This is a genomic window from Psychrobacter sp. CX10, assembly GCF_057621575.2.
The window spans coordinates 1,960,831-2,018,501 of the sequence record NZ_CM177736.1; the positions used below are offsets into that span (position 1 = coordinate 1,960,831).

Consider the following 57,671-nt stretch of genomic DNA (forward strand, 5'->3'; position numbering starts at 1 on the left):
TTACGCAAGCGCAAGCGCAGCAAATTCAGCCTGGTATGCATAAGAATCAGGTCTCTTATCTGATTGGCAGTCCTGCCATACGTGATTCATTAGCCCCTAATCGTTGGGATTATATTTACGACTATACGCCGGGTACATATGGGGTTCGTGAAGGCAAACAAATTATCCGTGATGCCAAGCAGCATTTAATTATCTATTTTGATGACTCCAATGTGGTGACTCGCATTGAAGGTGTGGACACTTTACCAAAAGTGAACCAATAGCAGCGTTGGTGGCGTTGGTATTAAGAACCACTTCATTCACTGTGCTTTGATCACAGTTTTTAAATAATTGTTTTTTAATCAATGTTTTTTTAATAATTATGCTTAAAGCGGATTTGTATACATCCCTTAAATTCATGCATGACTTAAACTTCAGCTATGCTAAAAGTAAGTAGTCGTTTATACTTATTTATGTCATGTTAAGTTATGCATGAAGGTATATTTCGGTATAAATGCATGTAGATTAAATGCATATATATTAAATGCATATAAGACTAAATGCATAAATCTACAGCTTATAAAATTGCTCTATTTTTGCGTTTGCGCATAGGATCAATGGTCAGCGGTCGGTACACCTCAATCCTATCATGTGCTTGTAAAACATAACTAAGCGGTTTTTTTTGTGAAAAAATACCCACTCGCCATGATTTGTTGTCAACTTTATTCTTATCTTTATTAGCCTCGCACCACTGTCTTAAATCAGGAAAAGTATCGAGCAAGCCTAATTGTCTCAGTGCTTCCAAAATAGTGGTGTTTTTTCCAAATTTCATATCGATATAAAGATGATCATTGGCCGACTTTGCATAAGCTAAGCTCACTGGCAATGTCGCATCTATGTTTGTGTTTGTGTCTGTGTCTGTGTCTGTGTCTGTATTTTTATCAGTATCTTTACTTGAATAAGTATTAATTATCACATCGTTTTTCATGCGATTAACCAACTGACAATAGCACTAATGACTAATATTGGCACAATGATACGAATGGCTACTCGCCATAGGTTATAAAACCCTTCAGAACTAAAGTTCAATGATTTGCGCATATGGCTAATTTTCATTAGCCATCCTGAGAATATGGCTAATATCAAGGCACTCACAATACTTAAAACAACCAATGCCACGCTTAGAATCTGAGGTGTGGCTATAGAGACGATCACCAGAGTTAAAATAATGCTAATTACTGTCGCAATCCATATTCCAAACCGATTAAATCGAGTGGCAATTTGAGTACTGGCATAATGGATAAAATAAGCTGCTGCAGCTAACACACCTAACGCATAGATCAGCGTTAGTCCTGGCGACAAGACCGCAGTATTGAAAATCAGCGCTATACTACCTATAACCAATTGAACGATCCAAATGGGAAATACCGTTTTGGTCGCTACTTTTTTTGGGTTACGGTCATAGGATTTATTTAGATCCTCATGGCTATCGACAAGAGGGCTTGTGAACCAATACAGTCCCGAACCTACGCCTACGGTCACAAGAGCAAGCGTTACCGCCCTTGCCCATTCTCCTAAAGTTGCTTCTGTCATGACCATGCTGATAGAAGATAGGTTGCTAATAGCGCCTAATAAAAAGGATGCGACAATAAGCGCAATAGCCGCTAATAATGTGACGCCCCCTAGCAAGCTCAATAACCCAGCAATAACCACCATCACACCAGCAATAGCTATGCTCGGAACATTTAGTTGCATACCGAGTTGTTGCGTGGCATTTAATAGATTTGCACTCACCGCATCAATACTTAAGCTTGCGATCAACAGTGACAAGATAACCGTAATCCAAACAAAGCTTCGCCATAAAGTTGAGGTGTCAGCTTGACGTGTTAATTCCTGAATGCCTATAGCCGGCGTCTTTAAGCTACGATGCGCAAGACCAATTTCTGCATATAATAACGGTAAGCCAACGGCAAACATTGCTACCAGCCACATTAACCAAAAGTCTAATTGGCCTGCTGGTGCTGGTACAAACCACCTAAAAAGTAACAAAGGCAATAACGCAGCAATGAACAATGAAGAAAAACGGTTTAACATGGTAATTCCCACGGCTATGAATAGTATTTATATTATATGTCGCTTTATGTGTGTCATTACATGGCCGCAACCCCTAATTAGACATCAAATCGACCAATAATCTATAAACCATAATCAGCGAACTCATACCAAATCTTAAAATTTACATATCGAGGAAAACGAGTGCTAACACTACCAGTCGTAGGTTTGGCGAGTTCGACAAAGATAGGTTGATTTAAGAAAAGGTATCAAATGTAGTAGCACAAATAATGCCATTATATAATAACAAAAACCCCGAAAACGGGGTTTATGGCTGTATAACTTAAAATATTGGGTTAAATGACGTATTTAAAACGATTTTTAATTTATTTAAATATTTAACCTAATTTATTTAGCTTATTTTTTATAGCTTAGCTTATATAGCTATAAATATAAGTAAGGCTTAGTGTACGGCACTAATATATTTTGACAATATCTTAATATCATTGTCAGATAATTTTGATGCGACCACTTGCATCATGCCCTTATCCCCTTCTTTAGCCGCATCATTGATACGCATCTGATCTTTAGACACATCATCTTCACGACCTGCTGCACGGAACATTTTAAGCTGTAACCCTAAATATTCTTCATGTTGACCACCAATACGAGGGAAAGCAGCATATGCATTACCTGCGCCTTTAGGATCATGACAGCCTGCACAGCCGATAATACCACGAGACTTATCACCGCCTAAGAACAAGTGATTGGCTTCTTCACTCGTAGCAGGATCACCAGCGAAAGCAGTCCAAGGTTTCTGACTGGCATAATAGCCTGCAAGATTCGCAAGGTCTTGTTGTGATAAACCAGCAATTTGCGCTTGCATAATACCGTTTACGCGATAGCCGGTTTTAAAATCCATAAGCTGTTTGTATAAATAGCGAACATTTTGTCCGGCTAGATTTGGCTGAGTTGGTATGACACTAATTCCAGTCTCGCCATGACAAGCACTACAGTTGTTAGCAACAATATCTTTAGCTGCCTCAACATCATATTTAGGAACAGTAATAACTGCATGGGCGCTGATACTGGCAAATAATACGCTGGTGACAACGAGCAATTTTTTCATTATAGTCTAATCCTACTAAGTCTTTCAGGCGGTAGCTAAGTAACTATATTTAAAACTATCAACTCAAAGCTTCAAAACCTTAAGAAACTCCCCTCTTAAGCTTTGCTTCTTAGTTATCTAAAATAATGATAAACCTATCTTAGATAAAAACCTGCACTCCAACCAATAAAGTTTTGAAAACTACGCTGAACTTTATAACAACGTTGATTTTAATGACGACGTTGATTTTGATAACAACATTGTTTTTAATAACTAGGTTGTTTTCAATGGCCATGTGGTTATAGACGCTTGGTTATGAGCTATAGTTTCGTTATAACTACTCACAGAGAATATTTAATAGGATTATTATATCAATAGTTTTGTAATAATAGCTACTTATCCGTGACATATTAGTCAATCTGAGTACAAATAATACCCTCAATAAGTTTTAGGGTCTGTTGAACATTCAAATACTAGGACTGCTGATAGCTAAAATTGTTCCAAACTAGGCATAAACCGATGATAATGCCCGAAGCGTATTGGACCTTAGCTAGGTTTATAACAACGTTTGGGGTAATTTTAGCATCAGCCCTACGGGGCGGGTCTATTTTTTGTCAATATATTGTGACTTTAAATAATTAGGGGTTCTAACTTAGAATAACTAAGTGACTAAAATTTCCTTACATATTGCCTAAAAAATAACCGCCGCCAGTTCCATATTTGAATGTTCAACAGACCCTATCCATCAAAAAACCTTAATTTAAACAGGGTTTAGATACCTATTATTTAGACATATATTCGATAAGTGCTTCGTAGTCTTCATCGGTACAGTCAGGGCACAGCCCGCCAGCGGGCATCTGTCTGCCCCCATTTTTTACCGTATTAAGCAAATTAGGTATGCCTTTTTCCGACTTCAACTTCGCCCATGCAGCAGTATCTCCAGTTCTAGGTGCTTTGAAAGCGCCTGAGTCATGGCAAGTGGCACAGCTGTCTTGATATGTGGTATCGATATTGGCATTTACTAGCGTAGGCGCCGCCCAAAACATTACTCCTACCACAGATAAAACCATTAACCTTAAATTTTTTATCATTTTAGCAGTTGATACTTTATGTATAGGGACGAGTTCATACCCTGCTACATCATGATTTGATGCATTATTAATAGATACTTCATTTAGTACATTAATGGAAGGTCGCATAGACAGTCTCATAAGTAGTCTCCTTGATATCTGATGTCGCAAGTTTAAACTAAGGTTTACTAACCTAATTGTTTGTACTCAATTACTTTTAAACAATTACTTTTAAACAATCACTTGTAAACAATTACTCGCAAACATCCTTTACCCCACTCTCAACTTATTACAATCAAATGTAGGCTGGTGCATTTAGCACATCAAAACGTATCTTTTAACTAAATATGCTGGGTTAAAGCCACAGCCTACGCAAAGAGTTGAGAGTGAGGTATCCTTTAAGACTCTTAAAACATAATTTGATAGAAAGAACCTTAAGTATTTTTCAGTAAACACATATTCACTGAATATACTTTTATTATGGTGATTTATTCTAGAATATCAATCATTAAAGTTATCTATTGGGTTTTTATAAGCTTATTTGGCTCATAAAACTTTTTTGTTGTTCAATATCTTTACAACTAATTAGGATTAACGCATAAGAATCGCTATAATAATAGTTTTTAATAGCCCGATCTGAGAAAGACTATGAGTAAAAAATCATTAAAGGTCGAACCTCAACCTACTGAGCCGCAGGATTTATCGCACTTATCGGCGCGTAAACGGTTAGAGCAAACTGAATTTTTGATGTCTGCGCCGACCTTTAAATTGTGCCCACCAGATGTGGGTTATGAGGTTGCTTTCGCGGGGCGCTCTAACGCAGGCAAATCATCCGCTATTAATGTATTGACCAATCAGCGTCAATTAGCACGTTCCTCAAAGACGCCTGGGCGTACTCAAATGATTAACTTCTTTACGATTGGTAATAAAGAAGCGCGTTTGGTTGATTTACCCGGTTATGGTTACGCCGCTGTACCTGAAAAGATGAAGGTGGTATGGCAAACTGAACTTGAAGAGTATTTGGTTTCTCGTGAAAGTTTGTCTGGTTTAGTGCTTTTGATGGATATCCGACATCCCTTAAAGTTTTTTGACGAGCAAATGCTACATTGGGCCAAAGATGGTGAACTGCCTGTGCACGTACTGCTAACCAAAGCCGATAAGTTTAAATATGGTCCTGCAAAAAACATTTTGCTAAATACCAAACGTGACATGGAGAAGTTAGACCTTCCCTTCTCTATTCAGTTATTTTCATCTCTGAAAAAAGAGGGCGTGGATGAGCTTGTAGAGGTCATGGGTAACTGGTTGCATATAGACAATAATGCAAAGCCCTTACAACCGTCTGATTAACTCTCGATATTTGAATAATGGTTTTAGTCCTATGGTTTAACCTTATATTGTTTTAATCCATAAACTTAACCCATGCTGATAGCGACTTGATTCACTATGATGTGGTTTTAACTTATAATGTTTCTACATTTATATATCAAACCTATATTAATATAAGGGTATATCTGGGCCGTATCCCTAACTTCCCTAATACTCCTAACTACCCAGTTATAAACTCAGCTTTTACTTTATTAAATAAGACGACTTCTATGACAGAAAAAAACTCAACTCCTGATTATAAAGACACGCTCAATCTAGTCGATACGGCTTTTCCAATGCGTGGTAACCTTGCAAAACGCGAGCCTGAATGGCTAAAAGCGTGGGAAGAAGATGATGTATATGGCAAGATTCGTGCCGCTAAAGCAGGAAGAGAAAAGTATATTTTGCATGATGGTCCTCCGTATGCAAATGGTCAGATTCATCTGGGCCATGCGGTTAACAAGGTACTGAAAGACATCATTACCAAATCAAAAACGCTATCAGGGTATGATGCTCCTTATGTGCCCGGTTGGGATTGTCATGGACTACCGATTGAACAAAAAGTAGAAGCCAAAGTAGGTAAAGTTGGAAAAAAGGTTTCTGCTACTGAATTTCGTGGACTGTGCCGCGAATATGCTCGCAGTCAAGTCAACTTACAAATGGCTGACTTCAAACGCTTAGGGGTGTTCGGGGACTGGGAAAACCCGTACCTTACCATGAACTTCCAGCAAGAAGCCAATATCGTACGTGCGCTGGGTAAAATTTATGCCAATGGCTATGTGACGCGTGGCATGAAGCCAGTGAACTGGTGCTTGGACTGTTCATCTTCACTTGCTGAAGCAGAAGTTGAGTACGAAGACAAAACCTCTGACGCTATCTATGTGTCATTTGAAATCGTTGATCCGTCTCAAATTCTACCTGAGAGCAACTCTGATAAAACCTTAGCGGTCATCTGGACCACGACACCGTGGACGCTACCAGCCAACCAAGCGATTACGGTAAGTGCGGACTTTGAATACAGCGTGGTTAAAACCACTAAAGGCAATCTCATCTTAGCAACTGATTTGGTTGATGACGCTCTTAACGCATTGGGGTTTGAAAATGAAGGCGTGGTGAGCTCCCTAACCGGTGACAAGCTTGAGTTAATTAAGGCTCAACATCCGCTCATTGAGTCGCGACAAGTGCCTATTATTTTGGGCGATCATGTTACGACCGAAAGCGGTACAGGCTTAGTGCACACCGCGCCTGCACACGGTGCGGATGACTACGTGGTTGGATTACGCTACGATTTACCAGTGACCAATCCCGTTGCTGGTAATGGTGTTTATCTTGATACAGCAGAAGTGTTTGTTGGTGAGCATATCTATAAAGCGCAACCAAAAATCATCGATACATTAAGTGAGAGCGGTCATCTATTAAAGCACTATAAAATGGAGCACAGCTACCCGCATTGTTGGCGCCACAAAACCCCTATTATCTTCCGTGCTACCCCGCAGTGGTTTATTCGTATGGACCATCAAGTAGACGGTCGTAGCAATACTTTGCGTGAGCAAACACTAACCGATATTCCAAATGTGACTTGGACACCAGCTTGGGGTCAAAACCGTATTGAAGCCATGGTTGATGGTCGTCCAGACTGGTGTATCTCTCGCCAGCGTACTTGGGGCGTACCTATCCCGTTCTTTACGCATAAGGACACCGATGAGCTACATCCTCGCACGCTTGACATCATGGAAGACATTGCACAAGTGATTGAAAATGGCGGTGTTGAGTCGTGGTTTGATGCAGATGCCGAGCAGTTTATTGGTGACGATGCCAAAGACTATGTCAAATCATCTGACACCTTAGACGTTTGGTTTGACTCTGGCACCACGCACTTTGCTGTACTAGAGCAAGATGATGCGTTAAGAAATCCGGCGGATATGTACCTAGAAGGTTCAGATCAGCACCGTGGTTGGTTCCAAACTTCACTACTTACCTCTGAGGCAATGTACGGCCGCGCACCTTATAAGCAAGTACTGACGCATGGTTTTGTGGTCGATGAAAATGGCCGTAAGATGAGTAAGTCATTAGGTAATATTATTAATCCGCAAGATGAAATCAACAAAACTGGTGCTGATATGCTGCGCATGTGGATTGCATCAAGTGATTACCGTTATGAGATGAATGCGGGTAAACAAGCGTTTAAGGGTGCAACCGATATGTATCGCCGTATCCGCAATACGCTACGCTTTTTATTAGCCAACACTGATGACTTCAATTCAGAGACCAATAGCTTACCGATGGATGAGCTGGTAAGTATGGATAAATACATTATGCATCGTGCGCAAAAAGCTCAAAAAGTTATTATTGACGCTTATGATGCGATGGATTTCCACCAAGTGACACAACAAGTGACTGCGTTTTGCTCACAAGACTTAGGCGGCTTCTACTTAGATATTATTAAAGACCGTCAATATACTACGATGACTGATGGCAAACCGCGCCGCTCAGCGCAAACGGCAATGTACCATGTTGCGCATGCCTTGTTACGCTGGATTGCGCCTATATTAAGCTTTACTGCTCAAGAAGCTTGGGAAGTATTGTTAAAAGATAACGCAACGGGCGTGAATGCTTATGTGTTCACCCAAGACTGGTATAAGTTGCCTGATTTTGTTATGGATAAGATTAGCGAGGACGATTGGGCGGTCATCTTAGAAGCCAAAGATGCCATCAATAAAGTCATCGAAAGCGCTCGTGAAGCGAAGTTAATCAATGCCAACTTATCCGCTGGTGTCACTATTTATGCTGCAGGCGAGGTCTATGATAGCTTGGCGAAACTTCAAGATGAGCTGCGATTTGTCCTTATCACCAGCTCAGCCAAATTATTGCCTTTAAATTCTAACGCGTCGGCTAACGAAACTGGCGGACAAGGTGGGGATGTATATGGTGAAAATACAGATATGGAAAACCTGCGCGTAACAGTTGCTGCAGCAGAAGGTACAAAATGTGTTCGCTGTTGGCACGTACGTACTGATGTCGGCTCAGATCCAAAACATGATCAAATTTGTACGCGCTGTGTCTCCAATATTGAAGGCCCAGGAGAGGTACGTTACTATGCCTAATCATATTGAAGAGAGGCAAATTGTCATGCAAGAGACCGAATCAGACCAGCCTAACCCTGCTTATGCTAGCATTGAGCCTAGTGCTCTTAAGCGACCAAAATTAATACCTAATGGCAGTAAAGCATGGACCTGGTATTCATTGGCCCTTGTAGTGATAGGATTGGATCAATGGACCAAATGGCTAGCGAATACCAAACTTAATTTTCATGAACCTATACCAGTTATAGAACCCATTTTAAACTGGACCTTGGCTTATAACTATGGCGCTGCTTTTAGTCTTTTAGCGGATCAAGGGGGATGGCAAAAATGGTTTTTTTCGGGAATATCTGTCGTGATATCTATCCTATTAATCAGCTATATATTAAAGGCACCAAGACAAGCCAAACTTTTGAATATGGGTTTGGCGTTGATATTAGGCGGTGCTATTGGTAATTTAATAGATCGACTACGTATTGGTAAAGTCATCGATTTTATCCATGTGCATTACGCAGATGTATGGCACTACCCTATCTTCAATATTGCGGATATTGCCATTTGTATTGGTGTTGCCATGGCCGTGATTGATATGCTATTTTTAGAAAGTAAAAGAAATGCTAAATATCGCCTTGATTAAATCAGCTGTTTTTATTTTTAGTTTGGATACCTAGTCTAAAAGTTTAGTTTAGATGTTTAGTTTAAATCAGAGTATAAATAGACTCGGAATGTATTCATAATTCATATTTGCATATTCCTCCCTGTATATAGACTTTAAAGAGATCATAATTGATCTCTTTTATTTAAACCTCAAAAAAGTTTATCCCACTTGACATGTAAATTACTCGTGAAATGTAAAAAACTGAGCATGGTGAAAAAGCTTTGTTTTATACTAATAATCAAAAAAACCTTTATCTACTACTCTTAAAAGTTTAATGGATTAAAAACAATAAGTGAAACGTTGATTGCGCTAATGTCTTAGCTTCTTTATTGTTCATTAAACCTAACTTCTAACACCGTATTAATAAGTCTAGGGGTTGTCTAAAGATTGATATGCTGCGTATTCAACATCAAATATATTAATACCGTCAAATTTAAAATAACCGTGAGATAATAAACGGTTTTAAAACTTGATTTCTTTGTTTTATGACGTAGCGAATTTTGTGCAATTAGCGCACCTACCCATCCCCCAATCAGACTCCATAAATGCAAGGTTATCTCTGGAATACGCCAAGACCCTCGCTGCGCGGCGCGTTTATCTTTATAATAGATAAAATAAGTCACTATACTTACCGCAATATACCAACCTACAACGCCGCAGCTGATATCGTTGTTTAACGCTAATATTGCTAATACCACAAAAAACCCTGCACCCAATAACCAGTGTTTATTTTGATTATGCCTTGGGTACGGTTGTCTTCGCTTCTTTCGATATTGTTTTTTACTTTTAAGGTGTTGTTCGCTCATCTCTAACTCATTTATTAGATTCAATGTATTTTATAATTTTAAGTTGCAAATTATAGACATGGATTATATATATGCCACAGTCAACTACTTCGGTACAACAGTCATGCTTGACTAGATTTGGTATGCTATTTGCTTAATGTAATGTTAGTCTTTTTAAACAATCCATACTAATATAAATTTCGATAACTGATTATAAATAACAAAAATATCTAGGGCGTATCCATATTTGGTTGGTGAGGCTAAAAATAAGATAGATTTTTGCTAATCACATTAAATTTTGCAGAGAATATAAATATATTTTCTTAAAATTTGCAAAGATTAGCGAGAATATAGACATTTTTTGCCAGTAATCTTAGGAGTATCAATTAGGGACACGCCCAAGTTTAATACCAAACATTTAAAATTCACGCATTAGGTAGAATATAAATATAATGGAAAAATCACACTTAAACGGTACAGACGCACAATCAACCATTAACAACCCAGCTCAAACCAAAACTTCATCTGCTAGCAAAAATAGCTACTCTCAATCTAATAGTGCTTTTAAAGTAGGCATCGTTGGTGGCGGTGTTGCTGGCTCAACAATCGCTTTACGCTTGGCAGCTTTAGGTGTAGAGACGTATTTGTTTGAAACAAAAGCAAGCTTAATCGATGGGCCGCCTATGTGTCACTTACATGCAGGGGGTAATTTATACCGTGATATACCCGATGAAGACGGTGTCGAGCTTCTTAAACAATCCATAGATATGTTAAGACTATACCCACACAGTATCGATGTTCGCCCAACAGTCATTGCCATACCCAAACGAGACCCTGGCGATCCACAAGATTTGGTACCCAGATTGCAGTTACTCACTCAAGAATACAGTAACATGATTGCTGAAGATCCAGCAAACAAAGTACTGGGTGAACCTGAAGACTATTACAAACTTTATGATCGTGACAGGTTAGAAGCTTTAATTGAATCACATTCGCTACCAGCGGGTGAATTACCTAAACATATGGACGAATGGGTAGCGGCTGCGGCGGCTCAATTAGATCTAGACAAGTTAAAGTATCCTATAGTTGCAGTCAGAGAATACGGCTGGAACATATTTAGATTGGCGGCATCGGCTCAGATAGCATTAAATAACTATTCTAATATGAATCTGATGTTAAACACTGAGGTTACTAATGTAACTGATATTCCTAACACTATCGCAAATGATGCTAAGAGAACTGACACTAAAGAAGCTTCCCACGATACTTTTAACAGTCCCTCTAGCAGTGACTCTATCCACGCCTCTATTAGCAACTCTCTTGCCACAGACGCAGACAACCAAGACATTAAGGTAGATAAATGGCAAATTGATTTTATTAACTTTAACCAAACTAAAACGCGCCAAACTGAAACCAGTAACTCTGAAACTATTAACGCTATAAATAGTAGCGCTGAATCGTATGCTACCCAGAATGACACTGATAATGATGAACAGAACGAAGGTAGTGTTACCGTTGATTATCTAATCAATGCGTGTGGTTTTAGGACTGGCGTCATTGATAACATGGTAGGCGTACCTGTTGAAAGGATGGTTGAATTTAAAGCCTCTTACATTACGCATTGGGACAGTCAATCAGTTCCTAATATGGAGTCTGTAAATGACGCTCTTTGGTTACCTGAAATTATCATACATGGCGAGCGAGGAACGCCTCATGGTATGGTCCAACTGACCCCATACCCACAAGGGTATTATCAAATACACAGTATGAATAAAGCAGTAACACTCTTTAATGATGGACTAGTGGCAAATACCGAAGACGATGCACAGCCAGAACTTAAGCCAAAATTTATAGACTATATTGATGAAGGCTGGAATCCAGAAACCCTAAAAAGTCGTAGTGAGCGCGCCATTGAACAAGTTAGTGAATTTGTTCCAAATTTTGCAACCGCAAATCCGACTAATAATGCGTTATACGGAGGACAACAGATTCCAGGTAAAAATGATGCTTTAAGAGTTGCCGATGTCAGCTTATATCCAGACTTGCATTATGCAAGAGCTGAAAATGTGAAAGCATCTTCTGCTCTTACCGCAGCGGACGACATCGTTGAACAGTTAACTTCTCACCAGCTGATAGTTGAACACCCTGAACAATTTGATGTACGGCATCATCATAAGTGGTCTTACTTATCTAATACTACCTCGCGTCAAATTGATGAGCTTGCTTTGACATTGGCTGAAAAGCGTGATTACCCGCCAGCGATGTCAGGGTTGATAAATGCATATATGCTATAGATAGCGTTTAAATTTTTACTTAAAAGCGTCCTTAATAAATTATTGCAAACCACACTATATTGATGATAAAACAGAATCGATGATAAAACAGGTTTACAAAATATATTCAATCAGTACCTAAAGCCATAATCTAAATTTTGTGAGTGGCTATGGGATTGACTATGTGAACGACCTTACTTAATAATTCCATGGCTGAGTTGATGTCATTACATACGACCAGCCTATCAAGGTCTTGTTCACTCATGAACCCTTCTGCAGCAGTGTGCTTAAGATGTGCTATTAATGGGTCATAAAAACCATTAATGTTTAAAATAACCATCGGCTTTTCATGCTGAAAAAGTTGACGCCATGTGGCAATTTCCATGATTTCTTCTAATGTACCCAAACCGCCGGGTAACGTGATAAAAGCATCCGCATATTCTGCCATAATAGCTTTACGCGTGTGCATGGTATCCGTTAAATGTAATCGGCTTAACCCTTCGTGTGCGATTTCATGATTCAACATAAAGTTAGGTATTACCCCCACAGCATGCGCACCACCTTCAATCACTGTATCTGCTACAGCGCCCATTAGACCTATACTTGCACCACCATATACAAGCCCCATATTGTTATCTGCAAGTGCCGTTCCAAGCTCTCTAGCCGCCGCTTCGTAAACTGGATTTTTGCCAACACGAGACCCGCAATACACAGCAACTAAGGGTTGATCCATTGACGTCTTATCAACAACGTCACTGACGTGCTCAACATCTTTACTGGTAAATATCTTAGGGCTATTTTTTTCATTTTCAGCAGAATCTATTGCAGATTGGCTCATATATCTTATCACCTTATATCATCATGAATTATTGGGTTCAATTTTTTATATTATTTTAAAATTTATTATACGTTTGAATTGTTAAAGTATTTTAACACCTTAGTGGCTATTGATTCTTAAGAGAGGTTTTATTACAGCCTTTATCGTCTATATAATTAATCATTTATAATATCATAGTCTGATTAGGCAAACCTTTTCACTATGTTTCATAGCTTTGCGAGATGACATTCAATGGCGACATGACAGTTAATGATCTCAAAACTTTTATACCTAATTTCGCGTAAATCTCTTATGATAGATACTTTGAATCATTACGACCTGAACCATAACTAAATAAGACAATACTTACAGGGCAGTAATTATGAACAATACGAATACCGCACAAAAAACTCAAGCAAAAAGTCTAACTGAATCGAATAAACCGTCAACAACTAACAATAACCCATCGCCGATTAATAAAATGACCTTGACTGTTATTACTGAGCGTAATCAGCCCTTAACTGCCAGTTTATATGTCCCTAGCAATACGAGTCATGAAGACATCGGCAATGCCGTTATGATAGGGCCTGCCACAGGTATCAAGCGCTCTTTTTATAACAGCTTTGCAAGTTATCTCGCTGATCAAGGGTTTGCAGTCATTACCTATGATAATGAAGGGATTGGCGACTCTTTAATAGGTGAGTTATCAAAATGTGATGCGTCTTTAATAACTTGGGGGCGTCATGATGCTACCTCCATATTGGAGGTGCTACAAGATGAGTTTCCAAATGCCAGTTATCATTTAGTCGGCCATAGCGCTGGTGGTCAGCTGATAGGTCTGATGCCTAATTACAAGGCTTTATCTTCGGTGTTTAATGTCTCGTGTTCATCTGGACGTATTAAGAATATGGACATGCCTTTTAAAGCTCAAGCCATATTATTTATGGATGGTGTTATTCCAGTAGGCAATATGCTGCTTGGGTATACGCCATCTCACAAATTTGGTATGGGACAACCCCTACCGCGTGGCGTTGCAAAACAGTGGCGAGACTGGTGTAATGGCAAAGGGTATGTAAAAACAGCCTTCGGTGATACTATTTTTACCCACTATTATAACGAGCTTGATATCCCTGGGTTATGGGTTAACTTTACGGATGATGATATCGCTAATGCTAAAAACTTAGAGGACATGCTTGCCGTATTTACCGCCATGCCTGTCCAAAAATGCATGTTTGATCCTAAAGAATTAGGGGTAAGCTCAATCGGTCACATGAAATACTTTAGTCGTAAAGTGTATGCTAAAGCCCCTCACTTGTGGGAGATGGCTACAGACTGGATACTATCTCACAGTCATGAGTCACATGATAAACGTAGTGACCCTAAAACTGCTTAATATCATAAAGTTTAGATAGAACTTATTGAGTATGCTGTTTGCGAAGCTTTAGCTATTAATTCTTTGCCAGCGTTAGTAGTAGGTTCTATTTTAATTGCTATTTTAAGGACTGTTTTGAGGGCTATTTGATTTCTTTGTAGCTTTTATAGTAGCTTCTTTGTCAGATTTTTTAGTGGTTTCAATGACAGATTGCTGTTCAGCTTTTTGGTCAGTTTTAAGATTAGCTTTTTGGTCCGCTTCTTTGTCAATACGCCGCTGTAATGCCGAATATAATGATGGCTTTAAGTTAGGTATATTCTTTAGCATCCATCTTGCATAATGGATGGGCAGCTCACTCACAAGCTCGCCTTTATGTTTACCAAAAGGCATACGCGTTACCGGTTTGGCATTATTAGATATTTTGTGTGCCGCTGCAAAGTCATTTACTTCTATTTTTAGCCGTTCGCAACAGGCTTGATAGAGCAAATAGCACATACGTGCATCGCCTAAGGCATCATGTGCGTGCGCAGTCATTTGTGCAGCTTTTTCGGTTCCGATAAGCTGTTCGATACATTTTGATTGCGAATATCGATGCCATTCTGGAAAGGCTACGCGAGCAAGACGTACTGTACATATGAGTTTTACAGAAGGTCTACCTATCACACCCCAATCAAAGCGTACATTATGACCTATAAGATAATCTGTCAATGTCATCTTATTGAGATTAAACGCCTCTAGTCCCGCCACATCCTCATCTGTGATGCCATGAATTTTGGTCACTACCGGCGATATAGAACGCCCGCTGTTAAAATATGACATCCATTCATGACCCGTTATGGCATCTATCGTTGCTACCTGAATGGGTCTAGGATTGCGCCCTTGATCCGTTTCGGTATCTATCACTAGCGCACTTTGATGAGTATTATTGCCGCTCATTTATTCACCTTAGATTGTATGCTGCTGCTGGCACAGTGACCTCAAAACTCAAGCGCCCTGTTTTAAGGGTCACCACGCCCTAGTTATATTCTAATCTTTATTTGCTATTATACGTATTTATTAATTGAAATAGACCTTATCACACATGCTAACAGACTCAAATCAGCCATCTACAGCTACTGCACCTTGGCAGACTTACAACCGCCCATTTGTACGCGACTTAGCGTTTGCATTGGCGTGTCCCGATGCGTTGACCCATTGGGTATCACCCCACCCCGATATGGTCTCTCCTATCATAAATGTACACGATATTGACTTTTGGCGTGAACAATATGACAGTTATGCCTCTCGTCTACATGAGCTTGATAATACTGAAGCTTATCAAGACTTAACCCGTTACCTAATGTCACGGCCTAGCCCGTATCGGCTTGGCTTTCATTTTGAAGGGTTATTGCATTATTGGCTAGAAGATGGCTATCGACTCAATTTGCACCCTTTTGAAGTAGTAGCTCATAATATTCAATTATATAAAGGACTTGAAACTACAGGTGAACTTGATTTTATCTTACGCAACCATGACACCATGGATATTGAACATTGGGAACTGGCAGTTAAATTTTATTTGGGTAGTGCGCCTTATGTTTTTTCAGACTGGGTAGGTATCAATTCACGCGATACGCTTGAGCGTAAGTTAGTACATATGCAAACCAAACCTTTTCGTAGCGTTTGGGTAGATCTGGATTTTTATGAAAAGGTAAAGATCGACAAGCGCTTTGCTGTGTTAAAAGGTCGGTTTTTTAAACCCTTTGATGAGCGTAAACGCATGTTACCAGAGTGGCTAAATGGAAGCTTCCCTATGCATAACTGGTGTTATATCAATAACCGCGATGACTTTGAGTCACTAAATGTTGATAAGCTGCGTCCTGCTCATTATATTGAATGGTTTACACATCGTCCATTTTACGAGGCAAGCTTTCTAATGCGTTCAACCACGCCTGTATTAGATCCTAACCTAAGAAAAGATGAATTGGCTAGGCGACGAGCGAAGTTAGAAGCTTGGCCTTACACACCATTAGACTTTAAAGATATTTCGACAGGGCTATATATTTACGACAGCGAACCTTTGGTTATTAAAATCAGCTAAACAGATAACCGCTAACCGAGTACTTTATTAAACGGTTACATCATTAAACGGAAACTTAGCTAAGCTTATAACTTGCTAAACGAATAACTAAACAAATAACTAGCTAAACACATGTAAGAAAGACGGTTTACCGTACTAACCTCCATGCATTAACTTGCCCCGAAGTCGTCTGCGTTAATAAATAATCTGAAACACTACTAAGTTTGTTGATAGCGCCCTTTGTTTTTGTACGGCTCATAATACGTCCACTTTCTGGAGATAGGATATGAATCACGCCATCTAAATCACCAATGGCTATATAATTACCTATTAGTTGTGGATTACTCAGCTTACGATAAGCAAGTGCATCGTTCTTCCACATTAGCTCTCCCGTCGTTCGATGATAGGCAATTACCATACCATCCAATGTCGTTACGATAACCGCATTTCCAACAACGGCGACGCTATTGCGACTCGCGGCTTCTTGGAGGAACATGATTTGACTATTGACCAAATCAACTCCAATTAATTGGCCACTGTAGCTTATTGCATAAAGCTGACCATTATCAATGACCGGAGTACCATCAACATCTGTCATACGCTGCACTTCACTGGCTCCTGATGGAATGCCCACTCTGCGGTTCCATTCAGGTATACCTGTTTCGATATCGACAGCATGCAGACGTCCATCGGCGCCGCCAATAAGTACAGATTGCGAACCGAGTAATATGGGTGATGAACTACCTCGTACACTTATCGCAGGGGCTTGAGTGGTGTACTGCCATATAACAGCGCCAGTCTGTAAAGCCAGACCATACATAACACCATCATTTCCCGATAACACCACGCGATTATTATGAATCAAAGCAGGAGATAGCACGGTGCCGCCAAGCTTACTTTCCCACTTGACGTTACCTGTTGTGGTATCAAAAGCAATAACTCGTGCAGACTTAGTGCTGACTACAGCAGTTTTACTTGCACTATCAAAGGCTACGCCCCCAACTATAGGCTCGTTCACATTAGCTTTCCATAGTCTTTCGCCATCTAAACCGTAGCTTTCAACATTACCTGAACCAGAGGCTGCTACAACTTGACGACCATCAAATCCTACATTAAAGCGGTTTACCTCTGCAAGCTTAGTACGACCCTTTAAGGATGTTTGGAACACAGGATCGATGACCTTTACACTCTGCTCAAGCTGTACTAATTTGGAGGGTTTATTCACCTCAGGTTTGATCGTCTTACTGCACCCTGTCGAGACGGCAATAGCGGCACAAAACACACCAATCAGAGAAGTTTGAGTAATGACTTGGGTCAGTGACGTTTTGGCTTTATCAGTATGCATAATGGTCTCGGCTCTGTTAATATTTAAATAAACTCTATGGGTATGGGGGCAAATATCTAATACAGCCAGCCCCTAATAAATTACTTTAAAGTTATTGCTCTACTTCTTCTAACATATTTTCTGAAGAAGCATCTTCTAAGGAGCTAGTTCCAGATGGATCAGTATTTGCACTTTCACTATGAGTCTTAACCAATCCTTCAGATTCAGTAGTAGATTCAGTTTCAACTTCGGTGTCGGCTTCAGGAACCTCTTGTATCCCAGACGGCGTCATATTAGATTGACTGACTATTTGAGGTCCAAGTTCAATTGGTTCAGGATTAACCCCTAAACTTTCAAGCTTAAGACGCAAAACCTCTCGTTCTTCTTGTCGTTTAGATAATAAGCTCCAAGCATTTTCGTAAGCACGTACCGCTTCATCTTGTTTACCCTGCTCTATAAATATATCGCCCAATATCTCTTGCTGTGTTGGCTCAAAAGGTACTGGCACATCGATTGAAGCCTGATGTAAAGCCGCTTCAATATCACCACTGGCAAGTAATACAGTGGCATAGCGTAATTGGGTAATGGCGTGAAGGCCTGCGTCTTTTAGATCAATTTGCATGGCCTTATTAAGCGCCTCTTTTGCAGTTTCAAAGTCATCACTGTCTACCGCAAGACGGGCTTTAATCATTAAAGCTTGCCACGCGTAAATAGTTGATCCATGGTCTGCCACTAGAGCATCAATTTGATCATTCAACTGTTGTACCGCTGCATCATTTGAGCCATCAATATTAGGATTATATCTTAGATCTTCATTCATCGTATCTATAAGGGCATATTTTTCGGCGGCTACGGTGTCCGTTTTTACCGATGAGCTTTGAAAGTAACTCCATCCAAAATATGCTGCCAAAGCCACTACGATAATGCCTAATATATAGCCCGCAGACTTCTTTAGCTTTTCCATAGATTGTTGATCGTTATTAGGATCATTTGCATCAGAAGATACGGTAATGGGACGTTTGGCCATAATTCTACCTAGTGGTTAAATCTTTAAATTAAGTTATATAATATTTCTTACAGAGCGCTAAATAATATTTAAACAATTAGCTTTTTAAACAATTAGTTTTTTTTATACAATCATTATTTTGAAAAAATTAACATCAAGACCATCATTAATCGCTGTCAATCAAGAAGTGATTTTTCTCCGACAGACTTCTATACGACTAGATCTTTGATCCAGTTACTTTAATCCAGTTACTTGAAGTCAGTTACTTAAGTTTAGTTGCCGAAGAATAGTTATCCGCTTCATGTAACCACAGACGGTCATGACGTTCTTGATTACCGGTGGACATAGTCTTAACACTGATTGTATCACTTTCTATTTCATCTTGAGCAATGATGACAGTAAGGCTCGCGCCTGACTTATCGGCTTTTTTCATCTGCGACTTTAAGCTAGTCGCACTCGACATTTTAACGCTTAAATCATAGCGCGCCATACGTAATGACTGGGCATAAATCAAACCTGCTTCATACCAATCAGGATGTACGACGACAAACACGTCACAAACAGGCTTAGTAGGAAGTGGGTTTACCGCATCGACTAACAATAATAAGCGCTCAAGCCCCATAGCAAAGCCAACGCCTGGATCAGATTTGATCTTACTTTCTTTATCGGCAGATTTGCCAATAGATTTTAACTGACCAATCAAGCCATCATACCGTCCTCCAGCACAGACTGTCGCTTGAGCACCGAGCTTATCTGTTACCCACTCAAATACAGTCTTGTTATAGTAGTCTAGCCCGCGTACTAATTTCGGGTTTATAGTATAGTCTATTCCCAGTGCTTTTAGATAGCGCTGCAATAGCTCAAAATGTTCGCGACTTTCTTCCCCTAAGTAATCTGATAACTGGGGCGCGTCTGCTAATATAGTTTGGGTATTTTTGTCTTTACTGTCTAATATACGTAAAGGATTCGTCGTCAGGCGGCGTTGACTATCACTATCTAAAGTGTCTTTTTTAGCAGTTAAAAATTCTACCAATGCGTCACGATAAGCCAAACGCTCATCAGACTCTCCCAAGCTATTTATCTCAAGTGTAAGCTCGTGGTCGATACCTAACCGCTTCCACATCATATGGGTCATGGCTATGAGTTCTGCTTCAACATCAACATGTTCACAGCCAAACACCTCTACACCTAATTGGTGAAACTGACGGTAACGACCCTTTTGTGGTTGCTCATATCTAAACATGGGTCCCATGTACCAAAGCTTAGGACTTTCACCGCGTAGTAAATTATGCTCGATGACAGCGCGAACTGCTCCCGCAGTACCCTCTGGACGTAAAGTAATGGGAGTGGGTGGATCTGACTTATCTGTAAAGCTGAACATCTCTTTTTCAACGATGTCAGTGGCATCCCCAATAGCACGGGCAAATAACTGCGTCTCCTCAACGATAGGCAGTCTGATCTCTTCGTAGCCGTACTGATCCAATACCTCACGTAATATCGTTTCTAAGTGTCGCCAATCTCCACTCGCAAAGCTTGTTGAGGTTGCGACATGCAGAATGTCGTTAAATCCTTTAATTGATTTAATCATTATGGTTGCCCAATATTTATCTTATTATTTATTGTTTTATTACAAAAGAGCTGTCTTAAATAAACTTATCATGTAAGTTAAAAGGCAAGTCGGTTATCTTGAGCTGCTTTAAGACGGGCAATTATTAATACTTGTAACTATTAAGATAGTTAATTATTAAGACCGGTAATTATTAAGACCGGTAATTATTAAGACCGGTAATTATTAAGACCGGTAATTATTAAGATAGGTTACTATCAAAACTGGTTACCATCGACCCGTAATATCTCGTTAGCAGCTAGTTGTTCTGCTTTACTGACACGCTCACGCACCATCTTTTCTATATTATCCACCAGAGTGGTTGTATCAATCAAATGGCTTTTTTCACCCTCAAGGTAAACCAATGAGTTAGGTGAAGCGCCAACAACACCAATATTAGACTCTTTCGCTTCGCCAGGCCCATTGACTTTACACCCAATAACGGACACATCCATAGGAATACGAACATCTTCTAAACGCGCTTCAAGCTCATTCATCACTTTAATAACGTCAAACTCTTGACGTGAACAACTTGGGCAGGCGATAAAGTTAATACCATTTGCTCTGATACCTAGAGATTTTAAAATATCAAATCCTACTTTAATTTCATCCTCAGGTTCAGCTGCTAAAGAGATACGGATAGTATCTCCGATACCATCAAGCAGTAAACCGCCTAATGCGATCGCTGACTTTACCGTACCTGTTCGATAAATACCCGCTTCTGTCACCCCAAGATGTAGCGGGTTATCAATTTTTTGTGACAACAGACGGTAGGCATCGAGTGTTAAGAACACATTGCTGGCTTTTACTGAAACTTTGTATTGGTCAAAGTTTAATCGCTCTAAAATATCAATATGACGCATGGCTGATTCTACCATAGCCTCACCGGTTGGCTCTTTATATTTACGTTGAATTTCTTTTTCAAGAGAGCCTGCATTTACGCCAATACGAATAGGTATGTTGTAATCACGCGCACAGGCAACCACTTCTCTAACTTTGGCGTCATTACCAATATTTCCTGGGTTGATACGTAGACAATCCGCCCCTGCTTCTGCGACAGCAAGTGCTATTTTATAATCGAAATGTACGTCGGCTATAAGTGGGATATCAACACGGTTTCTTATTTCTGCAAATGCGGCTACCGTATCCATCGTTGGTGTAGATACCCGCATCATATCTGCTCCTGCATCAACGCAGCGGTTGATCTGAGCGACGGTAGCCTCTACATCGCACGTGTCAGTATTGGTCATACTTTGTACACTTATGGGCGCATCACCACCCACAGCGACGTCGCCAACATAGATTTTTTTAGTGATTTTACGTTTTATAGGAGAGGGTAAAGACATAGTGCTTCTCAGTTGACTGAAAAATATAGGATTCGTAACGTGATAGAGATGTATTTTACGCTGAAACGTCATATTATAATTTATTATATGACCATGATTGTAGGGAATTATTATAAGATAAAGGCTGCAATTTAAAAAAGCAGCCTTTAGCAATATCACTTTTGTTTTACTTCTTTATTTCACTACTAATTTATACTTGTGTGCAACTTATTATTTTTATTTATACGCAACTTTTAAAGCGGTTAGCTATATAAGAACTCAAACTATATTGAGTCATCTGTTGTTAAGGAGACAGACTAAAGTTAGCTTTATTATCTTGTGAATAGTCATTCAATTTAATCGGGACTTGATTAAGGTTTAGAGTAACATTAGAGACGGCGTCTACTTGAACTTTAAATGGTGGTTTACCCTGTAATTTATAGCCACCTCGAGGCTGCACGCCCGATAGTAAGGTATTGCCTGTGGCATCAACCACTTCTATGTTTGTGTTATCTCTTACCCAAAAATCAAGTGTCGAATTTTCAAGGTTGTCCGAGTTAGTTTGGGTCATTGCATCATCCGCATTAGTATTTGTCTCAACTACTGAGTTATCAATACCTAGCGCAGATCCAGAGGCTGCAACTGAGTCATCTAAATCTAGGGCGCTGCCACTACTGCTAACGGAGCTATCAATAGCGGCTCCAGCCGATTGCTCATCATCAGAAAAATCATCAATCAATTCGATATTTTCATTATCTGCTTGACTGGCATCACGTGCATTCGAAACAGTACGTATTAAAAATACGGCCAAAATAATCAACCCAATTAAACCTAAGATAAGTAATGGATTGATACGTAACGATCGTCCGCCTTCACGCTGTAAAGTCCCCATAGGCTTTAGCGGAGATTCGATATCATCTACATTTTTGCGTCTTAATTCGTCAGGATAAGCCCGATTAAAGCTTTCAATAATCTGTTCAGCATCTAACCCCAAAAACTTAGCATAGTTTGATACAAAGCCACGTGTAAATGCAATTTGAGGTAAAGATTTAAAGTTTTCAGCTTCTATCGCTTCTAGGTGACGATTCAAAATGAAAAGCTCGTTTGACACATCATCAATACTCAAATTTTGTTTCACTCGTTCTTGCTTGAGTCGATGACCAAATGAGCCAAAATTTTGGTTGGATGTATCAGTATTAGGAGTCAAAGGTTTTTTATTATTTATTTCCATGATGCCTCTGGGTTACGAATCAAAACTCTTAACTTGCTTGCCTCTTCACTTAGCGGAAAGTCTGCTAAAAGCTGTCGCGAAAGTTTTTCTTTATGAGATAAATTATTTTGTAAATGTGCAAGCTTGATACCCTGGAATAATATTCGGGGTACTTGGTTTGCACTATCACCAACAAGAACTAACAACTCGTTATACAAATTCTGTGCTTGGCTAATACGATTACTATCGATCAAAATATCTATAAGCTCAATATGAGCAATCACATTATTTCTATCGTTTTCAAGTACTCTAACAAAGGATTGACTGGCAAGCGTTGTATTATCTAACTTCAATGCAGTACGACCAAGGTTTTCTAGTGCGCCAATACGGCCTTCATAACCAAGGGCTGAACCTGCTAACTCGAACTGCTCAAGCGCTTCGTCGTCACGTCCTAACTGAGATAAGTAAACGCCGTAGTTGTTATGCGCTTGCATAAAGCTTGGATCAAACTGTATGGCCTTCAAAAAATACGCTTCTGCTTTAATAACGTTACTTTGACTACCTTCTCTTTGTAATAAAACCCCCATCATATCATAGGCGGGTGCATAACGTTTATTAGAAGCTAAGGCTTTCTCTAATTGCCGCTTAGCGGCGTCCAATTGATTTTTTGATATATACTGGGCTGCCATCTGTGTTCGAATCGCTGCCGCTTTATCAGAATTATTACTAGATGCAGAACTGCCAGCTGAATAACCACCAACTTGGTCAATATCAGTATTATTTGAGACACATCCTGTTAGTCCTGCTGTTGCTAAGCTAATTATAGCAACCATCAATACTGAGATTGAATTGTGATGACAAGGTTTGCCTGACATTTTAGTCCCTATAATTATCTTGAGCGAATAATACGAGTCGTTGCAGATTTTATAATTAGTATACTAACTTATCAAGCAATCAATCAAAATGATGGCTTAATCTTATTAAAACTCATTTTTAAAACTTATTGTAACCTTAACTTAATAGTTAAAGTCAAAGAAATCTTAAATAGTTACAAGGCAACCGAGTGCAAGTACTACTCATGTATGCTCAGCGAGGTTAACGCCGTAACCTATAGTAGTTGGCTGACTATAGTGAACTTTAATAATTATTATTTTAATATTAATTTACCATAAGATTGCACTTCAAGTTAATATTTAGGATCAACGAATACTAAACCTCTTGTTTGTTCATATTACGCTCTTTAATGCTTTGCTGCCATTTGGCAGAGCGACGTGTTCTATCAGCGACTTGTCCAACTAATTGACCACACGCTGCATCGATATCATCGCCGCGAGTTTGACGAATAGTGCAGACAAAGCCTGCATTATTTAGGATATTACTAAAAGCGTGGATACGGTTATTGCTCGATCGATCGTAAGGGGCATGCGGGAATGGGTTAAATGGAATTAGATTAATTTTGCTAGGTAAGCCATCTAGTAGGGTGACTAATTGATACGCGTGTTCATCACTATCGTTGACACCAGCGAGCATTACATATTCGATGGTAACGTGTTTTTTATGGCGAGGATTGTTGTCAAACACATACGCTTTTGCCGCCGCTATTAATTCATTAAGCGGGTACTTTTTGTTAATAGGCACCAGCTCATTTCGCAGCTCATCATTTGGAGCGTGAAGGGAGATGGCCAATGCAACATCAATGTCTTGGTACAAATCGTACATCTTGGGCACCACACCAGAGGTTGATAGCGTCACACGGCGCTTTGACAACCCATACGCATGATCAGACAACATCAAACTCATTGACGCCACTACAGGCTGGTAATTAAGCAGCGGCTCACCCATGCCCATCATCACCACATTGGTTACTTTGTTTTCCCAGTCGCTATGATCAACATCTTCCATATAAGACGCATTAGCTACCCACAGTTGTCCAATGATTTCAGCAGCAGTAAGGTCACGCTCAAAGCCCTGTTTGCCGGTACTACAAAAACTACAATCTAAAGCGCAGCCAACTTGAGAAGAAATACATAGGGTTTTGCGCCCCTCTATCTTCCCGTCTTCAGCAGGAATAAGAACAGTTTCTACTAAAGACCCACCCGCGACCTTAAATACCCATTTACGCGTACCGTCTTCACTAAACTCTTTATGAACGACTTCTGGAGCTTGAACATAAGCTTGCTGACTTAACTTTTCCCGCAATCCTTTGGATAAATTTGTCATTTGCGAAAAATCAGTAACCCCATGTTGGTATATCCACTTCATAACTTGGGTAGCACGAAACGGCTTCTCCCCAATTTGTTTGAAGTAATCACCTAATTGTTGCTGACTCATACCAAGAATATTTACTTTGGTAAAAGTTGCATCGTTTGGATTATAGGTCGCTGGAATGCTATCAGCAGACTGCATTGGTATTTTGGTCATATAATTTCTTATGTCTAGTCTTTTGTCTACTGTTTTGTCTATTCTTTAGTCTAATATATTGGGTCTAAAAACCTTTTTTCTATATAAGTTTAGCTTAGGATACATTAATCACCATACTAACTTAAAATTATTAAGCCAATGTTGTCATACCTTAAGTAACTTGTGAATATATAAACTTATATAAATACAACCTTGAGATTATATAATAAAAACGGCTAAGCAATCGCTTAGCCGTAGTTATTGTGCAGATAAGATAATTATCTAGACAATAATTTGCTCGAACACCATAAATTAACGCGTGCGATCTAGAACTTCATTCTCATCAAAGAAGTAAGCAATTTCACGTTCTGCTGATTCAGGAGAGTCTGAACCGTGGACAGCATTTTCGTCAATACTTGTCGCGAAGTCTTTACGAATAGTTCCTTCAGCTGCTTCAGCTGGGTTAGTTGCACCCATGATTTCACGGTGCTTAGCAATCGCATTTTCACCTTCTAGTACAGACACAACTACTGGGCCTGAGGTCATAAAGGATACAAGATCATTGTAAAATGGACGCTCTTTATGCTCAGCATAGAATCCGCCTGCTTTTTCATCATCAAGATGCAACATCTTAGCACCAACAACTTTAAGACCAGCTTCTTCAAAACGGCTATAGATTGCACCAATATGGTTGCCGCCTACAGCATCAGGTTTGATAATAGAAAGTGTACGTTCGATAGCCATGTTTAGCTCCTTTTATTATAGAATAATCGACATTATTAACATAAAAATTCGGGGAATAAAATCGTTAAATTAAACATTCATCAAATTTCATTCACCTAACATTTATCTACTTAAATTTTGTATTGAGATGATCTAAAGATTCGTTAAACTCACGTATATGAGTTAAGACTGCGTTTATTATAGCGATTCAAGTTATAAATGATAGGGCAAAATGGTCTTTTTTCTAAAATATACACAATGTAATCAGACACTTTACATTAAGCCAAACATCTAGACAGTTTGATGGAATGCTTAGGGACTGTCTAGATTAAGTTGGTTATTTTAGATAGAGAAGGAATGCTAACCACTCACAGTGTATTATTAACGTCTCAAGGCATGGGATAATAAGATATTCTTCGTTATAATTAAAACTTATCTTCCATATACAATAGATATAAATTCAATAGATAAGAATACAACAGATAAAACATTTCGGCATATAGATGATGAAATGAATTTAAAGGTTATGAAAGAAGAGGACGGATTATGCCACAATCACGAACGGACTTGAATCCACAAGATGACAGTATGGAGTCAAATGAGCGCCAATATCAAGTGAGTGCGCTTAAACGATATGCGCTATTAATCATAGTCACTATTGGCTTAATCGTTACCATATTAACTTCAGTTTGGTGGCTGGCACTTATTTGTGCCGCCTTAATCGTTGTTGGATTATATGACATTTCTCAATCAAGGCATGCTGTCCTTTATAACTACCCTATTGCGGGTCATATTCGGTATTTTTTAGAAAACTATCGCCCAGAGATTCGTCAATATTTTATTGAAGATGATAAAGAGCAAGTACCTTTTTCGCGCCAGCAGCGTGCACTTGTGTATCAGCGTGCGAAAAATATTAGTGATACTAATGCTTTTGGTACCCTTGACGACCTTTATTCAGATGATAAAGAATGGTTTTTACAATCTCAAAACAGTCGACCGCTTAAAGATACTGATTTTCGCATAACGGTTGGCAATCATCATTGCTCGCACCCCTACTCAATGTCTGTTTTTAACATCTCTGCCATGAGCTTTGGTAGCTTATCAGGCAATGCCATTATGGCGCTTAATAAAGGCGCTCAAATTGGTAAGTTTACTCATGATACTGGTGAAGGTGCTATTAGTCCCTATCATAGAAAATTTGGCGGCGATTTGATTTGGGAGCTTGGCACAGGATACTTTGGTTGCCGTGATCAAAACGGTAATTTCGATGCAGATCTTTTTGCACAAAACGCCAAAGATGATCAAGTAAAAATGATTGAGATCAAATTATCTCAAGGCGCTAAACCCGGTAAAGGCGGCGTACTGCCTGCTGAAAAAATTACTGAAGAGATAGCAGATACGCGGCGCATACCGATGGGTGAAGACTGTATTTCGCCCTCTACTCACTCAGCGTTTAGCACACCGCGTGAACTGGTGCACTTTTGGCAGCAGCTGCGCGATTTATCAGGCGGCAAACCAGTTGGCTTTAAATTGTGTATAGGCCAACCTTGGCAGTTCATGGCAATTGTTAAAGCCATGATAGAAGAAGACAACTATCCTGACTTTATCGTGGTCGATGGCGCTGAAGGGGGTACTGGTGCTGCTCCAGTTGAATTTATGGACAGTGTTGGTATGCCTTTGATTGATGGGTTTTTATTGGTGCATAACACCTTAGTGGGTGCTGGCATCCGTGATAAAATAAAGGTTGGCGTTAGTGGAAAGATTGTATCAGGATTTGATCTGGCTAAAATGCTGTCTTTAGGCGCGGACTGGTGTAATTCCGCGCGCGGATTTATGTTCGCAGTCGGCTGTATTCAATCTCGCTCTTGTCATACCAACACTTGCCCGACTGGCGTTGCTACCCAGGACCCCTATCGTCAAAAGGCGCTTGATGTGCCCGGTAAAGCTCAGCGTGTGGCAAACTTCCATCAAAACACACTTAAGTCGTTAGCAAATATAGTTGGCGCTGTTGGTTTATCGCATCCTGATGACTTGCATGCCTATCATATTGCCCGCCGCATGAATGACGGCTCAATCAAACTTTTATCAAAATTCTTTTACTTTACAGATGAAGGTGTCCTAATTGATGGCAGCGCTCGTGCTGATATTTATAATCAAATGTGGGTCATGGCGGATCCTAATAGCTTTAAAGCAGATAATGAAGCCTATGTTGCTTACAACAAAGACTCAAGAGATAACGATAAAAACATAGATAGCGGTAATATAGGTAATGTTGAGTTAATGTTATAGTCATAAAAAAGCGGGTTGTTATCATACGGCCCGCTTGTATTTATCGGTTATAATAATGTCATAAAATAACTGACTCTGTCTGAATCAAACCTTGTTTTACCTTGTGTATGAAATTTTATTGAACCCTAATTTGAGATACCTACACCGTGTTAACACCACCGCTAAAGCCCATATTATTATTAAAATTATCTTTGCCTATATTATTGGCTTGTACGCTATTGATGGGGTGTAAAGATGATTTAAAATCAATCATGCACACGATTAATAATAACGAGGCGCCGCTGAAAGGCGAATACTGCCAAATAAAGAAGGCACCTTTTAATCATGCACTGTGTGACGTCTCGCAACAAGCGCTTAAAGACAACGATCAACTTAACCTTAAATTATTCTGGAAGTCAGGCAAAACTCAGCCAAAGAGCTCTGAGCCTATCTCAGTTAAAAATCAAGACACTGTTCAAGCTATGCAAGCCGTGCAAAATAATAACATCGAACCAATCACGTTTGCCGATACCGATCAATCTATCAAACCACTTTATAAATTTGACACTTTGATCAACGATTTAGAGGATGATACCACTTTAATATTTGCTGCAAACGCTGGAATGTATGATGCTGATTTTGCGCCTATAGGCTATACAGTCATACAAGGACAGCAAATTTTGTCGTTGAATTTAAATGAAGGCGTGGGTAACTTTCATTTGACTCCAAATGGCATCTTTTGGTGGGATAAACATAATAACTTTCATGTCACAGAGAGTCATCAATTTGACGCAATGCTAAAAGAGGGGTCGACGACGCCATGGTATGCCACTCAATCTGGCCCTATGCTCGTCATTGACAATACTATCCATCCTAAATTCAATGAGTCTAGTAACTCACTTAAGATTCGCAATGGAGTTGGAATCTGTGAAGATGACAGCGTCAAGTTTGTGACCAGTACTGAGCCGGTTAACTTTTATCAGTTTGCCGCATATTTTAAAGACGCTTTGAATTGCCCCCAAGCTTTATTTTTAGATGGGGGTATTGCCTCTGCCCTATACGCGCCTAGCATTAATATTAAAGATGATAAAAACATGGGGGTTATGCTGGGTCTGGTTGAACAAACTAATCCTGCAAAATAAATATGCCTATATTAGCTTGCCCCCTATCCAATGAAGTTTGCTACAATACGCATATTATTTTATATCGTCGCTGTTTTATAATCAGCGAAATACTAAACGGTTAGGGTGTTAACCTCGCTCGCCCTACTATAGCAGTACTCGCACTCGGTTACCTTGTATCCATTTTAGATTTCTTTGACTATAGTATATAGACCTTAAAACTGGCTTTTACGTATTAAGACTATAATACAGGCTCTTTTGTATAAGCCTTCAACATAGAATCTTTAGTATAGAACCGATGATATATAGATGTCGATATATAAACATCTGACGGCTAAATCCTCGATAATGACAATCAACAATAGACACAAAATTTAATGGTCTATCCGAACTGTTCTATTCAAATTAGACACATGCTATTTTATGTAGCATCACAAATCCGATTTAACTTTTATTTAACCTTACAATTAGATTAAGAGAGACATAACATGGGCTTTAACTGTGGCATCGTGGGCTTACCAAATGTTGGCAAATCAACTTTATTTAATGCTTTGACTAAAGCTGGAATCGCTGCGGAGAACTTTCCGTTTTGCACCAAAGATCCAAACGTAGGCATTGTACCTGTTCCTGATCCGCGCCTAAAAAAACTAGCAGACATCGTTGAGCCTGAGCGCGTCTTACCGACGACAATGGAATTTGTAGACATTGCAGGCTTAGTAGCAGGTGCGTCGCAAGGTGAAGGCATGGGCAACCAATTTTTGGCCAATATTCGAGAAACAGACGCTATTGCGCATGTGGTTCGCTGCTTTGATGATGATAACGTCGTTCACGTTGATGGCCGCGTAAGCCCTATTGATGATATCGAAACCATTAATACCGAGCTTGCACTGGCGGATTTGGAAGCGGTCGAACGCGCCATCACCAATCTTACCAAAAAAGCCAAAGGTAATGATAAAGAAGCGCAAGCGGCTCTAGATGTCTTCAAGAAGATTGAGCCATTTTTGGCAGAAGGTAAAGCGGCGCGCGCGGCAAATATAGATGATGATGAGAAAAAAATCATCAAAAGCTATGGCCTTATTACGTTAAAGCCTACCATGTATATTGCTAACGTTAGTGAAGATGGATTTGAGAACAACCCTTACTTAGATGCAGTAAGAGAATACGCAGCTGGTGAGGATGCCATTGTATTGCCACTTTGTAATCAGATTGAAGCTGAAATATCGCAGCTTGATGAGAATGATAAAGCTGACTTCTTAGAAGCAATGGACATGGAAGAAGCGGGTCTTGATCAGGTGATTCGTCTGGGTTATGAATTACTAGATATGCAGACCTACTTTACTGCTGGAGTAAAAGAAGTTCGTGCTTGGACAGTTAAAGTTGGCGCGACCGCCCCTGAAGCGGCTGGTGTCATTCACACTGATTTTGAGCGTGGTTTTATACGTGCCGAAGTCATCGCTTATGAAGACTTTATCGAATATGATGGTGAGAAAGGTGCGGCTGCTGCGGGTAAATCACGTTTAGAAGGTAAAACGTATATCGTGCAAGATGGCGATGTGATGCATTTTAGATTTAATGTGTAATGTTTCTATTTTAACTACTTAAGATCTAATAGCTATTCAGACCATTTAGCTGAAGCTACTCCAAGGTTACTTTAAGGCCGTATAGAAATCTATACGGCCTTTGTTTTAACGCTAACTTTATTAATGTGCGCTTTAATTCAAGGTTTTGATCACACCCTACTACTCGCTTTATTCAAATTAAGGCGTGCCCCCTATTTGGCTGGTGAGGCAAAAATGAGATAGATTTTTGCTAATCACCGTAAATTTTGCAGAGAATATAAATATATTATCTGAAAATTTGCAAAGAGTAGTGAGAATATAGCCATTTTTTTTCCATCAATCTTAGGAGTATCCATTGAGGACACGCCCTATATAAACATTCTGCACAAACTCATCGAGAGTTTTTCTGATATGCTATTAGATAATTTAATAACATAGTTCAATAACGTATGACACAGCATCGCTTAAACCTAAACAGTGCCCTAAATGAATCAAGCTTAGCGCATATTAGTACTGAAAAACGTTGGTCTTACCTGTTTACAGATCGGCGACTGGGCCGTATTCATAATAATAAATCGTACGAAGTCTCACGAACCCCCTTTCATAAAGACTATGATCGGCTTATTTTCTCGCAGTCATTTCGTCAATTGAATCAAAAAACTCAAGTACATCCCCTGACCAATCAAATGGGCATACATACTCGTCTAACGCATTCCCTTGAGGTGTCCTGTATAGGTCGCTCATTAGGTATGATGGCAGCTGAGAAGCTGCACGCTACCCTATCAAATGGTCTACCAAAAGGCGTTAGTGTGGGTGATGTGGGCGTGATTGTTCAAGCGGCATGCCTAGCACACGATATTGGTAATCCGCCATTTGGTCATGCGGGTGAATATGCAATTCGCGACTGGTTTAATAAGCCCGCCCAGCAGAATTTTCTATACCATATCCCTGAAGAGAAACGCTTGGACTTGCAAGGCTATGAGGGAAATGCGCAAGGGTTTAGACTCATTACCCGTAATGAGCACCATCCTGATCGCGGCGGAATGCGCTTAACTTGTGCCACTTTGGGAGCATTTATGAAATACCCTTGGCTTGCCACTCACAGCAATATCATATCTCCCAAATTAGAGCCGCTCACACAAACCGCGGTTGAAGCGTCACAAAAGACTCCAGGATCTGAAATTCAGCCTAGCATCATCAACTTAAGCGCCCAAACTATTAATAAATACGGCTGCTTTAATAATGATGCCACCTTACTGGATAAGCTGGCGGGACAATTAAAACTGCCCTATTCACCCGATCATGATGGATATGCTCGTCATCCATTGGCTTACCTGCTCGAAGCTGCTGATGACATATGTTACGCCCTTATTGACTTAGAAGATGGCATCCATCTTAATATGTTGAGCTATAAAGATGTTGAACCCTTAATGCTAGAATTGATTGGCTCGCGAGGTATTCCGCCTGAAGTGGTTAACGATGCACCCGTAGCGCAAAAACTTGCAGCGCTACGTGGCCGTGCTATGATGCGTTTGGTCGATAAAGTCACGCAGGCCTTTGTCACTCATGCGGATGATATGTTAGCAGGCGAGCTTCAAGGTAGCTTATTTGATCATTGTGATGTCAGCGTTAGTCAAGGCATCGCCGAGGCTAAAAAGATTGCTTCAAACCAAATATTTGCGCATCCTGATAAAGTAAGGATGGAGCTAATGGCAAATAGATGTTTGCAGACATTACTCGATGCGTTTATGCCTTTAGCGCTTTTACCCATAACAGATCAGCCACCGCATTTTGAACAAAAGCATCTAAAACGCCTACTAGACCAACACTTACACAATTTGCACCGATCACTAAACAATGATGTCTATGACAATGCTCTAAATATCTTAGATTATCTAACGGGTATGAATGATCATGAAGCCTACCGCTTAGCGCAGGATCTTAACGGTATTGGAGATAGAGTCTGGTAAACTTTAAACCACTTGAAATCAGCGGCATACCCCTCTATTATTTTAAATGCTATCAAATGTTCAGCATTGGTTACTTATCATCGTCATGTGTATCCGTCATCAATATTCGTCATTCAATAATTGTCATATAGTCAATCAGCATAAAAGTGGTTCGACTATCAATGCTTGCTTGTATAACTAGAGAAAACTGTATCATGTCCAATACTATAAATAGTCGTGAACAAAAAAAACGTCAAACACGTCAAGCTTTTTTTAATGCGGTATTAGACTTATGTATGATGGGTCAATCGTTTGGTTCAATCAGCTTACGTCAAGTTACCCGTGAAGTGGGCGTTGTACCTACTGCTTTTTATCGTCATTTTGACGATATGGAATCTTTAGGTCGCTGCTTGGTAGAAGAGGAGCTAGGCGAAGCGCTTTCTACACTACGTCGCGGGCTTCAAATGGGACGTACACGCAGTTATGATCGGCAAATTGCTAAAAGCATTCAATTATTCTTCAATTCAGTGGATGCGCATCCTCGTTATTGGCAGTTTTTGGTCAGTGAGCGCTTTGGGGGTTCAGAATCGGTACGCAATGCGATAGATGCTCAGATTAAAATATTTGCCCAAATTATGAGTGAAGACTTAGGCATTCAGCCCGCCTTCAAACACATTAATGCGTCAGATCGTCGTTTGTTAGCGAAAGCAGGCTTAAACCTATTTTTAACTTGGATTATTGATTGGCTTGATTTGACCTACTCACAAACGCATGATGATGAGGTCGATATTGAAAACTTAGAGGCTCAAAAAGATCGTATGCTAAGGCAGTGTACCCGCCAAGCGCAGATGTTATTTTATGGTGCAGAAAACTGGCGTTCCTCTGAAAACACTTTATTGACTACTGATTAATTAACTGGGCTAAAATACAGGTTTATAAGTCCATAAGCGTGTACCAAATGCGTTAATAAGTAAGTTTTCATTAGAGCCTATGTCATCACTGCCATTACTGCCACTTCCATTATTACCTGTTTGACTGTTAGCGTTTGACCGACTGTTAGCGTTTGATTGGTTGGCATCTGTATCGCCGCTGGTTTGTAAGTTTTCAGTAGACTGTGCGGTAGCATCAGATTGTCCTGTTGGAGCGGATGAATTTGCCGACTCTGTATTATTATCATTAGATCCATCATCATTATTTGCTTGAGACTCAGTGTTTAAGGCTAGGTTTGGATCAATCTTACTAACGAATGTGGTGGCATACCGATGTCTGGCTTGCTCAGCTGCTTCATTGTTAGCGCTGTTATTAGAGTAGCTATTGGCATTGTTATTGACATGGTTACTAGCATGGTTACTAGCATGATTACTAGGATAGTTATTAGCATAGTTATTAGGAACAGCGACATCAATTGCTACATAAAAACCATGACTCTTAATATCCAACAACGATTCTAATTGAGTTATTTGCGACTGTGGCAACTCTGCTAATGGCAACTGTGCCAGCATCTCATCCACATCTTGGCCTGGTTTATTCTTTCGATCTTTAACGAAGCTTTGAGCGAGCTCAGATGAGCCATCTCCTAAGGCACTAATCAGTTGTGCGGAAGCTGTATTTAAATTAATGGGTAGAAAGTAAGGTACTGCCGTGATATAGGGTTTGAGCTGATATACAATCTCGGGGGTGAATCCTTTTACCAAACTTAGTTGTGCCACACTCATATACGGCTGATTACTGATGAAACGTTCACGGCTCTCAGGTCTAGTGAATAGACTTGAACCTGCACCAGCCTTTACATCAGAGCCTGCCTCTGATACTGGCGCTTGAATGTCAGTGTTTTGATCTGGTAGATAGGCTTTAGAGTCTGGGTCTTGCCAGTCAAGTACCGCGTATGCCAACGCACCATCATGACCTAATTGCTCTAATAATCGCTTAAATACAGCAAGCGATGGCTCGTGAACCTCCCCATTTTGGTATAAATTATTGATATTGAATCTGCTCGACGCATCTTTAATCTCAAGCGTCACTTGATGAGTGCCAAGTGTAAACGGAGCGATAGGTTTGGCCCAGACATCTTGATAACTGTCATTATCATTGACCGCATTATCAGCTTGTATGATTGCGACGGCGAGCTGCTCTGCTGAGCGAATATCGTTGGCTATTTGATTCTGATCTCTCATCAGCTCATATTGTCTGAGCGATATCTTTTGACTGGCAAGCATAGACCCTGCGATCACCGTTATGGCAACCACCAGCAATAGAACCGTTAATAGCGCCACACCCTGTTGATATGAAGGCAGTGATATACCATTCACTACAGGTATGCTCACCTTCGACTGAACGGCAAATTGATCGTTAATAAATTTGGCCGAGTCGGGCAGCTTTTTAATTAGTTTTTTCATTTTAAGCTTAATCGTTAAATATAGTCAAAGAAATCATAAGTGGTTACAAGGCACCTGAGTACAAGTATTACTAGTGCAAGTACTACTATAGTAGGGCAAGCTAGGTCAACATCGTAACCGTTTAGTATTTTTCTGACTATAGACGCTAAGTGACAGCAAGCTTGTTATCAAATTATAAGTTCATAAAATCAATTAGAACCTTCTATTGTAGGTGGTAATTGACTCAAAGCATATTTCCAAGTAATGGGAGTAGGCTCGTTACCAATTACAATATTAAAGTTAACTTGCACCCCTTTAGGCAATAAAGGTGACGATTGTGCCTCATCTTCTGACGTATTATTATTCGACTCTACACGGGAACCATTTGCTCCTTGAGTGCTTGATGCTCTGTTTAATGTTGAGGTGAATTTACTTTGAGTGTGCAGTGGAAATTCAGTGCTAGGCTCCGGTAATAGTGCTTGAAACTGCCCCTCCGAAACTGTACTGAGTATGACGCTTTGCAGTGGCGTCTCATTGTTTGCCTCATCTAAACTGGTATAACTTTCTCTAACCAACCCCTCTTGATTAAAATAATAAACTACTTTTTCAAGGGTTGTGGGCTGCGCATAACGAGGGTCTGGGTCTGAATAACGAATAAAGCTTAATTGATTGTTCGCAAGTTTAAATGCGCTGACACTGGTGTATATAGATTGTGCTTGTGGCTGATTAGCATCGTTTATATTAACATCTTGACCAAATTGAACAGGGTTACCTCTCTCATTTGTTTCATTAGCATCGCTTTGAGCTAAGTTTTGTCTGCCCGGTTGCTCATAAGCGGCGGCTTGCATCATGTCCCTTTGCAATTGACCATAAGCGTATTGTAATTCACTCAAGGTATCAAACTGGATCTCAGCGCGCTCTTTACTACGACTGATACTATCAAAAATTTGCCACCCTGCGACTGCCATCACTGCAAAAATCGCCATCGCAACCATAAGCTCAAGCAGGGTAAACCCACTTTGAGGTTGCTTAACACAAGGCAATCTTTGAGACCATAACCTTGTATTGATATATAATGCACTAATTGTCATAGTGTGCTAATCCTGATGCTACACCTTGCAAGTTAACTGTGGTCATCGTCGTAGACGCTGTTTCTAATATCGATGTTCTTGAAACCGATGTTCCTAACAACTTATTAATATCTACGATAGTATGCTCGGCTTGACCTGCATCATTGACAGGAGCAACTTGTATGAGGACTGGCTGGATACTATCGGACAAGCTATTAATCATAGTATTGGAGGTGTCTATAGTCTCGTTGGTAGTCTGAGGAATAACTAAAACTTCCCAAGTTCGACCCTGCTCAGAGACTTGATTAATTTGGGCAGTTTGCGGCCATAGGGTATCTTGAGAATTTAGGGAGTTTTGAGAGTTCTGAGAATTGATAACTAAAGTAGCTGCTGTATTTTGCGCGACAAAGACAGCTAATGTGCGTGTTTTAAGATTGGTTACCGAACGCAAATATGTACCGCTTGCTTGACTAGCTACCATGGCTACGGTTGCTAGTATCGCAAGGGCTACAACCACTTCAATTAAGGTGAATCCATATTCATTACGTGGCAATCTTAGTGGTTTAGATCCATTTTGCGTACGCCTATCCTCTCCATCTTTATAAACATTAAGAAACTTTAGGCGTTTTAATAATTGATTATTATCTTTATTGTTGTCATTAAACATCACTTATTCTCCCACAGTCACTCTGCCATCTGGAAGTAACGTAATAGCGTCACCTACCAGCCGTTTGTTGTGTCTGATTTCGATACGTGCAGTTGCAGCCTCCCCCGTGCCAAACCATAATACTTGGGGAACTTCCGTCCCGACAAACCAAGGCTGTAATTGCTGAGTAGAAGTAAGTTGACTTGAAGATCGGTTAAAAGATGATGATGCACCAGAGATTGGTGCATCAAGAGGAATTATGATAATTTCAACATTGGCGGGCAGTGATGGTAACGTAACAGCGTCTTCAATGCGCCAGTTAGGTAATGCCGCTTGCGTGTTAGATTGCATTCCCGACAACTCCATACTGTTTTTTGCACGATTAACAGACGCTAAAGCTTGATTCTCAATATGTGCATAAGGGTTATTTAATGCCATTATGACGGGATTTACTTGCCCTTTATTGTCCGATTGCAATACCAGACCCATTGGCTGCATACGCTCTGCCGATAATAGCCTGACATAGCTTAAGCTATCAATCATATGCTCATAAAAAGCACGGTTTTTACGCGACTCGGTACTTCCGACTGATACGGTAATCATACCAGCAAAAATGGTTAATATAACAATGACTACCATGATTTCGATCAAGGTAAACCCTGATTGTATCGCTTTAACATTTGGCATTGAAAGACGGATATCGTGGGTATGGCTCATGGTAGCTAGCTTAGCATGACTTTTGATGTCAAGGCTTTAGACGTTAAGACATTAGACATCTGGGCTTAAGACGTCACTGTAAAAACAATCACCACAAGCGTTCGGTAACGAGTCTAAAAGCAACGAACTACTGTGGTATATTTTGGATAGAATTGATAGAACGAACAGATTTTTATTATAAACTTTTAATATGACAATAATAACTAACCCATGCACCGTTATTCAAAATCTTTAAGAGCTTTGAGCCTTAGAATAAGCCTCGATTTCTGAATCAATTTGGCTGACCAAATCCACCATATCATCATCAAATTTATTATCGCTCGGGTACTGCTTTGGCAAATCCAACATCTGCTGAACCAGTGCCATACGTAAGGTATCCCTACGCCCTAAATAGCGCTGATAAAAGCTTGAGTTAAGAAGACTAGCACCGCCCTGCCCTATCGACCAGATAGTTGATAGATAATCTCGCGTACTTAGTCCGCTATTTTCTTGATTTAAATACGTGCTAGTAATGTCTATCAGACGTTTCATACGGGCGCGTCTGATTTCATACAATTCACTAAACATGCGGTTCAATCCATGAGCTGACGCGGCCAACCGCTCTTCAATCTGGTTAAATAATAACGCCTTTTGCGGACTGAATAATTGTTGTAAAATCATGCGTGACACGCCAGCAGCAGGACAATCATCGATTTTATTAATACTAAATAACTGCTCTTCATATCGAATAATGATACGCAGATAAAGCTCATCTTTACTTGAAAAATGCTTGTATAACGTCCCTTTTGCAAGATCTAACAGATCTGCAAGGCTATCCAAAGTAATATCACCACTACCTGACTCAAGTAAGAGCTGTTCAGCTGTGGCTAAAATCTTCTCTTCACGGTTCTTGAATTGCTGCTGCCTGCTCATGCAAACTCCTAACCTGACATACCAAATACGATATTGAATAAACGGGTAAGCCCCTAAACCACAAGGCCTATATAAAAAATGCTATGACTGATTGGTCATAACCTTTCATAGGATACCGATTTTATTGTACTTGCGCCAGTAAATCATCGAAGTTTTTTGCAGTTAATTCTCCAATCTGTTCACGCGAGGTATTAAATAAATCTGCAATACACTCTGCAACATAGGGAACATAAGCAGGCTCATTTGATTTACCACGTTTGGGAACTGGCGCAAGATAAGGGCTGTCTGTTTCAATTAACAGTCTATCTTTGGGTGCTTTTAGTGCAATGTCACGTAAACTCTGAGCATTTTTAAAACTAACAATGCCTGAAAACGAGATATAAAAGCCTAAATCTAGCGCTTTTTTTGCGGTATCCCAATCTTCGGTAAAGCAATGAATGATGCCGTGGTTTGCTTTTTCTGACTTTAAGATATCTATGGTATCGTGCTTCGCTTCACGCGTATGTACTATTAAGGGTTTTTTTAAAGTTTGACTGGCATATATATGGCGCGCTAGGCTTGCTTGCTGCTCTTGTTTATTTTCATCGCTCCAATAATAGTCCAAACCCGTCTCACCAATAGCCCATACATGATCTGCACTCGCTGTGTCAACCAAACGTTCTACCGAAGCGGATTTTAAAACTTCAATATCCTCACAAGGATGAATGCCCACACTCATGCCTAGTGTTAACTCTTCATCAGAAAACTCAGTAACAATGTCATAAATCTCATCATATTCAGCAAAGTCGCACATGATGGCCATTGCTCTACTGACATTGGCTTGTTTCATAGCGTTTATCGCACCTGATAACTCGCCATTATAGTGTGTTAAATCCAATCGATTAAGGTGACAATGACTGTCTGTAAACATAGGGATGTCTCTATTTAGTTTTAGCAAAAACAATTAATAATGTATTTTATTCAAATATTCTTTATTAATTGCTACTCATTGCTTATATTTCAAGTTGGCTATATATTAAGTTGGCTATATTTCAAGCACTTGGATGATAGGGCATTAAAAATCTCTAAAGCTAGCTACTTAACTATTATCAATTTATTGTTCTATCTGCTGAACTTTCCAACTACTTAACTTTCCAACTACTTAACTTTCCAACTACTTAACTTTCCAACTATGAAATCTTTATAACGAATTCAATAAGCAGAACATTTTGGGAATTTCCATTGTCTTGAGAAGCTTCATTGTCATCTGTAGCGCTCATTCTAAAGCCGATATCATAGTTTTTGTAACGTATATAATACTGACGATTAGTATCGGAGCGTCGATAAGCGGGTCTTGGATCTTGCGCGATAATTTGCATGATAAGCACTTTGTCCTCTTTGGTAAGGATGTCTAATTCTTGACTGCTTTTAGAATTATCAAGCGTAGAGTCTTTAGCCTTAAAACTATTAGACGTAGAATCACATGCCCCACTATTAATGAATGATTGAAACTGATTATTAGCAATTTCAGATAAAACAACTTTTTTATTATTAGGTTTTTCGGGCGCAAAAGTACTAGAGGACGCCTCTAATTTATCGCTATAAGGAAGATATGGTTTGATATCGATAATGGGCGTGCCATCTACCATATCTGCACCTCTGATATGAAGTCTTAGCGTATTATCAACACGCTCAATTTTTAGAAACTTAACCACCGACAGCCCTTGTTTAGAAGGTCTGTAAGTACTTCGCGTGGCAAATACTCCCCGTTTATCATTTCCGCCCAGTCTAGGTGGCCGAACTTTGGGTTTAAAAGGCGCTTCATTATGTGTAGAGGGATGATTGTATGTAGAGCTGGACTGTTGATTATTTACTGTCTGCTGATTGTTATTTTGATGCGCGTACCACGTAATCCAAAGATGGCTAAAATCTGCAATACCCTCAAAGGCTTCTAGCGTATCATAAGGGGAAATGAACTCTATTACACTATTTATCGCCACTAAATTCGGCTGACGGGGAATACCAAACTTTTGTGTTAATGGCGATCGATGATATCCAATTATCGGTACAGAAATGAGAGGCGCAGAGGTTTGATCATGTTTAACAGAGTTTGTCATAGTTAGGCGTCATCACGAATTTGGTGTTGGTAAAATTTATAATAGAGTGTAAAGGTATTGCAATCATAATGAATGACTTAAATTAACTTGATAGCTATTTTTTAATAACAATATCTTATTAAGACAACGCATAATAAAAGCATTAAAAAGTTTATCTTAGTCTCACCCAATTTAGGCATTGAACTATGTTGTCTAATTAAGTAATACTTAATAAAATGATATAATAACGCTCGCTTATAATTATTTTAATAACTCTTATTCCATTTTATAATGAGATATTTGACCTAATTTAAATTTATAGCCATTATGACAAGTAATTATTTGTTATCATATGCGTCTTGAAATTATGTACTAAGTACAAGCCTTATCTAAATAGCCAATACTTTATATAATACGCAACTAGGTTTTCATCACTACTTTATTTTAACTGCTTGCTAATGGTTTTGGTGTTTCTTATTACTTTGTGTGTTTAATCAAAGTTGAGTGCAAAGAACCCGTTTAAAATAATTTATAACATTATTGATCGATTTATTATCAACCGATTTGCCATCATTATTAATTGAGGCCTTTATGTCAAAGTTTCTAACTGAAACCGTCACTTATGTACACCACTGGAACGATTCATTATTTACGATCAAAACCACGCGCCATGCCGGTCTGAGATTTCGCAATGGTGAATTTGCTATGATTGGAATTATGGTAGATGGTCGCCCATTATGCCGAGCCTATTCTATCGCAAGTCCTAATTACGAAGACCATATGGAGTTCTTCTCTATTAAAGTTCAAGACGGTCCTCTTACCTCACGCTTACAACATATTAAAGTTGGCGATGAATTATTAATTAGTAAAAAACCTACGGGCACCTTGGTTCTTGATGACTTATTGCCTGGAAAACATTTGTATATGCTATCAACGGGTACAGGGCTCGCGCCATTTTTGTCCTTGGCCCGTGATCCAGAAGTTTATGAAAAGTTTGATAAAATCATCTTATGTCATGGGGTGCGCCGCGTAGAAGACTTGGCGTATCGTGAAATGTTTGAAGATACTTTACCCAATGACGAATTATTTGGCGAATGGTATCGTGAGAAGTTTATTTACTATCCTACTGTCACGCGAGAAGACTTCCGTAATACAGGACGTATCACAGACTTAATGAAATCTGGTAAACTTTATGAAGACATTGGTTTACCGCCAATCAATAAAGAAGATGACCGTGTGATGATTTGTGGCAGCATGCCATTTAACGCAGATGTTTCTGCTATATTAGATGAGGCTGGACTAGAGGTATCACCGCGTATGGGCGTTCCAGCAGATTATGTGGTTGAGCGCGCCTTCGTCGGTTAATTACTGTATGACATCTTTAAGGGGGGTTTAGCTCATTAAGTTTTGATAGAGTATGATAGACAAATCTATCCCTAATAAACCGCTTGACCAGACGTGATAAGTTGCTATAATACGCCCCCTATCTAACACATATTAAAGTTACTAACCCTACATGCCAGTGTGGTGGAATTGGTAGACACGACGGATTCAAAATCCGTTGCCTATAAAGCGTGTCGGTTCGAGTCCGACCACTGGTACCAATATATCTTTTATTGATATAGCAAACCCTTACAGAGATTCTGTAAGGGTTTTTTTGTTTTTGTATTTAAAAAATGCACCCCTTCACCACATTTTTTTATAGTATTTTAAAATCCCTAGAACGAAACCATGACTTTATTCTTAATTTAATAAAATTAACATATTAATTATGGATTAAATTTATTAAGTAATTATGGATACAAGTTGATATGTAAATGTGAGTTGACGGGCTTATTTTTTGCAGATAACATCGAACAATAAATACTTTTTCTTTCACAGGATAAGAGTCATGACTAAAACAATAAATACAGGCAAAGCTTTCCCTATAGCTACGGATCCTCAGGAGGCAGACATAAAGTCTGAGGTCAAAAACATAAATCCTAAAGCCTCAACTAAAACCAATGAAGAGATGTTAGAAGGCTTAGAGAAATTTAAACCTGAACAGGTTTCTGAGTCAGGCAAACATATCTATGAAGCAAAACATAAAAATTTAATATTAAACCAACTTTATAAGTTGTTATCCGAAGGTCATAATTTGACCATGACCAAAAAAGCTTTGGCAATGTATCATAATATCAATACAGGGACATTGGACAAGTGGCGCAAATCTGCTGAAGATAAGAACGAAAAATCCGATCCAGATATCGTATCGAAGAAAGATGTCAATAGTGATGATATTCTCGATAAACTGGACGATTTATTAAATGACATAGACAACATTAAGATGAAAGTCCTAGAAACTAAAGCACTTATTGAAAATCAGTCTAAAGACGGTTAATTGCTTAATAAAATGGCATGTTTATAAAAATTTTATTTAAACTATAAGACATCTTTTCTCAGTTTATAGCTATAGGATGTTTGTACTACGGGACACCATTTAAAGTTAATATTAATATGGCACTGCCTTTGAACTTGGCATTAGCTTTTAGATTTTGCACTACCTTAAAAAATTAGACCAATTAAATTATAAGAAAAGTGTGACAACTAAAACACTACTAGCAAAATTGTATTTGCGCTCAAAATGGATCTTTACATGACCGTATTAACTGTAGAACCACCCTCCTCTAAAACTAAAATCGACTATGGTCATCATTTTGATTCATCACGACACTGGCCTGCCTCTTTAACCTTAGGCTTTGCAGCCTACTCACAAGATGACACCTCAATCACCCGTATGAACGTATCACGTCATTACGGACCCCTTCGTGTTCAAAGAGCTTTTTATCCAGAAGGTCGAGATGGGTGTTGTCATGTATATTTACTCCATCCCCCAGGCGGTATCGCTAGTGGTGACTCACTAACAATTGACGTCACTGTATCCAAAAACGCTCAAACCCTGCTGACCACACCTGCTGCAAATAAGTTATACAAAGCCGACAGTAACGGGGTGGCGTGGGCACAGCATACTCATCTAAAAGTCGCTAAAGGGGCAATGCTCGAATGGCTACCTCAAGAAACTTTAGCCTTTGATGGAACAATTGGTAAGCAAACCGTCGTTATTGATCTAGAGGAAACCGCTAAATGTTTGGGCTGGGAGATAATAGGGCTAGGTCGACCTGCCAGTGATTTACCTTATGCCAGTGGGAAAATCGAACAGCATTTTAAATTAACTCAAAACGGGCGCCCCTTATGGTTAGAGCGTCAGTCTATAGATCCTACCCATCCTAGATATAAAGGTATGTGGGGGCAAGGGGGTGCGACTGTTCATGCGACATTGTGGACGGTTGGCTTAAACGATCCAGACTTAGCGATTAGCGAGTTACGTAGTCAATTAACTGCCAGTAAACACTGGGCAGTAACCTATCGACGTGGCGTTCTACTTCTGCGTTATCTTGGCATGGAGCGCAATGAGGCTTGGGAATTATTTCAAAATGCGAGAAATATCTTACGTCCTTTGCTCATTGATAAAGAAGCTACCACCCCTCGGATTTGGTTAACCTAGCAAACTGCTAAAGCTTAGCTTACGCTAACATCATGCTAACTTAGTTGTTTACCCTTACCACTATCTTAAACAGTCATTTTTAAAACAATCTTTAATAACAATAACACGGGAGTCACACATGGAATTAACCCCAAGAGATAAAGACAAACTCATGCTTTTTACTGCGGGTTTGCTCGCTGAACGCCGCAAGGAAAAAGGATTAAAACTTAACTACCCAGAAGCCATTGCTTATATAAGCTGCTCTGTTATGGAAGGGGCTCGAGAAGGTAGAACCGTTGCAGAACTAATGGGCTCAGGTCGTGAGATTTTGACGCGTGACGATGTCATGGAAGGCGTACCCGAGATGATTGAAAGTGTGCAAATTGAAGCGACTTTCCCAGACGGTACCAAACTGGTGACCATTCATCACCCTATTGTTTAAGGAGAGCGACCATGATACCCGGAGAATATAAATTTAAAGACGAAGATATTGAGCTATGCTCAGGCCGCGAAAGTTTCACCTTAGAAGTGGCTAATAAAGGTGACAGACCCATCCAAGTGGGTTCACATTATCATTTTGCTGAAGTTAACAGTGCACTAAGCTTTGATCGTGAAAAAGCGTATGGCAATCGTTTGGCCATTCCTGCTGGGACGGCTATCCGTTTTGAGCCAGGTCAGAAACGTGAAGTAGAGCTATTGCCGTATAGTGGTTTACGCCGTATTTATGGATTTAGAGGCGATGTGATGGGTGCCATAGATAAGAATGACGCGAAGGAGAGTAATAATGAAGATTGATCGCGAAGCGTATGCAAATTTATATGGTCCTACCACCGGAGATCGCGTCCGTCTAGGGGATACTGAGCTTTGGATTGAGATTGAAAAAGATCATACTCACTATGGTGAAGAGGTAGTGTTTGGTGGCGGTAAGGTTATCCGTGATGGTATGGGTCAAAGTCAGCTCTGTGCTAAAGACGTGATGGATACTGTTATTACCAATGCCATCATTATCGATTGGTGGGGTATTGTTAAAGCGGATGTGGGCCTTAAAGATGGACGTATCGCCGCCATCGGTAAATCGGGTAACCCAGATACGCAGCCAGATGTTGATATGTGTATCGGCGCCGGTACTGAGATTATAGCCGGTGAAGGACAGATCTTAACCGCAGGCGGAATTGACACTCACGTTCACTTCATATGTCCTCAGCAATTTGAAGAAGCCTTAATGAGTGGTCTGACCACCATGATTGGTGGCGGTACAGGTCCAGCGACAGGGTCAGTAGCAACAACCAATACCGCAGGGCCATGGTACATCGGTAAAATGATGCAAGCAGTAGATCAGCTTCCTATGAATATAGGCTTTCTTGGTAAAGGCAGTAGTAGCTCCCCTGAAGCTCTAGAAGAACAAGTTAAAGCCGGTGCTATGAGCTTGAAGGTCCATGAAGATTGGGCAGCTACGCCCGCCGCGATTAATAACGCTTTAGATATTGCTGATAAATACGATATTCAAGTAGCGCTGCATGCTGACAGTTTAAATGAATCAGGCTTTGTGCAAGACACTTTAGAGGCGTTCAAAGACCGCTGTATACACTCGTATCATACCGAAGGCGCTGGCGGTGGACATGCCCCAGATATTATCATTGCTTGCGGTGAACCTAACGTTCTACCGTCGTCAACCAATCCCACCCGTCCTTATACCATTAATACGGTTGATGAGCATTTAGACATGCTGATGGAGTGTCACCACTTAGATCCTAATATTCCTGAAGATGTGGCGTTCGCCGATTCTCGTATTCGACGTGAAACCATTGCCGCTGAAGATATATTACATGACCTTGGCGCGATTTCTATGATTTCATCAGACTCGCAAGCGATGGGACGAATCGGTGAAGTCGTATGCCGAACATGGCAGACAGCACATAAGATGCGTATTCAGCGAGGCCTTCTTCCTGAAGATAAAGAGCGTGGTACAGATAACTTCCGCGTCAAACGCTATATTGCCAAATATACCATTAACCCAGCGATTACGCATGGGGTTGCTCATGAGATTGGATCCGTTGAAGTGGGTAAATTTGCTGATTTAGTATTGTGGAAAACGGCATTTTTTGGGGTAAAACCTTCGCTTATTCTTAAAGGTGGCATGATTGCTGGCGCGCCAATGGGTGATCCAAACGCAGCGATCTCAACTCCGCAACCTGTTCACTACCGTCCTATGTTTGGTGCCTTTGGCGGTGCTGTATCTGCCACTCGCATGACCTTCGTTAGCCAAGCAGCGATGAACACAGGTATTGAAGAAAAACTGGGCCTTAAAAGCCAGTTAGTGGCCTGTAAAGACATACGCGACAAGCGTAAAAAAGACATGAAGCTAAACGATGCCTGTCCAGACATCTCTGTTGATCCAGAAACCTATGAAGTGCGTGCTGACGGAGAGCTATTGACTTGTGATCCATTAGCCGAAGTGCCATTGGCACAACGTTATCATTTGTTTTAAATACTACTATCCGTTTTAAATGCTTTAGGAAAGTATAAATGCTGCAATTAGTTGAAAGAATAGAGCATGCCACGATTGACGACGCTAAGGGTTATAATGGTGTTGAAATATTTGACACACTAACGCTACCTTATGAGCTGCGTATTCGTGGTCGTCTAAAAGCCACTACCAATAATGAGCATGAGGTTGGTTTGTTTTTGGATCGAGGTCCTGTATTACGTGATAAAGATTTATTAAAAGCGTCAACGGGTGAGATTATCCAAGTATTAGCTGCTGCTGAACCGGTAGCAACGGCTTATATCGAAGGCAACTTACCGCTGGCTCGACTGGCTTATCATCTGGGTAATCGTCATGTGTCACTTGCTATTGGTTCTGATAGCGATGGACGCCACTGGGTACGGTTTCCTCCGGACCACGTCCTAGAAGAGTTGGCTCGTCTGTTAGGCGCAGAAGTTGTACATCACGATGCCCCTTTTGATCCAGAATCTGGTGCTTATGCGCACGCTGGGCGTGAGCATGTTCAAAGTCATGGCTATGCACATAGTCATAATCACGAACACGAACATAGTAGCCACAGTCATGGACATCATCATGAGCATTGATTCTAAATCAACACCAATCACTGACTTGAGCTTGCTCGGACTGATGCAACTGGTTAGCCCTGCACTACCGATAGGCGCATTCGCCTGGTCTCAAGGTTTAGAGAGCGCATTTGAGCTTGAGTGGGTGACTAATGAAGATCAGTTATCTTATTGGATCACAGGTGTATTAGAGGATGGGCTGACGCGCTGTGAGTTGCCGGTACTGGCTAGACTGATGCAGGCATGGTATGAGGCTGATAACGAACAATTAGCATATTGGAACGAATGGCTCCTTGCTAATCGAGAAAGCGCTGAGCTTAGTGATGAAGATACCCGGCTTGGACAGGCATTGGTCAGGCTGCTTAATAGTCTCGACTTGCAGCCCAATATTGATGACGGTGAGGCAAAATTCCCGCAAGATACGACTTATCTTACGGCATTTGCATGGACAGCACATAAGCGCGGTGTGCCTGTTCGATTAGCTCTTATTGGCTTTGCCTGGGCATGGCTAGAGAACCAGTTAGCCGTTGCTTGTAAAGCCATGCCACTTGGTCAAACCGCCGCACAGCGTATTAATGAGCAGTTAAGATCGGAGTTGGTTGTTGCTGTAGATACTGCTTTATCACTGGAGGATAATGAACTGGGGCCTATATTGCCAGGACTTGCTTTAGGTAGTGCACAGCATGAGACCCAATACTCTAGACTATTTAGAAGTTAACAGGCTAATAAGCGTTATAAGAGGCTTATCAGCTGAAAATAAAAACAAGTTATTTAAAATTAATTTATAAGGAAGAACTATATGACACATTGTTTACGAGTTGGCGTTGGAGGTCCTGTTGGATCTGGAAAAACTGCCTTACTACGTCAATTATGTAGTGCATTAAAAGACCACTACAATCTAGCAGTCGTTACCAATGATATTTACACCCGTGAAGATGCGGACTTTTTATTAAAGCATGATGCCCTACCGTCTGATCGTATTATTGGCGTAGAGACTGGTGGCTGTCCGCATACGGCTATTCGAGAAGATGCGTCCATGAATTTAGCCGCTATCGATGACCTACAAGCCCGTCATCCAGGTTTGGAATTAGTGTTAGTTGAATCAGGTGGAGATAATTTAGCGGCGACGTTTAGCCCCGAGCTTTCAGACTTAACCATCTATGTCATTGATGTCGCTGCTGGGGATAAAATCCCTCGTAAAGGCGGTCCTGGTATTACTAAATCTGATCTACTCATTATAAACAAAATCGATATTGCTGAATCGGTTCATGCGTCACTTGAGGTTATGGAGCGTGATTCGAAAAAGATGCGTGGTGATCGACCCTTTATTTTCGCCAATCTTTATGACGGCGTAGGTGTGGAAGAGATTATCAACTTTATTTTAGATAAAGGCATGCTGCCTGAGCGTCGTCCTGAAAAACTAGCTGCGAATGCTTAATTGGCCGTGTATTATCAGTGTTTTATAAAAATAGCCAAATTTATTAACTAAAAAATAACGGCCACCAGTAACATCCAATAGTAACAGCCAAAAAAACCACGATTTTTGGGTTAATAACATCACAAAAAGGAATCAGCGCATGAAAAATATAACAAAGTTAATGATTACAGCAAGCCTTATGGTTACAGCCTCTGTAGCGATGGCACATCCCGGTCACGATGGCTTGTTACATGGAAGTGCTTTTCTAAGCGGCTTAGCTCATCCATTTATGGGGCTTGACCACTTATTAGCTATGGCGGCTATCGGGTTTTGGAGTATGCGTCAAAATACTACCATGAAGCGTGGTACGCCATTGTTTGTGGCTGGCGGTATGATATTAGGTGCGGCAATAGCGTGGGCGGGTGTAAATTTAGCTGGTATTGAAACGGGAATTGCTGTGTCAGTACTACTCGCTGGTGTATTGATTGCAACGCTAGCTAAACTTCCTACCGCCGTTGGGGGTACTTTAGTAGCACTATTTATGATTGCTCATGGTTATGCGCATGGAACAGAAATGGCAGCAGGGGCTAATATTGCTACGTATATGATTGGCTTTTTAGCGGCTACGTTAGCAATTACCTATGGCGGCCGTGCGCTAGGTTCAGCGATGCAAAAATCAGACAACCGTGTTACCCGTGCTCTCGGCGGTGTGGTCGCAGTAGTTGGTGGCTTTATGGTTGCAGGTTAAGCTTTATAATTCAAATACTGTAGCTTAACTGTTATTTAAACAGCTATATTCTATCTAAAGCATATATCGTAAATCCAAAAGCCGTGGGTATTAACCTACGGCTTTTAGGTTTTAGTATCGCTTTAGAAGTGCAAAGGATAGATATAGAGTTATTCATTATTACTTTTGACCTAAAGTCTTAGTTTTTCTTTACCCACTTTATTGTTGCAATAAATTGATACTAACTGATACCAATAATCAATACTATTGCTCAATATTGTGGATAGTTATTAAGGATTATGAGTATGGCAAATAGCCCCAATGATATGGACAGTACAAATAGCAAAAATGCTAAGACTGTAGAGAATGTTTCCAGCTCACAGAGCACTGAATCTACTTTCACAAAACCCTTTGAGCGTAGTCAGTTTGGCGGCTCTGTTCGACCAAAAAAGGACAGTGATAGCGAGCCACCTATTTCGCGTAAAGATTTAAAAAAAGGAGCCGAAGAGTTTTCGTCTCAAGCTAAAGCTAAAGTAAATTGGGGTGTATTAATTATTTCCTCAATGATAATTATTGCTTTTTCAATCTGGGCGATGTTTATGCCGCAACACGCAAGCTTTGTTATGAAGTTAGTTGTGGATTGGATTGCGACCAATTTAGGATGGTACTACGTTCTGACCATGACCATCGTTATTGGTTTTGTTATATGGATTGCTTTATCCAAGTATGGAAAAATCCGTTTGGGCCCTGATGACTCAAGACCCCAATATAAGCTTGCAACGTGGGCAGCCATGTTATTTGCTGCTGGTGTTGGGATCAATATGAGGCCTTTATTACTCATATTATAACCCCTTAGTTTGAGTACCTTTATAGATAATATTTTGTAAAAAATTATTATAAACATAAACTTACTTCATAAATATAAATTTACATTAATATTCAATTATCAACGAAATTTTTATTTAATATAAAAAATAATGATTCATAATAAAAATCATTATTAATATAAGAATTTTAAATATTTATAACTTAGATAGACAATATTCTTTGTAAGCAATCTAATTAGTAATAGATATAATTAATAATCAATATTTGAACCACATCTAATTTATTAATTAATGTTTAAACTAAAATTTTATAACTATATTAATATAGGAGAATATTTATGAAAATCTTAAATATTATAGCGACTTCAACGGTTTTAACGTTTGCTGCAACCTCATCAACCATGGCATTTAGTGCCCCTCTTAACGCTTCAAACAATAATGCCGCCGTTCAAAACCAAATAAGTGTTTCTAACGCTATTGATATAGCTAAAAGAAATGCGCAAGGTGTCGTCAAAAGCGTAGATTTTGATTACGATGATTCAGAATACGAAGTTGAAATAATTTCTGATACTATGGAATATGAATTTGAAATTGATTCAAATACTGGCAGAATACTTAAATCTTCAAGTGATAATTTAAGTAATAATGACATTCGAAAGTATGATGCCCTAATAAATGCAAAAATATCACTGACTCAAGCTATGCAAATAGCGAATCGTAGCGTATCTGGACAAGTAACTGAAGCTGAATTCGATACAGAAAACGGTCAACCTGTTTTTGAAGTGAAGGTTATTAATTCTGGGCAGAAATACAAGGTTTATGTAGATACCACTACTGGAAAAGTTATCAAAACAAAACGTGATTAATCTAGCCTTTATTTAGTTTCAAATTTAGTGCAACCATTTGAAACGGTTATTAATGTTATTCATCTAACAAAGTTAGCTATCAATGCCTTCTAATCGTATGTTAGAGGGCATTGATATTAGTGGGCATTTAATTAATACCTCTTTTTTCTATGCCTGTTATAATGAGCCTATTGAGTAATAAACTTTTTACATTATCAAACCTACTCCTAATTTTATTCCTAATTAATGAATAATCATATCCCACCAGATGAATCTAAAGCATCTAAACCGCCTCAGCGCAAAATAATCCATCTAGATATGGATGCATTTTATGCCAGTGTCGAACAGCGTGATTTTCCTGAGCTGCGTGGTAAACCCTTAGTAGTAGGTGGAGATCCTAATGGACGCGGCGTAGTCGCTGCTGCCAGTTATGAAATACGCAAGTTTGGCGTCCGCTCTGCCATGTCATGTTATGAAGCGAAAAAACGCTGTCCTGAAGCGTTATTCGTACGTCCTCGATTTGATGTTTATCGACAAGTCAGTCAGCAGATTCGAGCAATTATGTTAAGCCTAACCGATCTAGTAGAGCCTTTGTCACTAGATGAGGCTTATCTAGATGTCACAGGTATACAAGAGCATCATGGATCAGCAACTTTAATGGCTAACTGGCTGCGTGAACAGATATATAATGAGACGCATCTTAGAGCCTCAGCAGGGGTCTCGTTTAGTAAGATGTTGGCAAAGATAGCCTCTGATATTAATAAACCTAACGGTATTGCAGTCATTACGCCTAAGCAAGCAAATGACTTTATTGCCAGTTTGCCCATCGAGCGTTTTCACGGTATCGGTAAAGCCACTGCTAGACGTTTGCACGAAATGGGGATTTATACAGGAGCAGACTTAAAAGCTCAGCCCGTTGAGGCGCTCGTGCAAGAATTTGGTAAACGTGGTCGCTTCTATTCGGAAATCGCACATGGCAACGACACTCGTCCGGTAAAGGCAGAACGTAAGCACAAATCAGTAGGTAGTGAGACCACCTTTCGCGATAATATTAGTGATACCGAAAGTTTACTGGTGCAAATTTTTGAGCAGAATGCTGATGCTTTTTCTGACCTTGTTGCCAAAGAACGTTTAGGTCACACCATTACATTGAAGATCAAATATTCTGATTTTCATCAAATAACTCGCTCTCACACTTTACATACGCCCTTTCCAACCGCTGAATCAGCTCATTATTGGTTACGAAAACTGCTTGATGATGTGCCCCGTCACTTACCGATTCGTTTAGTAGGTGTCACTTATTCAAACCTAACTACCCCTGATTCTATTAACACTCAGCCAGATTTGTTTGGCCTGTAGTTCAGGTAAAATAATTTATTTCTGTTAAACTGTTATCCACTTTAAGCAAGCAATATTTTGCACCTATCCTATTCTATCCTTTCAATAACACAGTTATAGTTACTTATGAGCCAATCAAACCATACCTCTGACCCTGTAGAACCAAATAACGCCCGTAATGACGATAATATTACCGGTCACTATTTAAGTGTGGAAGATTATGATTATGATCTGCCAGATGATTACATCGCTCGCTATCCTTTAGATCAGCGTAGTGCATCTCGGCTCATGTATGTTCCAGCACAACAAACCAGTCAGTTTGAGATTCAAGACAAACAGTTTGCCCAATTGCCTGAGTTACTAAATGCCGGCGATCTTATCGTTTTTAATGATACCAAAGTAATGAAAGCGCGTCTATTTGGTCAAAAAGATACGGGCGGTAAAGTCGAGGTTTTGGTTGAACGTTTAACCGCTGAAGAGCAGTTTGCTAAAGATGCAGCGGGACAAAACCATATCAATGTGGCACTGTGTCATGTACGTGCCAGCAAGGCCCCTAAACTTGGTCAGACTTTACTTTTAGCAAATGGCGATATCGAATGCCAGATGATAGGCCGTCATAAGAATCTATTTATTTTAAGTTTTAAAAACCCAATACTTCCTGACTTAGAACAGTATGGTGAACTGCCTATTCCGCCCTACTTTGAGCGTCATGCGGATGAAACTGATAACGTACGCTACCAAACTGTGTTTCATGACCCAGCTAAGCTGGCTAGTGTCGCAGCCCCGACCGCTAGCTTACATTTTGATGATAAAGTCTTTGATAAGCTTGCGACTAAAGGTATTAATACTGCTTATGTGACTTTGCATGTCGGCGCAGGTACTTTTGCTCCTGTTAAGACTGACAACTTACTTAATCATACCATGCACAGTGAATATGCCAATCTGCCGCAGAATACGGCTGACTTAATTAACCAAACCCATAAAAATGGCAATAAGGTCATCGCTATCGGTACGACAGTCACTCGCGTCTTGGAAACCGCTTATCAAAAAACCGCTGATGAAAACGGAAATATCTCGTCTTGGGTAGGAGATACGGATATCTTTATTTATCCAGGCTTCAAATTTGGCGTGATTGATACCTTACTGACCAACTTTCACTTACCTAAGTCTACCCTATTAATGCTCGTCTCTGCTTTTGCTGGTAAAAAAAATATTGAGCAAGCCTACCAACACGCTATTGAGCAAAAATATCGTTTCTTTAGTTATGGGGATGCTATGCTATTAGAGCGTAATCATAACTGGCTTAAAAAGCAGGGCTTGTAAGAGGTGTTATTTGTCCCAATTATAGGGCAAAGTGTTAAATAAGAGAGAGATATGCATACCATTATCCCTATTAATTCTTCAGCAAATAAAGCTGAAAAATACGAGCTATTAATTAAACAAGCTGAAGCTATATTAAGCAGCGAAAGTGATTTAATTGCTAATATGGCCAATCTGACAGCATTGCTAAAAGAGACATTCGGATGGTTTTGGATTGGTTTTTATCGGGTTGATAAAACCTCTGATCAGCTAATCCTTGGTCCATTTCAAGGACCTTTAGCATGTACGCGTATTAATAATGGTAAAGGCGTTTGCGGGGAAGTTTGGGCATCAAAATCAACCCAGATCGTCTCTGATGTCAATACCCATCCCAATCATATTGCTTGCTCCCCACTATCTCAGTCTGAAATTGTAATCCCTATTAAAGACACCTCAAATGAGGTCATTGCTGTACTCGATATAGATTCTGATCAATTAGCAACTTTCGATGAGGTGGACGCTAGGTATTTAGAAAAATTGGTCGGGTTACTTTAATAAGTAATTAGTTCTTTACGTCTGTTTTTATGTCCGAAGTAAAGAAGACAGAGCTCTTGGCTCTGCCTTCTTGGTATTTACTGAGGTTTGACTATTTAAGCTCAAGGGGTGGTACATCCTGACCTCGTTTGTGATAAAAGTCTGCTACGAAGTCATCAAATCTATCTTCATCAATCGCATCGCGAATACCCTGCATTAACCGCTGATAATAGCGAAGATTGTGGATGGTAGCCAATTGAGCACCCAGCATTTCTTTACACTTATTAAGATGATACAAATAAGCGCGGCTAAAGTTTTCACAGCAGTAGCAATCGCATTCTGGGTCAAGTGGACCCTGATCTTCGCGGTATTGACTGTTGCGGATACGAACGATACCTTGGTTGTCTTCATTACCCGTTACAAAGTAATGACCATTCCGTGCATTACGCGTCGGCATCACACAGTCAAACATATCTACACCGCGGCGCACGGCTTCTAAAATATCTTCAGGCTTGCCCACACCCATTAAGTAGCGAGGTTTATCTGCTGGCATCAGCTCTGGCATATAATCCAAAACTTCAATCATCTCATCTTTTGGTTCACCGACTGATAATCCGCCAATAGCATACCCATCAAAACCTATATCTAGCAAGCCCTCCATTGATTGACGGCGTAAGTCTTGGTACATACTACCTTGGACAATACCAAATAAAGCATTGGTGTTGCTAAGCTTTTTGTGTTCATCCACACAGCGCTGACCCCAACGTAAGGATAGCTCCAGAGATTTTTGTGCCTCACTAAAGGTAGCTGGATAAGGGGTACATTCATCGAACTGCATGACGATATCAGAGTTTAACGAATACTGGATTTGCATAGACTTTTCGGGTGATAAAAAAACTTTAGCGCCATCAATTGGTGATTTGAACGCGACACCTTCTTCGGTAATCTTACGCATGGCGCCAAGGCTAAATACTTGGAATCCACCAGAATCAGTTAAAATAGGCTTATTCCAATTCATAAACTGATGCAGACCGCCAAATTTGTCAATGATTTGCGTACCTGGACGTAACCATAAATGAAAAGTATTGCCCAAAATAATATCGGCTCCAATAGCTTCGATATCTCGTGGTAGCATACCTTTGACAGTGCCATAAGTGCCTACGGGCATGAATGCTGGGGTTCTAATTTCGCCATGAGCTACAGAAACAGTACCTCGACGTGCGCGTGATTCACCCGTCGCAGTTTTGTGTAAAGTGAATTGCATAGAGTTAACTCAGAATATCTTATTAATAAATAGACTTATCATTATACCACTACCAAGATTTAAACAGAATGTTATTCCCCTAGCCACCTACTCACTTATCCCTTTATTATTTTATCCATACTCATATCTGGGCTGATTTTTACATTCTTGACAAAAAATTTTAAAAACTGGATAAGTTTTTTAAAAATTTAGTAGCAATCCAGCGTGTACTTTGGTATAAAAGCAGTAGCACTTTTACAAACTAGATACATTTTATGGTTCAATTTTTATTTAGAAATATAATAAGAACAGTTCTCATAATCTAAATAAATACGAGTCAATTAATTGTCCAATTATCTGTAACGACTATTATAGTCGACTGATATTGAGCACAAAAGCGGTGTTAAATGTTACAGGGATAAGAATTGTTATGGCACGGCACTCAAAGCTACGTACACAATTAGCAATTGCTTCTGTAGGCATGTCAATATTATTGGTCGCGCAATCTAGCAATGCGGCGACTATTGGGCAAACTCACATTCATTCTGCTCAAAATGAGCCGCTGCTAGCCAGCATTGATATCAGCGATATCAATCCAAAAGACTTTTCAGTCAGTATTGCCAGTAGCTCTATATATCAACAAATGGGGCTCGATGATGACACCCCTATCAAAGTTGAGTTTGTTCAAAAATCTGCGCGCAGTGGTGCGTTGGTTCTTACTTCTAGTGACTCAATATCTGAGCCTTTTGCCGATGTTGTGCTCATTGTAAATAATAAAGGGCTTACCAAATCTGTTCCAAAAACATTACTACTGCCGCTAGATAATACAAACCGTCCAGTAAAAACTTTTGCTGACATTAGCACGCCGATATTTAACGCCTCTTCATTAAAGGCTTTTAATCCGTCTAAGTCTACGCACGTTAAATCTAGTCATAATAAAACTAGCACCTTTAAAACTAGCTCTATTAAAACAAGTCGACCTAAATCTAAAGCGTCTCAGCCGGTACAAGTTCGCTCCCCTTTATTTAACTCACCGTCTTACAGCACCTATCAAACTGACAACCTTATTCAGGCGGACGACTTTAAGCCGCTTACTGTGTCTAAGCATGTTAAGCCGCCCTCATTATTTAATCAGTCATCAACTGATAAGATAACCTCAGGCTTTTTAAGTCTGCCAGTTATGGTGAGCAGATCTGTTGAAGTGCGTCCATTAAAAATTAGAACGTCTACGCCGAACCGTAAGACAAGTTCAGCTGATACAATTTTAGCTGCTAATGTTTTAGTACGTTCACATCCTATAAAACATCCAAAGCCTTCTGAGCGCGCCGAACACTCAGAAATTTCAAATGATGTAGCTCTACAAGTAAATAACACGGCGCCTATCGACAACCACTCTTTTAGTGCTGATTCAGACTCTAATCAGCACCATCAAAGCGCTAGTATTAACAACATTATTAGCAACGCTTCGAACAACGCTTCGAACAACGCTTCCAACAATGCTACGAAAAGCGATCTGGTAAATGTTGTCATGCCAATAAGCGTGTCAACCCATAATATTGCGTTTTCTAAAGCTGATGAAAGTAGTCATAGTCCTTTTGAAAATAACTCAGTTGTTAACATAGCTCATGACAATCTATCAGCAAGCGGGTATCAACCCTTAGCTATATCAGCTCAAAAGCCGCCTTCATTATTTGATGATAGTATTCAATTTGATGAGTATACCCATTCTTCAAGCCCCGTGCTAATGGCAAGCATTGAATCGGTCATAGTAGATAATGAAGAGGTAAATAATGGACAGGATACACAATCGTTTGAACCGCTAATAGTCCGCTCTAAAGCGCCTCCACCTTTATTTAATATTACAGAAGATATAGATGTAACCCCACCGCTTAATGATGTTTTAGATAATAACGATGATGTATTATTAGCAGTCAATAAGTCAGTA

At 39.9% G+C, this 57,671-nt stretch carries 51 protein-coding genes and 1 tRNA gene (2 of these 52 only partly in view); 29 read left to right on the plus strand and 23 right to left on the minus strand.

Annotated features, from left to right (window positions below; translation table 11 throughout):
• A protein-coding gene (locus AC21OH_RS07915; protein ID WP_486536121.1) for an outer membrane protein assembly factor BamE crosses the window boundary here: on the plus strand, positions 1–263 show its 3' portion. 112 nt of this gene lie to the left of the window's left edge; the window shows 263 of its 375 coding nt (coding positions 113–375); the start codon falls outside the window, past its left edge; the stop codon is at positions 261–263.
• 293 nt (positions 264–556) lie between these two features.
• On the opposite strand, the gene AC21OH_RS07920 is transcribed toward AC21OH_RS07915, so the two are convergent.
• The 4 genes from AC21OH_RS07920 to AC21OH_RS07935 all read right to left on the minus strand — a co-directional run bounded on the left by AC21OH_RS07920 (position 557) and on the right by AC21OH_RS07935 (position 4,350).
• Positions 557–967, minus strand: coding sequence for an RnfH family protein (locus AC21OH_RS07920; RefSeq protein WP_487370812.1), 411 nt, complete (start codon positions 965–967; stop codon positions 557–559).
• Complete coding sequence (locus AC21OH_RS07925) at positions 964–2,073, minus strand: hypothetical protein (RefSeq protein ID WP_486536119.1); 1,110 nt, start codon at positions 2,071–2,073, stop codon at positions 964–966. Before AC21OH_RS07925 ends, AC21OH_RS07920 begins: the two co-directional genes overlap by 4 nt.
• A gap of 421 nt (positions 2,074–2,494) precedes the next feature.
• The gene (locus tag AC21OH_RS07930; RefSeq protein WP_486536118.1) at positions 2,495–3,160 is read right to left on the minus strand and encodes a c-type cytochrome; all 666 of its coding nucleotides are present in this window, start codon (positions 3,158–3,160) and stop codon (positions 2,495–2,497) included.
• Between the two features lie 761 nt (positions 3,161–3,921).
• Positions 3,922–4,350: a c-type cytochrome gene (locus tag AC21OH_RS07935; RefSeq protein ID WP_487370811.1), complete on the minus strand. Its 429-nt coding sequence runs from the start codon at positions 4,348–4,350 to the stop codon at positions 3,922–3,924.
• A 507-nt stretch (positions 4,351–4,857) separates the two neighbouring features.
• Between AC21OH_RS07935 and yihA the strand changes: the two genes are divergently transcribed.
• The 3 genes from yihA to lspA all read left to right on the plus strand — a co-directional run bounded on the left by yihA (position 4,858) and on the right by lspA (position 9,291).
• On the plus strand, positions 4,858–5,556 hold the full coding sequence (gene yihA, locus AC21OH_RS07940; protein ID WP_487370810.1) for a ribosome biogenesis GTP-binding protein YihA/YsxC: 699 nt from the start codon (positions 4,858–4,860) through the stop codon (positions 5,554–5,556).
• Positions 5,557–5,804: 248 nt separating this feature from the next.
• Positions 5,805–8,678 (plus strand): isoleucine--tRNA ligase, encoded by a 2,874-nt coding sequence (gene ileS, locus AC21OH_RS07945; protein WP_487370809.1) that lies wholly within the window; start codon positions 5,805–5,807, stop codon positions 8,676–8,678.
• Positions 8,671–9,291, plus strand: a complete 621-nt coding sequence (gene lspA, locus AC21OH_RS07950) for a signal peptidase II (protein WP_487370808.1) — start codon at positions 8,671–8,673, stop codon at positions 9,289–9,291. The genes ileS and lspA overlap by 8 nt, the downstream gene beginning before the upstream one ends.
• A 401-nt stretch (positions 9,292–9,692) precedes the next feature.
• Here lspA and AC21OH_RS07955 read toward each other — a convergent pair whose 3' ends face one another.
• Positions 9,693–10,118, minus strand: coding sequence for a DUF1294 domain-containing protein (locus tag AC21OH_RS07955; protein ID WP_487370807.1), 426 nt, complete (start codon positions 10,116–10,118; stop codon positions 9,693–9,695).
• 431 nt (positions 10,119–10,549) lie between these two features.
• Between AC21OH_RS07955 and AC21OH_RS07960 the strand changes: the two genes are divergently transcribed.
• Positions 10,550–12,391 carry an FAD-dependent oxidoreductase gene (locus AC21OH_RS07960; RefSeq protein WP_487370806.1) on the plus strand — a complete coding sequence of 614 codons (1,842 nt, stop codon included), beginning with the start codon at positions 10,550–10,552 and terminating at the stop codon, positions 12,389–12,391.
• A gap of 130 nt (positions 12,392–12,521) precedes the next feature.
• Here the strand turns inward: AC21OH_RS07960 and AC21OH_RS07965 are convergent, their stop codons facing one another.
• Positions 12,522–13,103, minus strand: a complete 582-nt coding sequence (locus AC21OH_RS07965; RefSeq protein WP_486536144.1) for an LOG family protein — start codon at positions 13,101–13,103, stop codon at positions 12,522–12,524.
• Between the two features lie 466 nt (positions 13,104–13,569).
• Here AC21OH_RS07965 and AC21OH_RS07970 point away from each other — a divergent pair, with 466 nt between their 5' ends.
• Complete coding sequence (locus tag AC21OH_RS07970; protein ID WP_487370805.1) at positions 13,570–14,580, plus strand: alpha/beta hydrolase family protein; 1,011 nt, start codon at positions 13,570–13,572, stop codon at positions 14,578–14,580.
• A 102-nt stretch (positions 14,581–14,682) separates the two neighbouring features.
• Here AC21OH_RS07970 and AC21OH_RS07975 read toward each other — a convergent pair whose 3' ends face one another.
• Entirely contained in the window at positions 14,683–15,495 is an 813-nt protein-coding gene (locus tag AC21OH_RS07975; RefSeq protein WP_487370804.1) for a 3'-5' exonuclease, read from the minus strand.
• 145 nt (positions 15,496–15,640) lie between these two features.
• On the opposite strand from AC21OH_RS07975, the gene AC21OH_RS07980 reads away from it, so the two are divergent.
• Positions 15,641–16,639 carry a DUF1853 family protein gene (locus AC21OH_RS07980; protein ID WP_487370803.1) on the plus strand — a complete coding sequence of 333 codons (999 nt, stop codon included), beginning with the start codon at positions 15,641–15,643 and terminating at the stop codon, positions 16,637–16,639.
• 127 nt (positions 16,640–16,766) lie between these two features.
• Here the strand turns inward: AC21OH_RS07980 and bamB are convergent, their stop codons facing one another.
• The 8 genes from bamB to ndk all read right to left on the minus strand — a co-directional run bounded on the left by bamB (position 16,767) and on the right by ndk (position 26,233).
• Positions 16,767–17,963 carry an outer membrane protein assembly factor BamB gene (gene bamB, locus AC21OH_RS07985; RefSeq protein WP_487370802.1) on the minus strand — a complete coding sequence of 399 codons (1,197 nt, stop codon included), beginning with the start codon at positions 17,961–17,963 and terminating at the stop codon, positions 16,767–16,769.
• Positions 17,964–18,054: 91 nt separating this feature from the next.
• Positions 18,055–18,969 carry a YfgM family protein gene (locus tag AC21OH_RS07990; RefSeq protein WP_487370801.1) on the minus strand — a complete coding sequence of 305 codons (915 nt, stop codon included), beginning with the start codon at positions 18,967–18,969 and terminating at the stop codon, positions 18,055–18,057.
• Between the two features lie 241 nt (positions 18,970–19,210).
• A complete protein-coding gene (gene hisS / locus AC21OH_RS07995; protein ID WP_487370800.1) occupies positions 19,211–20,536 on the minus strand; it encodes a histidine--tRNA ligase in 1,326 nt (441 codons plus the stop codon).
• A gap of 236 nt (positions 20,537–20,772) precedes the next feature.
• A complete protein-coding gene (gene ispG / locus AC21OH_RS08000; protein ID WP_486536105.1) occupies positions 20,773–21,900 on the minus strand; it encodes a flavodoxin-dependent (E)-4-hydroxy-3-methylbut-2-enyl-diphosphate synthase in 1,128 nt (375 codons plus the stop codon).
• 283 nt (positions 21,901–22,183) lie between these two features.
• A complete protein-coding gene (locus tag AC21OH_RS08005; RefSeq protein ID WP_486536104.1) occupies positions 22,184–23,110 on the minus strand; it encodes a helix-turn-helix domain-containing protein in 927 nt (308 codons plus the stop codon).
• Positions 23,101–23,964, minus strand: coding sequence for a type IV pilus biogenesis/stability protein PilW (gene pilW / locus AC21OH_RS08010; protein WP_486536103.1), 864 nt, complete (start codon positions 23,962–23,964; stop codon positions 23,101–23,103). Before pilW ends, AC21OH_RS08005 begins: the two co-directional genes overlap by 10 nt.
• A gap of 334 nt (positions 23,965–24,298) precedes the next feature.
• The gene (gene rlmN / locus AC21OH_RS08015; RefSeq protein WP_487370799.1) at positions 24,299–25,510 is read right to left on the minus strand and encodes a dual-specificity RNA methyltransferase RlmN; all 1,212 of its coding nucleotides are present in this window, start codon (positions 25,508–25,510) and stop codon (positions 24,299–24,301) included.
• Between the two features lie 291 nt (positions 25,511–25,801).
• Positions 25,802–26,233: a nucleoside-diphosphate kinase gene (gene ndk / locus AC21OH_RS08020; protein ID WP_487370798.1), complete on the minus strand. Its 432-nt coding sequence runs from the start codon at positions 26,231–26,233 to the stop codon at positions 25,802–25,804.
• Positions 26,234–26,758: 525 nt separating this feature from the next.
• Between ndk and AC21OH_RS08025 the strand changes: the two genes are divergently transcribed.
• The 5 genes from AC21OH_RS08025 to AC21OH_RS08045 all read left to right on the plus strand — a co-directional run bounded on the left by AC21OH_RS08025 (position 26,759) and on the right by AC21OH_RS08045 (position 34,020).
• Positions 26,759–28,501, plus strand: a complete 1,743-nt coding sequence (locus AC21OH_RS08025) for an FMN-binding glutamate synthase family protein (protein ID WP_487370797.1) — start codon at positions 26,759–26,761, stop codon at positions 28,499–28,501.
• A 146-nt stretch (positions 28,502–28,647) separates the two neighbouring features.
• Positions 28,648–29,622: a phosphodiester glycosidase family protein gene (locus tag AC21OH_RS08030; protein ID WP_487370796.1), complete on the plus strand. Its 975-nt coding sequence runs from the start codon at positions 28,648–28,650 to the stop codon at positions 29,620–29,622.
• Between the two features lie 467 nt (positions 29,623–30,089).
• Positions 30,090–31,181 (plus strand): redox-regulated ATPase YchF, encoded by a 1,092-nt coding sequence (gene ychF, locus AC21OH_RS08035; protein ID WP_486536098.1) that lies wholly within the window; start codon positions 30,090–30,092, stop codon positions 31,179–31,181.
• A 428-nt stretch (positions 31,182–31,609) separates the two neighbouring features.
• Positions 31,610–33,130 carry a deoxyguanosinetriphosphate triphosphohydrolase gene (locus AC21OH_RS08040; RefSeq protein WP_487370795.1) on the plus strand — a complete coding sequence of 507 codons (1,521 nt, stop codon included), beginning with the start codon at positions 31,610–31,612 and terminating at the stop codon, positions 33,128–33,130.
• A gap of 194 nt (positions 33,131–33,324) precedes the next feature.
• Entirely contained in the window at positions 33,325–34,020 is a 696-nt protein-coding gene (locus AC21OH_RS08045) for a TetR family transcriptional regulator (protein ID WP_486536096.1), read from the plus strand.
• 9 nt (positions 34,021–34,029) lie between these two features.
• On the opposite strand, the gene gspK is transcribed toward AC21OH_RS08045, so the two are convergent.
• The 7 genes from gspK to AC21OH_RS08080 form a co-directional block, all read right to left on the minus strand.
• The gene (gene gspK, locus AC21OH_RS08050) at positions 34,030–35,505 is read right to left on the minus strand and encodes a type II secretion system minor pseudopilin GspK (RefSeq protein ID WP_487370794.1); all 1,476 of its coding nucleotides are present in this window, start codon (positions 35,503–35,505) and stop codon (positions 34,030–34,032) included.
• Positions 35,506–35,693: 188 nt separating this feature from the next.
• A complete protein-coding gene (locus AC21OH_RS08055) occupies positions 35,694–36,575 on the minus strand; it encodes a type II secretion system protein GspJ (protein ID WP_487370793.1) in 882 nt (293 codons plus the stop codon).
• Entirely contained in the window at positions 36,565–37,221 is a 657-nt protein-coding gene (locus tag AC21OH_RS08060) for a prepilin-type N-terminal cleavage/methylation domain-containing protein (protein WP_487370792.1), read from the minus strand. Before AC21OH_RS08060 ends, AC21OH_RS08055 begins: the two co-directional genes overlap by 11 nt.
• Positions 37,222–37,224: 3 nt before the next feature.
• Positions 37,225–37,917, minus strand: coding sequence for a prepilin-type N-terminal cleavage/methylation domain-containing protein (locus tag AC21OH_RS08065; protein WP_487370791.1), 693 nt, complete (start codon positions 37,915–37,917; stop codon positions 37,225–37,227).
• Between the two features lie 231 nt (positions 37,918–38,148).
• A complete protein-coding gene (locus AC21OH_RS08070; RefSeq protein ID WP_486536091.1) occupies positions 38,149–38,829 on the minus strand; it encodes a TetR/AcrR family transcriptional regulator in 681 nt (226 codons plus the stop codon).
• A 121-nt stretch (positions 38,830–38,950) separates the two neighbouring features.
• Entirely contained in the window at positions 38,951–39,739 is a 789-nt protein-coding gene (locus tag AC21OH_RS08075) for a TatD family hydrolase (RefSeq protein WP_487370790.1), read from the minus strand.
• A 259-nt stretch (positions 39,740–39,998) separates the two neighbouring features.
• Complete coding sequence (locus AC21OH_RS08080; protein ID WP_487370789.1) at positions 39,999–40,925, minus strand: tRNA (N6-threonylcarbamoyladenosine(37)-N6)-methyltransferase TrmO; 927 nt, start codon at positions 40,923–40,925, stop codon at positions 39,999–40,001.
• A gap of 570 nt (positions 40,926–41,495) precedes the next feature.
• Between AC21OH_RS08080 and AC21OH_RS08085 the strand changes: the two genes are divergently transcribed.
• The 16 genes from AC21OH_RS08085 to AC21OH_RS08160 all read left to right on the plus strand — a co-directional run bounded on the left by AC21OH_RS08085 (position 41,496) and on the right by AC21OH_RS08160 (position 54,504).
• Entirely contained in the window at positions 41,496–42,269 is a 774-nt protein-coding gene (locus tag AC21OH_RS08085; RefSeq protein WP_487370788.1) for a ferredoxin--NADP reductase, read from the plus strand.
• 153 nt (positions 42,270–42,422) lie between these two features.
• Positions 42,423–42,508 (plus strand) — tRNA-Leu (locus tag AC21OH_RS08090).
• 287 nt (positions 42,509–42,795) lie between these two features.
• The gene (locus AC21OH_RS08095) at positions 42,796–43,284 is read left to right on the plus strand and encodes a hypothetical protein (protein ID WP_487370787.1); all 489 of its coding nucleotides are present in this window, start codon (positions 42,796–42,798) and stop codon (positions 43,282–43,284) included.
• Positions 43,285–43,539: 255 nt separating this feature from the next.
• The gene (locus tag AC21OH_RS08100; protein ID WP_487370786.1) at positions 43,540–44,448 is read left to right on the plus strand and encodes an urease accessory protein UreD; all 909 of its coding nucleotides are present in this window, start codon (positions 43,540–43,542) and stop codon (positions 44,446–44,448) included.
• A gap of 118 nt (positions 44,449–44,566) precedes the next feature.
• Positions 44,567–44,869, plus strand: a complete 303-nt coding sequence (ureA, locus tag AC21OH_RS08105) for an urease subunit gamma (RefSeq protein WP_487370785.1) — start codon at positions 44,567–44,569, stop codon at positions 44,867–44,869.
• 11 nt (positions 44,870–44,880) lie between these two features.
• On the plus strand, positions 44,881–45,222 hold the full coding sequence (locus tag AC21OH_RS08110; protein ID WP_487370784.1) for an urease subunit beta: 342 nt from the start codon (positions 44,881–44,883) through the stop codon (positions 45,220–45,222).
• The gene (gene ureC / locus AC21OH_RS08115) at positions 45,212–46,915 is read left to right on the plus strand and encodes an urease subunit alpha (protein ID WP_487370783.1); all 1,704 of its coding nucleotides are present in this window, start codon (positions 45,212–45,214) and stop codon (positions 46,913–46,915) included. Before AC21OH_RS08110 ends, ureC begins: the two co-directional genes overlap by 11 nt.
• 38 nt (positions 46,916–46,953) lie before the next feature.
• Positions 46,954–47,517: an urease accessory protein UreE gene (locus AC21OH_RS08120; RefSeq protein ID WP_486536061.1), complete on the plus strand. Its 564-nt coding sequence runs from the start codon at positions 46,954–46,956 to the stop codon at positions 47,515–47,517.
• Entirely contained in the window at positions 47,507–48,214 is a 708-nt protein-coding gene (locus tag AC21OH_RS08125) for an urease accessory protein UreF (RefSeq protein WP_487370782.1), read from the plus strand. Before AC21OH_RS08120 ends, AC21OH_RS08125 begins: the two co-directional genes overlap by 11 nt.
• An 81-nt stretch (positions 48,215–48,295) precedes the next feature.
• Positions 48,296–48,934, plus strand: coding sequence for an urease accessory protein UreG (gene ureG / locus AC21OH_RS08130; RefSeq protein WP_486536059.1), 639 nt, complete (start codon positions 48,296–48,298; stop codon positions 48,932–48,934).
• Between the two features lie 139 nt (positions 48,935–49,073).
• The gene (locus tag AC21OH_RS08135) at positions 49,074–49,661 is read left to right on the plus strand and encodes a HupE/UreJ family protein (RefSeq protein WP_487370781.1); all 588 of its coding nucleotides are present in this window, start codon (positions 49,074–49,076) and stop codon (positions 49,659–49,661) included.
• Positions 49,662–49,945: 284 nt separating this feature from the next.
• Positions 49,946–50,488 carry a BCCT family transporter gene (locus tag AC21OH_RS08140; RefSeq protein WP_487370780.1) on the plus strand — a complete coding sequence of 181 codons (543 nt, stop codon included), beginning with the start codon at positions 49,946–49,948 and terminating at the stop codon, positions 50,486–50,488.
• 317 nt (positions 50,489–50,805) lie between these two features.
• The gene (locus AC21OH_RS08145; RefSeq protein WP_487371376.1) at positions 50,806–51,333 is read left to right on the plus strand and encodes a PepSY domain-containing protein; all 528 of its coding nucleotides are present in this window, start codon (positions 50,806–50,808) and stop codon (positions 51,331–51,333) included.
• 225 nt (positions 51,334–51,558) lie between these two features.
• Positions 51,559–52,671 carry a DNA polymerase IV gene (gene dinB / locus AC21OH_RS08150; RefSeq protein WP_487371377.1) on the plus strand — a complete coding sequence of 371 codons (1,113 nt, stop codon included), beginning with the start codon at positions 51,559–51,561 and terminating at the stop codon, positions 52,669–52,671.
• A gap of 105 nt (positions 52,672–52,776) precedes the next feature.
• A complete protein-coding gene (gene queA, locus AC21OH_RS08155) occupies positions 52,777–53,973 on the plus strand; it encodes a tRNA preQ1(34) S-adenosylmethionine ribosyltransferase-isomerase QueA (protein ID WP_487371378.1) in 1,197 nt (398 codons plus the stop codon).
• A gap of 51 nt (positions 53,974–54,024) precedes the next feature.
• On the plus strand, positions 54,025–54,504 hold the full coding sequence (locus tag AC21OH_RS08160) for a GAF domain-containing protein (protein ID WP_487371379.1): 480 nt from the start codon (positions 54,025–54,027) through the stop codon (positions 54,502–54,504).
• Between the two features lie 91 nt (positions 54,505–54,595).
• Here the strand turns inward: AC21OH_RS08160 and tgt are convergent, their stop codons facing one another.
• Positions 54,596–55,747: a tRNA guanosine(34) transglycosylase Tgt gene (tgt, locus tag AC21OH_RS08165; RefSeq protein WP_486536703.1), complete on the minus strand. Its 1,152-nt coding sequence runs from the start codon at positions 55,745–55,747 to the stop codon at positions 54,596–54,598.
• Positions 55,748–56,156: 409 nt separating this feature from the next.
• Between tgt and AC21OH_RS08170 the strand changes: the two genes are divergently transcribed.
• On the plus strand, positions 56,157–57,671 hold the 5' portion of the coding sequence (locus AC21OH_RS08170; RefSeq protein ID WP_487371380.1) for a type IV pilus assembly protein FimV. The gene runs 432 nt beyond the window's last position; only the first 1,515 of its 1,947 coding nucleotides appear in the window; the start codon lies at positions 56,157–56,159; its stop codon lies beyond the right edge, outside the window.

Excerpts from the sequence above, each read along its gene's own strand:
- AC21OH_RS07920 (WP_487370812.1), bottom strand. The coding sequence starts at position 967 with ATGAAAAACGATGTGATAATTAATACTTATTCAAGTAAAGATACTGAT.
- AC21OH_RS07925 (WP_486536119.1), bottom strand. The coding sequence starts at position 2,073 with ATGTTAAACCGTTTTTCTTCATTGTTCATTGCTGCGTTATTGCCTTTG.
- AC21OH_RS07930 (WP_486536118.1), bottom strand. The coding sequence starts at position 3,160 with ATGAAAAAATTGCTCGTTGTCACCAGCGTATTATTTGCCAGTATCAGC.
- AC21OH_RS07935 (WP_487370811.1), bottom strand. The coding sequence starts at position 4,350 with ATGAGACTGTCTATGCGACCTTCCATTAATGTACTAAATGAAGTATCT.
- yihA (WP_487370810.1), top strand. The coding sequence starts at position 4,858 with ATGAGTAAAAAATCATTAAAGGTCGAACCTCAACCTACTGAGCCGCAG.
- ileS (WP_487370809.1), top strand. The coding sequence starts at position 5,805 with ATGACAGAAAAAAACTCAACTCCTGATTATAAAGACACGCTCAATCTA.
- lspA (WP_487370808.1), top strand. The coding sequence starts at position 8,671 with ATGCCTAATCATATTGAAGAGAGGCAAATTGTCATGCAAGAGACCGAA.
- AC21OH_RS07955 (WP_487370807.1), bottom strand. The coding sequence starts at position 10,118 with ATGAGCGAACAACACCTTAAAAGTAAAAAACAATATCGAAAGAAGCGA.
- AC21OH_RS07960 (WP_487370806.1), top strand. The coding sequence starts at position 10,550 with ATGGAAAAATCACACTTAAACGGTACAGACGCACAATCAACCATTAAC.
- AC21OH_RS07965 (WP_486536144.1), bottom strand. The coding sequence starts at position 13,103 with ATGGATCAACCCTTAGTTGCTGTGTATTGCGGGTCTCGTGTTGGCAAA.
- AC21OH_RS07970 (WP_487370805.1), top strand. The coding sequence starts at position 13,570 with ATGAACAATACGAATACCGCACAAAAAACTCAAGCAAAAAGTCTAACT.
- AC21OH_RS07975 (WP_487370804.1), bottom strand. The coding sequence starts at position 15,495 with ATGAGCGGCAATAATACTCATCAAAGTGCGCTAGTGATAGATACCGAA.
- AC21OH_RS07980 (WP_487370803.1), top strand. The coding sequence starts at position 15,641 with ATGCTAACAGACTCAAATCAGCCATCTACAGCTACTGCACCTTGGCAG.
- bamB (WP_487370802.1), bottom strand. The coding sequence starts at position 17,963 with ATGCATACTGATAAAGCCAAAACGTCACTGACCCAAGTCATTACTCAA.
- AC21OH_RS07990 (WP_487370801.1), bottom strand. The coding sequence starts at position 18,969 with ATGGCCAAACGTCCCATTACCGTATCTTCTGATGCAAATGATCCTAAT.
- hisS (WP_487370800.1), bottom strand. The coding sequence starts at position 20,536 with ATGATTAAATCAATTAAAGGATTTAACGACATTCTGCATGTCGCAACC.
- ispG (WP_486536105.1), bottom strand. The coding sequence starts at position 21,900 with ATGTCTTTACCCTCTCCTATAAAACGTAAAATCACTAAAAAAATCTAT.
- AC21OH_RS08005 (WP_486536104.1), bottom strand. The coding sequence starts at position 23,110 with ATGGAAATAAATAATAAAAAACCTTTGACTCCTAATACTGATACATCC.
- pilW (WP_486536103.1), bottom strand. The coding sequence starts at position 23,964 with ATGTCAGGCAAACCTTGTCATCACAATTCAATCTCAGTATTGATGGTT.
- rlmN (WP_487370799.1), bottom strand. The coding sequence starts at position 25,510 with ATGACCAAAATACCAATGCAGTCTGCTGATAGCATTCCAGCGACCTAT.
- ndk (WP_487370798.1), bottom strand. The coding sequence starts at position 26,233 with ATGGCTATCGAACGTACACTTTCTATTATCAAACCTGATGCTGTAGGC.
- AC21OH_RS08025 (WP_487370797.1), top strand. The coding sequence starts at position 26,759 with ATGCCACAATCACGAACGGACTTGAATCCACAAGATGACAGTATGGAG.
- ychF (WP_486536098.1), top strand. The coding sequence starts at position 30,090 with ATGGGCTTTAACTGTGGCATCGTGGGCTTACCAAATGTTGGCAAATCA.
- AC21OH_RS08040 (WP_487370795.1), top strand. The coding sequence starts at position 31,610 with ATGACACAGCATCGCTTAAACCTAAACAGTGCCCTAAATGAATCAAGC.
- AC21OH_RS08045 (WP_486536096.1), top strand. The coding sequence starts at position 33,325 with ATGTCCAATACTATAAATAGTCGTGAACAAAAAAAACGTCAAACACGT.
- gspK (WP_487370794.1), bottom strand. The coding sequence starts at position 35,505 with ATGAAAAAACTAATTAAAAAGCTGCCCGACTCGGCCAAATTTATTAAC.
- AC21OH_RS08055 (WP_487370793.1), bottom strand. The coding sequence starts at position 36,575 with ATGACAATTAGTGCATTATATATCAATACAAGGTTATGGTCTCAAAGA.
- AC21OH_RS08060 (WP_487370792.1), bottom strand. The coding sequence starts at position 37,221 with ATGTTTAATGACAACAATAAAGATAATAATCAATTATTAAAACGCCTA.
- AC21OH_RS08065 (WP_487370791.1), bottom strand. The coding sequence starts at position 37,917 with ATGAGCCATACCCACGATATCCGTCTTTCAATGCCAAATGTTAAAGCG.
- AC21OH_RS08070 (WP_486536091.1), bottom strand. The coding sequence starts at position 38,829 with ATGAGCAGGCAGCAGCAATTCAAGAACCGTGAAGAGAAGATTTTAGCC.
- AC21OH_RS08075 (WP_487370790.1), bottom strand. The coding sequence starts at position 39,739 with ATGTTTACAGACAGTCATTGTCACCTTAATCGATTGGATTTAACACAC.
- AC21OH_RS08080 (WP_487370789.1), bottom strand. The coding sequence starts at position 40,925 with ATGACAAACTCTGTTAAACATGATCAAACCTCTGCGCCTCTCATTTCT.
- AC21OH_RS08085 (WP_487370788.1), top strand. The coding sequence starts at position 41,496 with ATGTCAAAGTTTCTAACTGAAACCGTCACTTATGTACACCACTGGAAC.
- AC21OH_RS08095 (WP_487370787.1), top strand. The coding sequence starts at position 42,796 with ATGACTAAAACAATAAATACAGGCAAAGCTTTCCCTATAGCTACGGAT.
- AC21OH_RS08100 (WP_487370786.1), top strand. The coding sequence starts at position 43,540 with ATGACCGTATTAACTGTAGAACCACCCTCCTCTAAAACTAAAATCGAC.
- ureA (WP_487370785.1), top strand. The coding sequence starts at position 44,567 with ATGGAATTAACCCCAAGAGATAAAGACAAACTCATGCTTTTTACTGCG.
- AC21OH_RS08110 (WP_487370784.1), top strand. The coding sequence starts at position 44,881 with ATGATACCCGGAGAATATAAATTTAAAGACGAAGATATTGAGCTATGC.
- ureC (WP_487370783.1), top strand. The coding sequence starts at position 45,212 with ATGAAGATTGATCGCGAAGCGTATGCAAATTTATATGGTCCTACCACC.
- AC21OH_RS08120 (WP_486536061.1), top strand. The coding sequence starts at position 46,954 with ATGCTGCAATTAGTTGAAAGAATAGAGCATGCCACGATTGACGACGCT.
- AC21OH_RS08125 (WP_487370782.1), top strand. The coding sequence starts at position 47,507 with ATGAGCATTGATTCTAAATCAACACCAATCACTGACTTGAGCTTGCTC.
- ureG (WP_486536059.1), top strand. The coding sequence starts at position 48,296 with ATGACACATTGTTTACGAGTTGGCGTTGGAGGTCCTGTTGGATCTGGA.
- AC21OH_RS08135 (WP_487370781.1), top strand. The coding sequence starts at position 49,074 with ATGAAAAATATAACAAAGTTAATGATTACAGCAAGCCTTATGGTTACA.
- AC21OH_RS08140 (WP_487370780.1), top strand. The coding sequence starts at position 49,946 with ATGGCAAATAGCCCCAATGATATGGACAGTACAAATAGCAAAAATGCT.
- AC21OH_RS08145 (WP_487371376.1), top strand. The coding sequence starts at position 50,806 with ATGAAAATCTTAAATATTATAGCGACTTCAACGGTTTTAACGTTTGCT.
- dinB (WP_487371377.1), top strand. The coding sequence starts at position 51,559 with ATGAATAATCATATCCCACCAGATGAATCTAAAGCATCTAAACCGCCT.
- queA (WP_487371378.1), top strand. The coding sequence starts at position 52,777 with ATGAGCCAATCAAACCATACCTCTGACCCTGTAGAACCAAATAACGCC.
- AC21OH_RS08160 (WP_487371379.1), top strand. The coding sequence starts at position 54,025 with ATGCATACCATTATCCCTATTAATTCTTCAGCAAATAAAGCTGAAAAA.
- tgt (WP_486536703.1), bottom strand. The coding sequence starts at position 55,747 with ATGCAATTCACTTTACACAAAACTGCGACGGGTGAATCACGCGCACGT.